Here is a 57,671-nt window from a genome sequence, read left to right on the forward strand (position 1 = left end):
TACATAATGGCCTTTAGCAGCTAACTAAAGGTGGGTCTCAGTTTACCCGTTCTTTAACTTTAGTAACCATACAAGTTGCTTCATCGGAAAAAAGACTCGCTCTCGCTCGCATTTTTCCGCTGAGCAAGGCGCTATGTGTCTGCGACGCCAAATCAACTGTCATTAAAAATGAGTAAGGATTATTTAAGTTTGATATAAAGCCTCTTACTGAAATTAAAATAACTAAATATGGTAGATTATGAAAATTACTAATTTTTTAGCAATGGCTAGTAACGGAAGAGAAATTTTATCTGACTCACATGGTAACAACATTGCAATAATATGCGAATCTTGTGCCTCACCTGTTTTGTTAATAGCACTTCCCAATCAACGTGGAAGTGACGAAAAGCATCCTGCAAATTGTAAAGGTTGTGGTGAATTGTATTTTTTAGATATTCGCGAACATAAAGAAATGCTCTATGTTCATAAAGTGCAATAAAAAACATAATAAGTTACAGCATTGGAAAACCAACTCGCTGGCGCTCGTCGTTTTCCACTGTGCAAGGCATTAAACCTAAGAGAAGAAATAGTGAATATGAAGGAGTTTTCGAGTCTAGTTGGTTTGTCTTCTTACACTCTGAGATACTATGAAAAAATAGGTTTACTTAAAAATGTTCAGAGGAACAGTAGTGGGCATCGAGTTTACACATCGAAAGATCTTAGATGGATTGAGTTTGTAAAGCGCTTAAAGGACACAGCCATGCCACTTGAAGAAATTCAAGAATATGCACGGTTAAGAGAAGCAGGTTCCAGCTCTGTACTTCAACGTCATGCTTTACTAGAAAAGCACAAAAGAAATTTAATAGATCATATTACTCAGCAGCAATCACACCTTGCAGCTCTAGAAGATAAAATTGACTTATATAAAAAGGGAAAAGTCCGTTGACTTAGAGTTAACTCTAACTTGTATGCTGCGCTTGTACATAAAAACAGGAGCATACAAATGGAACAATCACGTTTTGAAACTGGATTAGAGTTACTGAAAAAGATTGATGGTGAGGCTGGTCAAAAGGTTATCGAGAGTCTGAAAGATATTTGTCCGGATTTAGCTAAGTATACAATCGAGTATCCTTTTGGCGATATTTATGCTCGTGGCGGGTTAGATTTGAAATCACGAGAGATTGCCACGATAGCAGCACTCACTGCATTAGGTCATTGTGCCCCTCAACTTAAAGTGCACCTAAATGCTGCTCTAAATATTGGCTGCACAGAGGAAGAAATAAAAGAAGTGATACTTCAAATGTCCGTTTATGCAGGTTTCCCAGCAGCTTTAAATGGCATGTTTTCTTTTCAAGAAGTACTTGCTGAACGAAAGGAATAACAAAAAATTAAGAGCTACTCACTACGCTTGGCGCCCTCACTTCAAGTCAGTTTAGTGTTTATGGCACAATGCTTTAGGTAAGGTATTAGCGTTTTTCACACCTTAATTTTGCGTTATACGTAGAAAATAATAAATTATGATAGAAGCTCAAAAAGTCATCTGTAAAAATCAAGGCGTAGATACAGTATTTCCAGAAGCATATGAAACATTAGGTATAGCATTATCTACACTTGGGGAAAAAACTATAAACGGTTTACGCCATCCTTTTGAAAATGGAACTTGCGGTTGGTATATATGGTGCGGTGAAGATCTACCTGAAGACCCTGAATTCTTTGACTCAATGCATGTAAGTCACATTAGCGAATATCTACCAAGCATTGAAAAGTATTTGGCGTTACCTGTAGGTTATAGATTTTTAGTTACAGAGACTTATGAAGATATTTGGTACGATGAAACACTTAAAAACGTATAACAAGTTTCCTCCTAGAAAAACTTCTCGTTCGCGTTCGGATTTTTCTGCTGGGCAAGCCGTTATACAATCAAACCAATAATAGAGAGACTTTTACTTGTTTGAACTAAAAACAATAACCTTATTCCTAATTACTGCTGTTGCAGAAATAGTTGGTTGCTATCTTCCATACTTATGGCTTAAGCAAGGTAAAAGTGTTTGGTTACTTATTCCCGCGGCTTTGAGCTTGGCTCTTTTCGCTTGGTTACTATCACTTCATCCAACGGCAGCGGGTAGAGTTTATGCCGCTTACGGTGGCGTTTATGTATTTGTCGCCATATTATGGCTCTGGGGTGTAGATGGAATTAAACCCACCTCTTGGGATATTTTGGGGGGCATAGTTGTGTTAATCGGTATGGCAATAATTATGTTCGCACCAAAAAACCTATAAGCAGTTACTACAGAGGAAAAACAACTCGCTGTTTTCAGCTGAGTAAGGCGTTAAAAGAGGTCAAATAAACATTTAGTTAAGAATGGAGATTTAAATGCTAGAACTATCTCAAATATTTACTTACATTGCCGCACTTGCAATAGCCGCAGCAATCCCGGGTCCAGGTATGACAGCTCTTGTTGCACGTAGTGTAAGCTCTGGAGCATTAACTGGATTTGCTATGTTAGCTGGACTAATTTTAGGTGACCTAACATATCTCTCTTTCGCAGTATTTGGGCTGGCCGTCTTAGCTAAGAGCTTCAGTGTTTTATTTATTATCGTTAAATGGGGTGCTGTTATTTATCTCTTGTACCTTGCTTGGCAATTTTGGACAGCAGATCACCAATCGTTAAACGAAACTAACACGCCTAAGCGTAAAGATCTTTTTTCAGCTTGTTTATCTGGTTACACAATTACACTAGGTAACCCTAAAACAATCGCTTTCTATCTTGCTTTGTTGCCTGTGATTATCAATCTAGAAATGATAACAATTCAAAGCTGGGCATTTATATTAGTTCCTTTAACAGCTACGGTTTTACTATCTGTAGGAGCCGTTTTTATTCTTGGAGCAATTGCAGTTCGCCATATATTATCAAGTAAAAAGGCCCAAAAATTGCTTCATCGTGGCGCAGCTACAACAATGGTTGTTGCGGCTGGAACAATGGTTGCCAGGGAATCATAATAATTTATAAATTAGATATTAAATTCTCTAACAAGTTTACCCGTTATTTAGCTTTAGTAACCGTACACGTTGCTTCAACGGAAAACTACTCGTTCGCGATCGCATTTTTCCGCTTAGCAAGGCGTTAGGTGACAAAGGGAAAAATAGATGAAATGTTGCAATAGAGAGTACCCTGATCCAAATATTATTAATGGTACAGCTTATTTTGTATGTTCAGAGTGTGGTGAAGTTCGAGAAATACAAGACTATAAAATTTATACAAAGCAAGACAGAATAGATCAATTTGAAAAGGAATATGGGGTTAAGCTTCCAAGTGAATATGTCAATTTTGCAAATAAAAAAGATTCTTGGGTAGTAAAACTTCCCGCTGCAAATACGGAATCAACAAAGTACTATTTTGGCGAGGGATACTATCAAATTACCAGGTTTTATAGCCTTGACCCAAATGAAGCCGGTTCTGTTTTTGACAGTGCTTATTTGATAGAAACATGGGATTTACCAAAAGAGTTAGTACTAATCGATGGTGATGGTCATACTTGGTTGGCGTTGGATTATAGAGACTCAAAAAAAATTCCAAGGGTTATAGTTATTGAATCAGATGAAGGTAATAGCCTCGTAGTCGCAGATAATTTTAAAGAGTTTATATCAACACTATTACCATACGACAGTGTCTATGATGATAACGGTGCAATTATCTACAATGGAAAAAGCACCTAACAATTGCTGCATCTGAAAAACAACTCGCTCACACTCGCATTTTTCCGCTGAGCAAAGCGTTATACGAACCATGAGAAATGAATAACATAGAAAAATACATTATTAGTGGATTGATCTAAGTTGTCATTGAAGCACTTAGGTGGCCAATAAAGTATGAAATACAATAAAGTAACCTTAGGTTTTATCGCAGCTGCGATGATGAATATCGGTGGCGTACTGATTTTCTCTCGTGCGTTTACTAATTCAGTGATCAATGAATTCGACCCTGTAGTTATGTCTAACTTTGGCTTATTGATGATCGTTGTATGGGGCTTGGCTTATTTAAGTGCCGCTACGATTACATCTGGCGTCAAATGGTTAGCAGGTGCATTTGCTATCGAAAAACTCGTGTATGTGGTTGTCTGGTTACTTTGGTTTAAGGATAACAGTCTTGGTGTTGTCTATGAGCAAGATCTATTTGCAGGTATGTTTTACAGCATCTATGGGTTAAATGACTTCGTGTTTATGTTGTTCTTCGCTTGGGTTTTCCTGACCGAAGGCAAGTCTTCAAAATCATTAGCATCACAAAGCATTCAATAGCAGCTTCAAAAGCTTGGTATTTTCAGTTCAAGGTTGGGTTTCGTGTTTGCGGTGCACTGCTTTAGTTTAGGTGGCAGCATTGCTCACACCTTAATGCGTTGTTATGTAAGTTTGCTGTTTAACTAATTCTGTTAGGCACCCCCCTACTTTCAGGCACTTTTTTTTAGTAAATCACATTAAAGCTTATTGTTCGAAATGACAGCCCAAGAACGAATAGACAAGGCATTAGCCTTTCGTAATCGAAATCACGAAAGGCAATGTAAGCCAAAAAAACTACTAATCTAGAATCGCCAGTTTATCCCGGCAGAAATCTGACGACCCGGTAAGGGAGCGGTTGTTTTGAGTACAGACAAATGATTTTCAGCGTACTCATCGGTCAGATTCGTTCCTTTAAGCCAGACCTCAACTTCCTGATTGGCAACGTTCCAATCCTTTTTAATCTGGATATTTAATGAATTATATCCAGACGTTTCTTCTTCATTTGGCGCAAGCTTATCAGCGTTGAAAACATGTTTAAGACTCAGTGAGGCCGACCAGTCTGCCGGTTCGTAACGAACGCCCACTTCCATGCTCGCCGGAGCAGTACGAGGAAGCGTTTCCCCATTCGTTTTAGATGCATCCAGAACATCTGCCTGCCCCCATAAGGTCAGCGGTTTGTCGTTAAAACGTAGTTGTGAATTTTCGTAACGCAGCGAGCCTCCATAAAAAATAGCATCGGTCTGCCCCGTCAGCCACACCTGACTTAGATGGAATGGATCAATCAACGCATTGCCATTGTCATCATAGCCCCTGTCCTGATAAATATAATCTTTGAAGCGATAATAGAAAGTGGAAAATTGAATCAGATGATCATGATGTTGGTACCCAATATCAAAATCGAGATTCACACTACGTTCTTTATCCAGATTTGAATCGCCAAAAATATAACTGTCGGTTGCATGATGAAATCCGTTCCAGTACAGCTCGTCAACACTGGGAAAACGTTCGAGGTAACCGATGCTTGCTTCCCAAGTAAGCTTTTTTTCTTCGGCTTTATTATTTAGTCCTAAAGAAAAGCTAAGCGCATGATCGTCCCGCTTATCGTAATAGTCAGGATCAAGTCCGCTAGGATGCACCCACTGCTCCTGAATATTGTCAGGGTTAGGCGTAAGTTGCCTTGACTGCAAATGAGTACCCAGACTCAATTCAAAAGAGTCATTCAACATTTTTTGTGCCGTAGTCGACGCTTGAAATATACGGCTTTGGGTATCAGGCATTGGATGACCGTGACTATATGGCAAACCAGTGTTCTCCCAATACTGTGTGACTGAATCACCCAGTGTTGCGCCTGTTCGGGTTGCATCGCTAAACGCATCACAGGCACCATGTTCATGACACACTTTCAATTCGCTGTGTGCCAGGCCGATACGTGTTTCACCCATCCAGTCTCCGACGCCCCAGGCTGCATTCAAGGAGCCTCGTTGTTGTTGCTGACCAAATAGACCATCTTTTCTACTGCCCTCGGTTTCATCATGCAGGTAATCGCTATCGAGAAAATCCAGTGTGATTTCATCTAACCACTCAAGATCAGGTTGATAGCGGTACTTGATTCCCAAATCTTCACGACTCATGTCTATACGGGTTGCTTCGGACGTATTGTTTGGAATGCCGTAGTCTTTATCTAATTTCGTTGCATTAATTTGCAATTCGCTTTGTGCGTTGGGTTTCCAGCTTAAGCCAACTTGAGCTTGAGTTGTGTTTACGTCGGAATCAGCGATGGTGTCTCCATTGCCTGATTGATAGGAATCCGATTCCTGCTTTAACCCACCCAGGCGTAACGCCCACTTGTCATTCGCGACTGATACTCGAGCATCCAAAGCATGACTGTCCGCGTCTATACGATGATCTGTCGATACTGAGCCATGTATTCCCTTCTCAGGAAATCGTGAATCCAGCGAATCGCTAACTTTAACAACGCCACCGGCTTGCGCAGCATATAACAGCGAGGCGGGTCCTTTGAGTAATTCAATACGTTCGGAAGCCCGTGGGGCAACGGCGACTGCGTGGTCTTGACTCATCGCAGAGAGATCATTGAGGTCATTATCGTTGTGCAAAACTTTGACGCGATATCCGCTCATGCCGCGCACTACTGGCCGACCTACGGCCTCACCATAGCTTGCTGAATCCACATTGGGTAAAGCATCCAGATAGGCCCCAAGAGTGGTATTGCTGGCATCTTCTTTTAATATTTCGGTTTTTTCAGGTACTGAGGTTTTCTCCTCCGTTGTACCAATAACAGTGACTTCTTCCAGCTCTGTTTCTGCGAGTACGACACTACTCATTAATAGACCTGAAATCACAGTAAATACTTTCATTTTTAAATCCTCATGCTCCAATTGCAGCTATGTACAATTGGAGCATTTGTTAGTTTTTACTCGTGATCGTGGTCGTGTTCTTCACCTGTACCGATGATTGCAACAAGATCTGTTGTTTCATTCTCTGGCAACAATGCAGAAACAGGCCATGTAGAATGCTGATGGAAATCACCACCATGTGAATCTACAAGGTAGAGTCGCTGGGTATCAGGAATAAACACTAGAACGCCATCTTCACTGACGCGCGCTACTGTTGTGCGAGAGCAATCACTAACGTTGCTAACTTCATCAAGTTGAACAAATCCTTGCATCTGCTCAAGACCATTTTCCCCTTCTGCAAAGAAATACATGCGACCTGTCGTATCCAGTGCGTAGTGGACGAGATCATCATGCTCATGTTCTTCTTCGGCTTCTTCAGTTGTTTCCCCTACTTCTTCAGCGGCGTGCTCTTCTTCCTCTTCAAATTTCAGATAAGGGTCGATATAAGCTCGACAGAGTTGTGTACCTGCTGGCATCACTTCCGTCACTTCGGCTTCTAACGCGTTCTGTTCAGCAACAAAGCTATTTAAACGTAATAGCGATTGTTCCTGACTACTGCCGGGCTCTGGATTTCGAAATTCTTCGGCTGAATGCGCCGCGAGCGTATCTCCGTGTAAATGGGCAAGTTGCACCATTTGGTCAGCATCAATTGTTGTGCCATGCTGATAAGTTGGGCGCATCAATAGATACTTCATGTCGAACTGCTCTTCGCCATCAACTTCCCTAAAATCTGGCCAATGCAAGAAATAGCCAACTGTTGAAGTATCCGTAATCGCGAGATTTTGAATAGAGCTATCCTGACTACCCGTCGCTATCTCATTCAGATCAGTCCGGGCTTCAGTTTCGCTATCGAAACTATAATAAGCTCCAGTTCCAGCATTCAGTAGACTTAGACTTAGACTTAATCCATCTGAGAGATCGACAGAGGTCTCTTCGTCAGCTGAGCTACTTCCACCGCCGCCACAGCCGCTGAGGATTAATGTGCTGACGCAAAAGATAGAGGCAACCGTCAATTTGTTGTTAATAAGGTGTTTCATTTTTATTTCCATAAATAGGTATCAGTTTCCCGCAAGAAAACCTTATTCATTGCTCTAACCAAAGCGAATTAACAAAGTGTTTCTTTACAGAAAAGACAATAATTTTGTTCAGACAAGATCAAGCCTGTCTTACGTAATGTATAAATTTAAGGAGACTAGATGGGTGGAGCGCGTGAGTCGTAAGCAGAAATTGAAACCTGCACAAGATGACAGGGAAAGATTACAAGGTAATCACCCAAAGGTGGAATGACTTCTATTTGCGTGGATGACGTATCGACAATGACAGACTGTTTTTCCAGATTATCAAACGTCTGACAAAGCTCCTCATGCTCATGAAAACTGTGTATTTCTGCATGCAAAAGCGTAACCGTCTGCGCCAATAGGAAAAAAGCTAAAACCCAAAAAGACATTAGGTATCGAAATCTAAAATTATTTGATTTGATGTTATTCAGCATGACACAAAAAGCCGTTTATCTCGGTTTGGGTAACAAAAAAGTCCTGTGACACGCATCACGACAAATATCATTAATCGCATTTGATTGCAGTCGTAAAAAATTAAAAAATCCTGAGTTCCTTTTTAATGGAGAAGGTCCATCAACTCTCAAGATGTTATAATATAACATATCAAAAATACAGTTAAATACTTATTAATAAACTGGAAAATATTTTGTGCAATAGCTGAACAGCTATATGAAAGCGAAAGTTTGACCAAACATTAGAAAGCTCAACCTTTCTTAAGTAATTAACGCAATTACCTTTTGAATCTAATAATCACTTATAAAGAATCTTTGTCACCCCCCTACTTTAAGGCAGTTTTTACCATGCCGTTTGGATAGTCGTCACGACACTCCGACATTGTTTCGTTTTACTTATGTTGCCGATGTTTTTGAATGTTTAGCTCTGTTGTTTCGAAGCATATTTATTCGGTGGGTTTAGTGTAGTTCGACCTGCTATTTTGTTTATTCATATAACAAAATAATCCATTTGCACCATCTTAAGTTAGGTTTCTAGTTGGCGTTTGCAGTTTCGGTTTAGTTTGCCTTATTATTGAGTACAATTTAATTAATCAGCGCTTAGTTATTACTGCGTTAGGCGTATTTCATCCATTGTTTATAGAGGTGATTCTGATGACTGAATATTTCGGCTCTTGTCTGTGTGGCACCGTTAGCTTTGAGGTAAAAGGTAACTTCGATAGCTTTTACCTTTGCCACTGTCAGCATTGCCAAAAAGATACAGGTTCGGCTCATGCGGCAAATCTATTTTCACAATCAGCTAAATTGGTCTGGCAGTCGGGCACAGATGCTGTGACTTCCTTTACGCTTCCAGGCACTCGTCATAATAAAAGCTTTTGTAGGTTGTGTGGCTCAGCATTGCCAAGCACTCAGACCTCAGATTTACTCGTCGTTCCTGCAGGGTGCCTGGACACTAAAATTTCCATGTCGCCAACTGCGCACATTTTTTTGTCTAGCAAAGCTGTTTGGGATGAGGATTTGGAGGAAGTTCCAAAGTTCGAGAGACTTCCAGATTGAACTATAATCAAATAGCAGTGGCTGTTTCGGACTCACCTTCGATGAGCTCCTCCACACCGTAAAACAATGCGTTATGATTTAAATTCCTATGAATAGAATATCTAAATTAGAAAATTTACTGGAAGAATTTACAGAAGCAAAAGAGCCGGAGCTCTTAAAAGAACTGTTCCTCTTAAAGAGGATATGTCGTCAAGCATAAATGAAGCAGCTTGAGGAATTGTTCAGCGTGACCGAAGATCACACAGAAAAAATATAACAAAATATTCAGGCTTTATTATAACTAAAAACTACTCGTTCATAGTCACATTTTTCTACCCCGAAAGGCGTGAAACACATAAACCCACCCCCCACCTTTGAGGCACTTTTTTAAAAAAGTGCCTCAAAGGTGGGGGGTGCCATTAATTTAAAAATGTAAGCTTCTATCAGATAACCTTACAACCCAGATTCGTCATTGATACAAATCTGGATTGTGGTTCTATTTGAATGGCCTTACCTGTATGAACCTTAAAAAGGTGCATAGTCGTCTTGCGGATCTGTCGGTATTGTCCAACGCTCTTGAGCACTGATAGCAACACGTTCAGCACCCTGCTGCGGTAGTCGACCATGATCTCCGAATAACCAAAGTACCATATTGGTACGCTCGCCACTGGTTATCGGCTGAGCTGCGTGTGCAACATTGCCACGGTGGAGCATCGCGATACCCGGCTTGAATGATAATCTTTTTGTTTGGTGCGTCGTCTGATTAAAAAAGTCGAGTTCAGATCCGCTAAACGCTTCATCAGGCAGATTCATATTAATATTCATTGTCACTGCAGACGCATCTGTATGTGGTCGAATCGAATTATCTGTATTTGGCTGGTAATGAATGGAAAAGCCAAACGTCTGCGTGTCATAGCCCATTACTTCTGGGAACAGTAGGCGCGAAATCGGGCGCATATACATATCAAGTATCTCGCGGTAAAACGCTTGAAAGCTCGGTGCGCCAAGATATCCTTCTGAGCGTTTGTCTAGCATAGCGCCTCGACGATTCAGTACTATTCCATAAGGCGGACGCAACGGTATTTGTGCATCCCAGACGCTTTCAAGATAGCCGCGCAAATCCGCAAGTCGCTCCGGATCGAAGAACTGGAACTGAAAAACGTCAGGGGCGACCTCCTTCAATAAATCTTTCACTGCTAATTCTTTACTTGGGTTTTCCCACGCCTGCATAACGGCTTCACGTAGATTCTTGTCAATCAATGAACTGTCGAGGGTGAAAAGATTGTCTGTATTATTATCTTCCCACTCTTTCCATGCATTGCTGAGTAAGTTTGTATTGTTATCCCAAAACTGTTGTACGGATGGGGCGCGCTGGAGCATTGCTTCTCGCGAAGGTAAATCTAAGTCGCGGGCATGCTGTAATTGAATAAGTGACATAGTCTGTATTAACTCCTAAATGTATTACTTGGTGATCGCTCTAACCTTGGCGAAAACCGTAATTTATTACATCTAATTTAGTTAATAAACAGCACATACAAACAAACACTATTAAGATTTTGTATATAATCAAGAATCAGCTGAAAAGAAATTTTCAGATGATGTGAAGAAACCGCATGCTTGAGGATTCACGCACGACGAATAGTAAAATGGGTTTTAACTGTACAGCGTTCAAATATGGATAAACCTGAATAGCGTTTAGCGTCATTCTCTTAGCTATTCACTTGGCTATTTACTTAGCTATTCAAAAGATACTTTTCTTCAAAATCATCTTTACTCACTGGCTTCCCTAAATGATAGCCCTGGAACAGCTTACATTTTTGTTTCTTTAGGTATTCAAGTTGCTGATTATTTTCAACGCCTTCAACCAGTGCGTCTATATCCAGACTATGAGCAAGTGAAAGGATGGAACCCACAATCTTTTGATCTTTTTCATTATCCAGAACATGCGTTATGAAGGTTCGATCAATCTTCAATTCGGAGAAAGGTAAACGGTGCAGATAAGATAACGATGAGTAGCCAGAACCGTAATCATCAATTGAAAAGCGCAGCCCAAGCTTACTCAAAGAGTTCATAATGGCGGATGATAATTTGAAATTAGAGATCATATTGTGTTCTGTAATCTCGATCATAATCATGTTGCCGTTAACACCTTCTTGCATTAGTGTTTTTCTCACAAATTCCACAAAGGTCGGGTGCATGAAATGAAGGGGGCTGATGTTAATTGATAGACGCTCAAAGCCATCGAGCATTTTTCTATCTTCCCATTCTTTAAGTGTTTTAAAGGCTGCTTTTAAGACAATTTCTCCCAGAGCGATAATCAAACGCGAGTCTTCTGCCTGTTTGATAAAGTTATCGGCAGCCAGTAATCCTTTTTTAGGATGATTCCAGCGCACTAACGCTTCGCACGAAACTAATTGATTATTTCCATTGAAAATGGGCTGAAAGTGCAAAATAAATTGTTCTTTTTGAATAGCGACCTTTAGCTCACTGCTTAGGGTATGTTTTTGATCAACAATCAGCTGCATTTTTCTAGAGAAGAATGAATACTGATCGCGCCCATCTAATTTAGATTGATACAAAGCGTTATCTGCGTGTTTAAGGTGTTCTTCTGCTTGTAAGTCGCTATCTGTCATCAAACAGATGCCAACACTGTAGGTTAAGAAGTGCTCAACGCCGCCTAAAATACACGCCTGTTTTGATTGATCGAGAATCTTCTCTGCAATCTGGGTCGCGTATTGTCTAGCTTCGTCTTTATCTGATCCTAATCTTGGTAACAAGATCACAAACTCATCTCCGCCCAGTCTTGCCAGAATTGCGTCTTCTTTTTGAGCAATGGTAGACTGTAGTTTCTCTGCGACAAAAATAAGTGCTTTGTCTCCCTCGTTATGGCCAAGTGAATCATTAATCGCTTTGAAATAGTCGAGATCAATCAGCAATAATGCACAGATATTCTGCTTAGGGTTCACACCAGAGGAGGCTTCCTCGAGTTTTTCATAAAAGTAGCGTCTGTTAAATACGCCGGTTAAAGCATCGTAATAAACCAGTTTAGCGACAGCTAGTTCTGCCCGCTCTCTAGAGGTAATCTCGTTTTTCAGTCGTTTGATAACGACTGCCATATTGTCGCAGGTTTCTTTGTCTGATTTTACGAGTCGTGCCAGTTCTGATTCTATGGATAGAGCCGTAGGCGCGATAATAAATTCATCATAATCATCACCTTTGGCTAAAAATTTTGTTTGCTCGGGCCAGCAATGCACATTGAATACTTTTTCACACCAGCTGGTCAGTTTTCCCGCGAGAAAGTAACTGCCAATACACACATTATCTTCTTTCTGGTTGAGCGCTTCGGTACTGTTATAAACCCTGAAACAGGCTGTTTTAGTGTCGTAATCTATATTGATTAATTTACTATTGCCCCATTCACCCAAGGTAGTTATTTTAGCGTGCTCTATTACCCCTTCTTCGAAACTTGTATATTGGGAAATAATCGCCCAGTCTTCCTCAATACTGTTGCGACCTTCTTTTTGCAATACCAACTGAATACGTTCATCAGACATCATCTGTCGCATGGCTTTTAGCATGCTTTTATAGGCAGTAGAACTAACCGATTGACCCAATAGATTGTTGCTAGTTGGGCCTGGCTTGTTCTGACTTAGTTTTGTATTCGTAGCGGTTTTTATAGTCGTGTGGGCTTTAGTTTTCATCTATTTTATTATCTTTATTTGTGAAATAAATTAGTGAGATCAATTGCACTTAAAATTATTATTTTTATTATTCTGATCACAATCTCATCTTGTGAGGATATACCAAGGAAGCTTTATCTAGGATGAAAACAAGCTTAGAACACCCATAAATATTTGTCTTATTTTCCTGATTAGTGGTCTTTAATAATTCTAAATACCAAATTCCAATCAGTATTTCAAAATTACCCTTCCAGATTTACCAAAAGCCAGAATGGTATGCAGGGTCATGCGCAAGCATGCCGCAGTGCTGGTTGAAACAGGGGAATATATGCTTTTAGATAGATTTATGGGCTTCCGATGTCAGATGTAGCCTAGATAAGCGATAGCGTCATCTGGGTTTCTAAAGATAGACTACAACAGATAAGTGAAGAATTAAGTATGTGGCAAAAATCATGCGTTAGATGGCGCAAGCTTATCTAAGCTACGAATGCGGGTTACCGCGTTTTTTTATTCTATTTACATTCGAGTGGTCTTTTTCGTAGCTTAGAGACTTTATTCTTATCCTCGAATTTTAGTTACAGGCTACGAGTTCATTTATTTTTCTCAGCCAAAATAAACGAACCAAACAAAAAGCTGCCCTAAAAGCACCCTGCGGGTTCATTGCGTTTCTCAGAAAGAATGGGGATAAAGGGAACTCGCTTCGCTCAAACAACCTTCATCCTAATCCATTCTTTCCTGCGATACTCATTGCTTTTAAAGGGGAAATTATCACCCCCCACCTTTCAGGCACTTTTTTAATTCTAGCGGTGTTTATCAAATCCCATTCAAACAAGCCGAGCCACGCAGAAAATTGATGATTAAGATTTTAGTTGTTTGAGTGACGTCAGGAGCGAGTTCTAAAATCTCGTCAATTTTTGAGTAGCGAGGGAACCGCTTGAGGCTTGTTTGTCGGGCGGCATTTTTTATTCGACTTCGTCTCACCCTAAAGGGCCAGCTAAAGCTGTTGTCTCGCATTCGCTCGGCTGGGATACGTTTTTGTTGCTGTAGACAAAAAGGTATCTCGCAGCTTTAGCTGTGAAACTTATTAAAATTGTCACCCCCTACTTATAGAGGTTTTTTAGTTGCCCTTCTAGGCTTACCAAAAGCCAGATGGGTACGCAGGGTCATGCGTAAGCATGGCGCAGTGCTGGTTGAATCAGGGGAATATCTCAATATTACTTTCCCTACTTATAGAGGTTTTTTAGTCACCCCCCTACTTATGAAGGTTTTTTAGTCACCCCCTACTTATAGAGGTTTTTTGGTCACCCCCCTACTTATAGTAGGTTTTTTCATTTTTTTGATTAGGCAAAAAATAAATGTGGGTTACCGCGTTTTAGAAGCTATGGGTTTCTTAAATTATTTAGTTTTACTTTGACTCTCTTCACTCATTTTCTCGAACAAATCATAAATATCTTATTTATTTCTTTTAAAAACCTTAATAAAAACAATCTAAGTTCATTATAATATTGTTAAATATGAAAGAATCTTACATATACACATTTATGAAGCAAGGAGATTATATGGATTCAAAGTTGAAACATTTAGAGTTTGTTCAAAACGTGATAAATCGAATGGCAAGTAATTCCTTCCTACTCAAAGGATGGAGTGTCACTCTTATTTCAGCTTTATTCGCTTTGGCTGCAAAAGATTCGAATCTATTTTTTATATATTTAGCCTATTTTCCATGCGTTGCATTTTGGAGTCTTGATGGCTACTTTCTGTGGCAAGAGCGAATGTATAGAAAATTATATGAGGATATAGCTGCTAAAGAACTGGATTCAATTGATTTCAATTTAAACGCAATGGAATATCAAACGAAAATAGATTCTTGGTTCTTAACATGCTTTTCAGTAACTTTAAGAACGTTTCATGGCATCATTTTTGGCGCTATAGTTTTGACTATGGCAATTATTGTTTTATCAAAGAGTGCTTAAATAGATCATCTGCATCTAGATATTTACCCCTCACTCTGGAGTCATTATGTCAGTATCACCAAAGGAATCTATTGAACAAATTATTCGAAAGGAATTTGATGAACGCACAGGTGTTTTGGATTTCTATGGTTTTGAACTGATCGTATTTCCTGATGTGATTCGTGAAATGACTTGGTTGAAGATATTAAGTTTTAGTGATCAAGAACCTTGGGATAAAGAAAAACAATCATGGTCTAAAGGCGTCCACAAACCACAATCAGGCCAAATTAGTATATTGCCAGAATGGTTTGGTGTTCTTGAACAAATCACGCATCTTAATCTTGACGGGACTTATATTGAAAACTTAGATCCCATTTCAAGTTTGACAAAATTAAAAATCTTGTTCTGTGATTCACAGCGTCTTAGTAATTTAAAGCCTTTATCTAAACTTATTGAAATAGAAGAATTGACATTTAATGATTCACAGGTCAGTGACCTGTGTCCCTTGGAAGGTTTGTCAAATCTAAAGTCGCTGTATTGCGACTCTACAAAAGTCAGTGACCTACGACCCTTAGAAGGTTCTAAACTAAAGACATTGTCCTTTTGTTCCACTAAAGTCAGTGACCTACGACCCTTGGAAGGTTTATCTAATCTAAAGAGGCTGGGTTGCGCCTATACAGAGGTCAGCGACCTGCTGCCCTTGGAAAGTTTATCTAATCTAAGGTCGTTGAATTGCAGCGATACAAAAGTCAGTAACCTGCAGCCCTTGGAAAGTTTATCTAATCTAAGGTCGTTGAATTGCATCGATACAAAAGTCAGTGACCTGCGCCCCTTAGAAGGTTTATCTAATCTAAAGACGCTGGGTTGCGCCTATACAAAGGTAAGTAACCTGCGGCCCTTGAAAGGTTTATCTAATCTTAAGTCGTTGAATTGCAGCGATACAAAAGTCAGTGACCTGCGTCCTTTAGAAAGTTTATCTAATCTAAAGTCGTTGAATTGCAGCGATACAAAAGTCAGTGACCTGCGTCCTTTAGAAGGTTTATCTAATCTACAGTCGTTGAATTGCAACGATACAAAAGTCAGTGATCTGAGTCCCTTAGAAGGTTTATCTAATCTAAACACGCTGGATTGCAGCTTTACAGGGGTCAGTGACCTGCGGCCCTTAGAAGGTTTATCTAATCTAAAGTCGTTGAATTGCAACGATACAAAAGTCAGTGACCTGCGGCCCTTAGAAGGTTTATCTAATCTAAACACGCTGGATTGCGGCTCTACAGGGGTCAGTGACCTGCGGCCCTTAGAAGGTTTATCTAATCTAATGACGCTGGATTTCGACTCTACAAAGGTCAGTAACCTGCGGCCCTTGGAAGGTTTATCTAATCTAAAGTCGTTGAATTGCAACGATACAAAAGTCAATGACCTTCGTCCTTTAGAAGGTTTATCTAATCTAAAGTCGTTAAGTTGCAGCGATACAAAAGTCAGTGACCTGCGTCCCTTGGAAGGTTTATCTAATCTACAGTCGTTGAATTGCAACGATACAAAAGTCAGTGACCTTCGTCCCTTAGAGGGTTTATCTAATCTAAAGTCGTTAAGTTGCAGCGATACAAAAGTCAGTGACCTGCGTGCCTTAGAAAGTTTATCTAATCTAAAGTCGTTGAATTGCAACGATACAAAAGTCAGTGACCTGCGTCCTTTAGAAGGTTTATCTAATCTAGAGTCGTTAAGTTGCAGCGATACAAAAGTCAATGACCTGCGTCCCTTAGAAGGGTTAACTAATCTAATGATATTGAATTGCGCCGAGACAAAAGTAAGTGATTTGACCCCCATACTAACAATTCTAAAAAAAGGATTCTGTAGTTATAGAAATAATCCTCTTATTTCACCACCAATTGAGTTTGCCGAACAAAGTAAAGATGCAATTTTAGATTATTTTGATCAACTTGGATCTAATCCTGTAGCTCTTAATGAGTTAAAAATTATTTTTTTAGGTGAAGGAGCTTCAGGAAAAACTTCCTTAATTAAACGTTTACGTGATGAGGAGTTTAACCTTAAAGAAGAACAAACTCATGGCATACGAATTAGAAAAACAAACTTTGATATCAACGGTGATGCGGTAAAAGCTCATCTATGGGATTTCGGTGGGCAGGAAGTAATGCACGCTACACATCAGTTTTTTCTTTCAGAACGCTGTATTTATGTTTTGGTGTTAAACAGTCGTAGTGATGATAGAGCGGAGCACTGGTTAAAACATGCTAAGTTTTTTGGAGGTGAGTCACCAGTTTTAGTGGTACTGAACAAAATTGATGAAAACCCTTCCTTTGATATTGAACGAAAAGTATTAAATAAAAAATATTCACAAATTAAGGGTTATTATCCTTTATCCTGCAAAAACAACCAAGGTATCGAATTCTTTCAAGAAGCTTTGATAAAGCTGATGTCAGAATCGATAACACGAAGAACACCGTTCCCAGCAACCTGGTCAGCTGTAAAAGATAGATTCGAGGATTCGAAAAAAGATTATACAGACTCTGCATACTTTACTGATATTTGCATTGAAGAGGGTGTAAAAAATACCTTTAGCCAAAAAGTATTGTTAAAGTTCTTACATGATTTAGGAGTTATCATACATTTTGAAGAATTACTTCAATACTGTGATATGCAAATTCTAAATCCTATTTGGTTAACTACTGGAGTTTATCGCATTATAAATTCCGAATTTGTAGCAGAAAACAAAGGAGTTTTATACCAGAATCAATTTGATAAAGTCATCAATGACCCTCGTTATAAGCTTGATAACACCAACGAAAAAGAATTCCTCTATCCAGTTAACTACCTGATACATATTGTTCGCATTATGCAACAATTTGAATTGTGTTATCCACTGGATTCAGAACGTTATGTTATTCCTCAACTATTACCAGTGGCTGAGCCTGATTTCAATTTTGAAGGCGCTAGTATTCATTTTGAAGCTCAATTCCCCATCTTTTTTCCTGATAGTATTTTCCCACGTTTGATGGTGAAGTTGCATAGTTTTATTGAAAATGACTTGCATTGGCGTAGTGGTATGGTACTTCAAAATTCATTAGTTTTTGACGCTAAGGCTCGCATTAGAGCAGATAAAGAAGACAGGAAGATAAGTATTGACGTATGTGGTGAAGAACCCCGTCGTTTACTTAGTTTTATCCGAGCTACAATCAAAGAAATTACAGCAGATTTTAAAGATCTGAAATACCAAGAAAAAGTAACTATACCCCATAACATATCAGATCAAGTCATATTGATGGATTATTCAGACATAGTAGCTTATGAAGTCGCAAATGAACTTGAAATCTTTATACCTGACCTACGTCAAAGAGTATCTATAAAAGACATATTAGATGGTGTGGAAGATGCAGAAATGAGAGATGAAGCTACAAAAACAGAATTGCAGGCATTTGTATCATATTCTCATAAAGATAGAGAGGGTGTTAATAAATTACGTGCGGCCCTAGCACCAGCTCGTCGCTTAGGAAACCTAACGCTTTGGGATGATAGAGCTATTGATGCAGGTGAGGATTGGGAAGATGAAATTTTTGAACAACTTGAGAACTCAGATATTGTACTCTGCGTTATCAGCCAAGATTTTCTTAATTCTGATTTTTGCGATCTAGAATTAAACAAGGCACTTAAACGACATTCAAAGAAAACACAAACTGTTGTTCCAATACGTTATCGAAGTTGCGACTGGGATGACCTGCCAATTGCTAAGCTGCAAAGCCCTTTATCAGGTTGGATAAAATCCTCGGACCATGAAGATGTAGCATGGACTGAAGTTTCAAAAGGCATAAAACCCATCATCGACAAAATTAAGAAACGTAAATTGGAAAACAAGAAAAACGCTAACCTAATAGACAAAATAGACTTTTAATCTTGCTCAATAAATATTTAATCATATAAGTGATTAAAGGGGGCATTTTCCTTTAATCCTTATCCTTTCCTAGATAGTAAGTTACAGTCAAATTCGTAACAGATTCTAAAAAATAACACTTTAAAAATTTATAACAAAAACTCATGTATTACCTTCACCGCTCTTTGCTAAATACTTACACAGCTCAACCGTTAGATCGCACGGCACATGGACGTAAAGACCCAGATTGGCTGGCTACTCAATTAGCCAATACTCGATCGGAATACCTCATTCTAAATGGGCACTGCATTGAAACCATCAAGCTCGTCCCTCTAATTCTTTCGCATGATCAATTTCATGACTTGTACTCATCATTCAAACCGATGTTACTGGGCCTAAAAAAAGACGGATAACACGCCAGTTATTAAGTTGTTTTGTTTATATATATTTAGGATAACTCAAGATGCAAAAAATATATCTAATCTTACTAGGATTTTTAATTCCATTATTCTTATCGGCAACATCAAACAACATTATTTATGAAGAACCTAAGATAGAAGAAACCAGTGATGAGGTAATTATAAATAGAGTAGAAATATTGAACGAGAGGAGTAACTTTTTAGAAATAAAAATCCACTATAATTTACTAACTAAAGACAGACAAAAGGATATTGAAATCTGGGTTTCACCAAATCATTCTGATTCAGTATTTGAGTGGACTTCTGTCAAAGCATACTCTGGAAAGAATACAGTAAATTTAGAAATGAATTTAAAAAAAGATGTCTTAAAAGAATTAGGAATTCAATCAGTAAATAGTGAGTTTCTAAGAGTTTTTATAGACTTGAGATCAGACCATTGGTTTAAAAAAGAAATACCATTTACTAAACAATGGACGTTAAATTAACATTACACGTTGTTTCATAGCAAAACATTCTCGCTCCGCCCTCAGTTTTCCGCTGAGCAAGGCGCTATGTGTCTGCAACGCTAAATAGAAAAAGTGCCTAAAAGTACGGGGGTGTGGTTTACTATCCATATGAAGAAGTTAATTTTAATATTTTGTGTTATTCCTATACTTTCGTTTGCAAACGGCTTCTATCCATTTAAAACAGCAACCCAATCAGATAATAAAATATCACTTACTTTTCAAGAAGCTGGTGTTAAATATAACGTCTCTTATAAAAACCAAAGTTTCATTTCAAGTTACGGGCAAGTATTAAACCTTAACCAGGGTGATCAAATCACTTTGACCGAAAGGCACACTAAGTTCATCGTTACAGCTGATATTAAGTGCTCTTTGAAAATAAAATCAATACACAATTGGCAAGGTAAAATCACTGAGAAAAACTATAGTGTTAATATATACAAATCATGAACATAACAAGTTACAGCATTGGAAAAACTACTAGCTCGCGTTTGTATTTTTCTACTGAGCAAGGCGCTATGAAACAACTTAAATTTACGTAAACCCAATTATCGTTAGAGGACATTTCCTAAGCATGAAGAAACTAAAGAATGAGAAGGAATTAGTAAAAAAAGCAATCGTTGAAGGAATGAAATACGCGGAAAAAAGAGATATTGTTGAATTTAAACCCACAGATTCAGCGGCATTAAAAATCGAATTTATCTATCACCTGTTGGTATTTGACAAAGTAATACAACCTCTCCCTCAAGATCAGATATCTCAGGTGACAATGAAGCACAGACTAGCCATATGGGCTTCAAAGCTAAAATAGAAATTTGCTTCATCGTAAAATGATTCATTCGCGCTCGCACTTTGTTACTGAGCAGACGCTACGTGTATGACGATACTTAAATAAATGTCACTAGATTTTCACATAGGAAATAACCGAAAAGAAGCCAGCTATCAGCAAGCAGATGCATCTTTAGATTTGCAGTCTCATATTTTACTTTTCGAGCGCCTTGGTTTACCTGAAGGAAAATTTACTCTATTTAAAAGACTAGAAGATTATTACAAGGATACTAAGTTTAGTGCAGAAGAACTAGAGTCTCTGATCGGTGAAACACGCCAGATAAAAACGCTATTTTCTGAAAATACAGAATTAACTCAGCAACTAAAGCAGTTGTTAGTGGTTTTCGAAAAGGCATTTAACGAACAAAAAATCATCTGGATGTTTTGTGACTAACAGATAAAACGGTCGTTTTAAAAGAATAAAAAAGTGCCTGTAAGTACGGGGGTGCCTTTTTTATTTTTTAATGAGGAATCGAGCTATTGCGTGGTTACAGTTACCGTCACGATATCTTGATAGACACCTGCTTGAGGATTTGGATTAAAATAGGCAACAGCCTGAAAGTTGATTGTTGATAAACTGCTATTACATGGCAAGGTTAATTTATTGGTACGAAGAGGATTGCCACTCATGCCCTCACCTTTCCACAATAAGCGAAAATGCGTTAAACGTTCATTGCTTACGGTATGGCGTAATCTAAAATTATTTTTTGCAGAAAACGCTATATCACAATCTCCGGGGTGATTAGATTCTAGACCCAGGGTTCCTAAAGAGAGTCTTGGTCCTGACGTTGAGCTTCCTGTCGGCTGAATTTCATCGGCAGTAAAATATTTTGATGCGCCCGCGGCTGATCCTATGAAATTCAAATATTCATCTACGCTGGTACTAATATTGATTTCGGCCGAATCCTGTGCCGCTTTTAATGAAAAGACAGAGGATAATAATAGTAATGAGACTGATAATATAAGGGATTTTTTTTTCATTGTTTTGGTTATCATAAACTTTGGCTAGGGTTTATTTTTATACGTTTAGCTAACCGTTATGACTAATTTTACAGGGGTTTTGGTTACTCTATATGAATGTATGCTGTAACACGAATTGGGCTGATTAAAGGTAGTTAGCGTGTGTAAAACTGAAGATGCGCTTTAAGCAAGCTTTGGGGGAATAGTAAGAAGAGTAGTAAGATATGCATCTCTGTGTTTATCCGTATCTGTATGGATCTTTTATGATATTGGAACACTGTATGAGATTATGAAAAGCTATGTGAAATTATGTGAAACTATGGAAAGCTTTAAAATATTATTATTAATAGCGGGAAGTATTTTTATACTCTTCGGCTACTTACGTTTTCTACCTGATGAAGAAGGTAACATCGATTTAAATAATTATAGATTCACTGGTGGATTAGGTCTTGTCATTAGAGGTACTTACAAAGGTACTCATGATTTATTGTTAGGAAAAATATCTTCAAATGCGATTTCTGCATTGGCCTTATATGTCGGCATCATACTTTTTATTATTGGTTTTAAAATTTAAGAGTGCCATCTTTTATTCGCATATAATGACCAAAAAATCTTGAACAAAGTGAGGTAAATCTGACTACCTTATGTTGCAAGTCTTTACGTAACTAAGTGAATAATATTTATGCTAGAACAAAGATGGAAAGCCTGTATTACCGCAATCTTATTAATTTGCCCCTATGCTATTTTGATTATGATTGTTTATGGCGTGGAAACCGGTTTTTCTTCGGATGCAGATAACCCTTTTCTTAATTTTATCTTTGTCGTGTTTAAATGGATCGTGGCCATTCTTATCGGTCTAACCATCTATCTATTCATATCCTTATTAGGTTGGCTTTTTATCGGCATGCCAATAAGTAAAATAATAGAAAAAAGTCAAAAACCCAACATTCTAATGTACTTAGGCGTTTCAATATTTGTGTGCCTAATTGTTGGGTTATTCGTTGCTATGCCTAATGCTTCGTTCTCTAATGATGTACGCAATACCGCATTTTTCGGTATACCTATCATTTTGCAATCAGTCGCTTACAAGTTTTATTTAAATAAAATAATGTCACATGAACAATAAAAACATCCCCTTTCAAAACATTGACTGGAAAAGCCTTCCTCGGACAGAACACGCTGGAACGACAGGAGTTGCATATTGGCAGACTATGCAATTTGACGGTTTAAGAGTTAGATATGTAGAGTACTCAGAAAACTATGTTGCTGACCATTGGTGTGAAAAAGGACACATCGTTTATTGCCTAAAAGGTGAAGTCATTAATGAATTAAAAGATGGTACTAAATCGGTGCTAACAGAAGGTATGTCTTATATTGTTTCTGATGGACTAAGTTCGCATCGGTCAATCACGAAAAAAGGCGTTCATCTTTTAATTATTGATGGTGACTTTCTAAAATTAAAAGAATAACAGGTGTTAATATACCCTTTTAAAATCAGTACACAGCAGTTATGGATGACCTACACCGTTCTTTGTTAAACACCTATACGGCTCAACCGTTAGACCGTTCCGCACATGGGCGCAAAGACCCCGAGTGGCTGGCGGCTCAATTAGCCGACACCCGATCTGAATACCTGATTTTAAATGGTCATAGCATTGTGACCGTTAACCGCGTTCCGCTGATTCTTTCTTATGATCAGTTTTATGCTTTAAATTCCGCGATGACTCCTTTACTACTAGGTATCAAGAAGACGGATGGCACACCTGTCTATTTAGTAAATACCAATGTCGCTGAAGAGGATTTAAGCACCCTTTTCCAGGCTATTATTGATCGCCTTGATAACGTCAAAACGATAACTCCTGAGAGTTTTGAGAGACTGTCTCTTAGAACTATTACTAGAGAGATTGATCCTGAACTGGCATCGGTATACTCCTATGCAACACTGTTAAACCATTGGCATATTACTACCCGTTTTTGTACGCGTTGTGGCTCTGCCCTTGAGATTAAAGAAGGTGGAAGCGTGCAGCAATGCACCAATGAGGAATGTGCGCACATCGAATACCCTCGCATTAATCCTGCGGTGATTATGCGCGTGACAAAGGACGATAAAATATTATTGTCGCGTCAGGAAAACTGGCCGGATAATATGTACTCTGTTTTAGCAGGGTTCGTCGAGGTGGGCGAAACGCTGGAACAAGCGGTCGAACGTGAGGTGTTGGAGGAAGTGAATATTCCCGTTGAAAACATCAATTATCATTCGTCACAACCCTGGCCCTTCCCTAACTCCATGATGCTGGGTTATACCGCCGAAGCGTGTTCATTCGAGTTTGAATTGGAACAGGATGATATTGAACATGCGATGTGGTTAACCGCAGATGAAATGAAACAAAAAATGATTGAAGGTTCGTTATACCCATCCACCGAATTTTCGATTTCTCACAGCCTGATCAATGATTGGTTTCAGGCGCAAACGGGTATAACGATTAAAGCATTTAGATCAACGATAGCAGTATAATATCTAACTGCAATCAGTCTGCACTTGTGATAACAAAGTAACGATAAAAAGTGCCTATAAGTGGGGGGGTGGCTTATTGTAAATACGGCTTTTTCTTATTTGCTTCTTTGAGTTAAATTCACACCCCCCTACTTTGAGGCATTTTTTACAAAAGAGCTGGACGCGTTAATCAATTAGAACTTTTGAATATGGAAATACTACTATCAAAATCCGCATAGCCACACTTGATGACCTTGTCGATATACAAGATTGCGCTCGTCAGGCATACACAAAATACATTGAAAGAATAGGTAAAGAACCTGCGCCTATGATAGCTGATTTCGCCCGTCAAATTGAGCTTGGGCATGTCAGTGTTGCATTTAACGAATCATCTTTTTCTGGGTACGTCGTGTTTTATAAAAAAGGAAACCACCTGCACCTGGAAAATGTAGCAGTCCTACCTTCTCAATCAGGAAAAGGTATAGGGAAAAGACTGATCAAACACGTCGAACTCACGGCTCTTAACCATAATATAAAAGCCGTTGAACTCTACACAAACGAAGCAATGACGGAAAACTTATCGATGTATCCTAAGCTCGGCTATATAGAGTTCGAACGAAAATTTGAAGATGGCTTTTACAGAGTCTTTTTTCGTAAAGATATCAAATAATATTTCACCAGCTGATTGAATCAGATAACTTTAAACCAGCCCTGCTTTCACCATTCGGCCTAAATCACAACCTGCAAGAATATGTAAGTGATAATGCAAGACTTCCTGATGGGCGTTTGCGCCGATATTAGATAACACTCTGTAACCGTCTTCTTGTAACTTCATTTGAGTGGCGACTGTTTGTACGGCCTGATAGAAACCTGAAATTTCTTCAGCTGGCGCGGTTGATGAAAAATCGTCAAACGAGATGTATTCACCTTTTGGGATTACCAACACATGCACCGGTGCTTGCGGTGAAATATCATTAAACGCGAGTGCGTAATCGTCTTCGTATACCTTGTCGCAAGGTATTTCACCACGAAGGATTTTTGCGAATATATTTTCTGTGTCGTAACTCATTTTGATCTCCAATTTACATCTTTAAATACGGGGTTTAATTGCTGCTTTCAATACTGTTTTCAATAAAAGCACTTCGTGGATTCTAGTCTGTTGGCTCGCTCTGTGTCTCGTCATTTTTTTCATAAAATTGTGGCCAACGCTTCATAACCACGTCTCCATCTGCGGCCATTGCCAAACACGTGCCGATAATTGCAGGCTTGCCACGATTAGGTTTCTTTCTGGCTTTCTCTTCTATCTCTGCGTACATCGTTTGATACGCGGTGGTCGCAATGGGTCGCAACAAATCCATTAAATGGGTGCAGCTGATGTCTGTTCCGATGCGTTGTTTTGCTTCTCTTACCCAACCCGAGCCAATTCTTAAACCGACCAATGCTTTCATCGCAGAAGTTGCTTTGGGGCATACATTAAAAGGGGTCGCATCAGAAGCCGCATAGACCTCTTGAATTTCAAACCTTAAATTTAATGTGACTCGTAAATAGATATCATGAACCGGTTCGCCTGCTTTGATTAAACCGCCTCGGTGCTCTTCATCATAACTGCAATCGAATGTACGAATATCCACAAGCCGAGCTTCGATATCGTATAAGCCATCCGCACGTTTAAAGCCTTCACAATGGATATTTCGATCGTGTAATTTTTTACGTTCTACGGGATTAGGTAATGGCATGTTCTCCCTCGATGCTTATCAGATTATTTGTTTGTTATTACGTTATGTTTTTAAAAGGTATATTTATTAAAGTTATGTTCTTTAAAGCTATCTTTATTAAAGCTCTGTTTTTAATACGTTTTTATGATTTATATGTTCTGAAATTCAACGGTTTAAGACCTTAAACATATCGGGCTAAACCAACATTTGAATTCGGTTTACGCCCTAATTGATCGGAGATAAAGCGCCCTGCTTCGAGTAATTTATCCAGATCAACGCCGGTTTCAATCCCCATACCGTTGAGCATATAGATCACGTCTTCGGTGGCGACATTGCCAGTAGCACCTTTTGCATACGGACACCCACCCAAACCTGATACCGAGCTATCGATGGTCGAGACGCCAAGCTGAAGCACCGCAAACAGGTTAGCCAAAGCCTGACCATAAGTATCGTGAAAATGTGCTGCCAGTTGTGGCATCGGTATATATTTAGCGACCGTTTCAATCATCTGCTGAGCTTTTATCGGTGTGCCTGTGCCAATAGTGTCGCCCAGTGAAATTTCATAACAACCCAGATCACTTAAACGTTTGGATACTTCCGCGACCTTTTCTGATGCAATTTCACCTTCGTAAGGACAACCTAAAGTACAAGAAACATAGCCACGTACTTTGAGGTCATTTTCTAATGCCTTTTCAATGACTTCGGTATAACGGTTAATGCTTTCTTCAATGCTACAGTTGATGTTTTTCTGCGTAAAAGATTCAGATGCTGCTGCAAATACGGCAATTTCTTTAACGCCAGATTCAAGTGCGCTTTCTAAACCTCTGATATTAGGAACAAGTGCCGGATAATTTACATTGGCTTTTTGTTTGATGCCTTTGAAGACGTCAACACTGCCAGCCATTTGCGGCACCCATTTCGGCGAAACAAAACTCGCAGCTTCAACCACGGGTAAACCGGCATCGGCTAATTTTTCGATGAGGCTGATTTTAACGTCGACAGAAACGGGCGTTGATTCGTTTTGCAAACCATCACGCGCACCGACTTCGACAATTTTTACTTTACTAGGTAGTGACATTATTTTTACCTTATCGATACCTTGTTAATCTGCGGCCTTATCATCAAGGCTCAATAGCTCATCGCCGTCTTCGACCTGATCACCCACACCGAAGTAGATCTCTTTTACCGTTCCGTCTTTAGGTGCAAGTATGCTGTGTTCCATCTTCATCGCTTCAACGACTACCAGAGAATCACCTTCTTTGACTTCATCACCAACGTTCACTTCAACGGCTACAACAGCACCTGGCATTGGTGCGACTAAACCACCTGCCTGACCTTCATTCTCCATCGCATCCATACGAGGATCATGCACAGTAATAATCCATACACGACCTTCGAACAAGATGCTAATTTGTTGATTTTTCTTAACAAATACAGCACTCAGTTTACGACCATCGATTTCAGCGGTTAACAGATTGTCATTCTGCATCGTACCTGAAATCATTACATGTTGACCGCCCTGATCTTGGTCAGCATTTAATTCGAGCTCGTAACCCTGACCACGATAATGCGCGATAATTCGAGATGGGTTTCCATTAAACTCTAAATCGACTGAATTAAAGTTATCTTGATTAAGTTGCCAGCCATCACCGATCCCCCAAGGAGAAAAAGGATCAGCAGTGGCTGACTGAACAACTTTGGCTTTAGCCTTGGTTTGCAATAATTCATACAAACAGGTTAGCGCCATTACCTCGCTTGGAGGTGAATTCTTTTTAGCGTCTTTATCGTTAAATAAATCCGCTTCGTTCTTTTCTATAAAGCCTGTATCCAGATCTGCCTTTGCAAAAGCAGGCGCTGAAAACAGTTTTGAAAGAAACTCTAAATTGGTACTTAAGCCGAGTATTTGATAATCCAGTAATGCGGATTTCATTTGGCGTAAGGCACTGTCTCGGTCTTTGTCCCAAACGATTAGCTTGGCAATCATCGGATCATAGTAAACGCTGACTTCATCACCTTGTTGTACACCCGTGTCTACGCGTATATGTGCGTTAGCATCGGGTGTTTTAAGGTATTCCAGTGTGCCTGTCGCAGGTAAGAAATCATTCTCTGGTGATTCTGCATAGATACGTGCTTCGAACGCATGGCCATTAATCTTCAATTCTTCCTGAGTTAACGGAAGCGGCTCGCCGGATGCGACCAGGAACTGCCATTCAACCAAATCCTGACCTGAAATCATTTCACTGATTGGGTGCTCTACTTGCAGACGGGTATTCATTTCCATGAAGAAGAAACTACCGTCCGTATCGAGCAAGAATTCAACGGTACCTGCACCGACATAGTTTATTGCTTTGGCAGAATCAATCGCGGCTTTACCCATCGCTGCACGTAACTCTTCTGTCATTCCCGGTGCGGGTGCTTCTTCGATGACTTTCTGATGGCGTCGTTGAATCGAGCAATCACGCTCGAACACATGCACTGCATTACCGTGGGTATCAGCGAATATCTGTAATTCCACATGACGTGGTGCAGTTAGATAACGTTCGATTAATACTTTGTCATCACCAAAAGACGCTTTCGATTCGCGCTTACAGGAAGTCAAAGCCGCTTCAAACTCATCACTGCTTGTAACGACACGCATGCCTTTACCACCGCCACCTGCGGTTGCTTTAATCAGCTGCGGAAAACCTACTCCATCTGATTCTTTTTTCAGTGTTTCCAGACTTTGATCATCGCCATGGTAACCGGGTACTAATGGAACCCCCGCTTCGGTCATTACTATTTTGGCTTCACTTTTGGAACCCATAGAAATAATTGCAGATTCAGGTGGGCCGATAAATACGATGCCGGCATCTTTACAGGCTTTGGAGAAGCTTGCATTTTCAGACATAAAGCCATAACCGGGATGCACAGCCTGAGCTCCTGATTTTTTTGCAACTTCAAGAATCTTATCTGCCTGTAAATAACTATCAACCGCTGGTGCTGGACCAATAAGATAGGCTTCGTCACACGCTTTAACGTGCATCGCATTAGCATCAGCCTCGGAGTATACGGCGACTGTCGCGATTCCCATTCTTCGTGCAGTACGGGCAATTCGACAAGCGATCTCACCACGATTGGCTATTAATATTTTATCAAACATAAGTTTCTAGTCTTTTATCCAGTTAGGCGATCTTTTCTCAAGAAATGCGTTTAGTCCTTCCTTACCCTCATCCGAAGCTCGTGCCTTGGTAATTCGTTCTGCAGTGTCTTCGATTAGCTCATCGGTTGTTGGTCGTGATGTAACGGCAAATATTAAGTCTTTTGCAGCAGTTAAAGCACACCCCCCACCTTTGAGCAGGTTTTTTGTGATGTCTTCGATTGCAGTATCGAGTTCACTCTCTTCTACTACGTCATGTAAAAGATTCACGCGTAATGCTTCTTCTGCATTAAAGCGTTCTGCGGTTAAAAAATATCTGCGTGATGCGCGCTCACCCATGGCTGTAACTACATAAGGTGAAATTACCGCAGGCATTAAACCCAGACGAACTTCAGACAAACAAAATAGCGCTTTAGTCGAGCCTATCGCGATATCACAACACGCGACTAATCCAACACCACCACCAAAAGCAGCGCCTTGTACTCTGGCAATGGTTGGGATATTTAATGTATTCAGTTTTTTCATTAAAGCGGCTAATTCCATCGCATCCGCTTTATTCTCAGCTTCGGTGTAATCGGCCATACGGCGCATCCAACGTAAATCTGCCCCTGCTGAGAAACTCTTTCCTTCAGATTGTAAAATCAGTACACGCGCTTCAGAATCATTTTCGACGCTGTCTAGCGCTTCGATGAGTTCTGCAATCAACACATCATCAAACGCATTGTGAATTTCAGAACGATTGATGCTTAAGGTAACAACACCTCGAGCATCTTTATTTAGTGTAAGTGAGCTATTAGACATTTTTCCATTACATCCTGAAAGGTGATTACATTCGGAAAATACCGAACTCGGTCTTTTCTATAGGCTTGTTTAGAGAAGCTGATATCGCCAATCCGAGCACTTTTCGGGTGTCGACCGGATCGATAATACCGTCGTCCCAAAGTCTGGCGCTGGCGTAATATGGATGACCTTGCGTTTCATACTGTTCACGCACTGGCTTCATAAATGCCTCTTCCTCTTCTTCTGACCATTGTTTGCCGCGTTTTTCTAATGAATCTCTAGTCACTTGTCCCAGAACACTCGCCGCTTGTTCACCACCCATGACTGAGATGCGTGCATTTGGCCACATCCAGAGGAATCTACCGCCGTAAGCACGACCACACATCGCATAGTTACCGGCACCAAAACTACCACCGACAACCACTGTGAACTTGGGTACTTTGGCACAGGCAACGGCAGTTACCATTTTTGCGCCGTCTTTGGCGATGCCACCCTCCTCGTATTTTTTACCTACCATGAATCCAGTGATATTCTGGAGGAAAACAAGAGGTATTCCGCGTTTGGAACATAATTCAATAAAGTGAGCACCTTTGAGTGCAGACTCAGAAAATAGAATGCCGTTATTCGCCACAATACCCACTGGGTAGCCATGAATATGTGCAAAACCACAAATCAATGTTGTGCCATAGAGACGTTTGAATTCATCAAACTCACTGCCATCTACCAGTCTCGCAATGACTTCACGAATATCGTAAGGCTTGCGCAAATCGTTGGGGACAATTCCATATAATTCATCAATCGGATACAAAGGATCGACTGATTTTTTGATCACAACATCTGGATCTTTCTTCCGATTCAGGGTGCTGACCACTTCGCGAGCCATTCCCAGTGCATGGGAATCGTTCATTGCGTAGTGGTCTGTAACACCCGAAGTTCTCGAGTGCACATCAGCACCGCCTAAATCTTCCGCGGTTACAACCTCTCCCGTCGCAGCTTTGACCAGGGGTGGGCCACCTAAAAAGATGGTTCCCTGATTTTTTACAATAATACTTTGATCAGACATCGCTGGCACATAAGCACCACCTGCTGTACACGATCCCATTACCACGGCAATTTGTGGAATTCCCTGAGCTGACATATTGCTCTGATTGAAAAAGATTCGACCGAAGTGTTCCCGATCTGCAAATACATCATCCTGACTGGGTAAATGCGCACCACCAGAATCGACAAGGTAGATACAGGGTAAATTATTTTCCAGGGCGATAGCTTGTGCACGAAGATGCTTTTTAACCGTAATCGGATAATAGGTTCCACCTTTTACCGTTGCATCATTTGCGACGATCATACATTCCTGACCACTTACGCGACCGATGCCTGCAACAACGCCGCCTGCTGAAATGGTATCTTTCCCGTACATACCATAGCCTGCGAATTGTGAAATTTCGAGGAATGGTGATCCAACATCGAGCAGTACACGAATGCGTTCACGAGGAAGTAATTTGCCGCGGCTCAAGTGCTTTTCACGCGCACTCTCACTGCCACCCAAAGAAATCTGGGCGACTTTCTCACGCAAGTCTGAAACGACTTCTTGCATCAACTTATGATTGTGTTGAAAGCCTTCAGATCGTGAATTTATTTTACTTTTAATAACACCCATGTAATTTATGGAACTCCTGTTACTTTCTATTATTCTGCTGTTATCTGTCGTGCAATAACAATGCGCTGAATGTCGCTAGTACCTTCGTAGATTTGAGCAACACGAACATCTCTGAAGATACGCTCCACCGGAAAATCTTTGAGGTAGCCGTATCCACCATGAATTTGAATGGCATCAGAACATATTTTTTCTGCCACTTCTGAGGCAAAAAGCTTCGCCATGCAGGCTTCTTTTAAACAAGGTAGGTTGGCATCTCTTAATTCAGCAGCATTCATCACCATTAGATGTGCAGCTTCTAATTGAGTCGCCATATCAGCCAAGCGGAAACTAATTGCCTGATGTTCCTGAATGAGTTTTCCAAAACTTTCTCGTTCTTTTGCATACTGTAATGAAGCTTCGTAAGCTGCTCGAGCCATACCAACACATTGTGCAGCTATTCCGATTCGACCACTTTCCAGATTACTGAGTGCAATTTTGTAGCCTTCACCTTCTTTACCAATTAAGTGGTCAGCAGGAATACGGCAATCATCAAAAAAGATTTGTGCGGTGTCAGAAGCATGCTGTCCCATTTTTTCTTCCAGAGAGGCTACTTTGTATCCAGGATTATCAGTAGGTACTGCAAAAGCACTGATTCCGCGTTTACCGGCTTCGGGATCTGTTACCGCAAACACAATCGCCACATCAGCATATTTACCCGATGTGATGAATTGTTTGGTTCCAGAAATCACATAGCTGTCACCATCCTTTACTGCTTTGGTTTTTAAAGCTGAAGCATCAGAACCTGCTTGAGGTTCAGTCAAACAAAAACAGCCTAACTTCTCACCTGACGCTAATGGTTTTAGATAGGTTTCTTTGAGGAAATCACTTCCAAACTTAAGTAAAGGACCACAAACTACCGAGTTGTTAACACTCAATATGGTTGAGCATGCACCGTCACCCGCTGCTATCTCTTCAATAGCTAAAGCGAACGAGACGTAATCAATATCTGAACCGCCCCACTCTTCAGGCATTGTCATACCATAAAGGCCTAACTCACCCATTTCTTTAAGTTCTTGTGCCGGAAAATGACTGGTTTTATCCCACTCTTCAGCATTCGGCAGAAGTCGTGACTGAGCATAGTCTCTAGCCATGTCACGAATCATTTTTTGTTCTTGAGACAGAATCATGACTTAAATTAACTCCACTGCCATTGCCGTCGCTTCTCCACCACCGATACACAGAGACGCCATGCCTTTTTTAAGACCTTCTCTCTGTAACGCTGAAATTAAAGTAACCAGAATGCGGGCACCAGAAGCGCCAATAGGATGACCTAACGCGCAAGCACCACCGTGTATATTTACTTTTTCTGGAGACAAGTCAAGATCGTGCATTGCCGCCATTGTGACCACGGCAAAGGCTTCATTCACCTCATAGAGATCAACATCAGTTGATGACCAACCGACTTTTTCTAATAATATTTTCATCGCATCAACAGGGGCTGTTGAGAACCAGGCTGGCTCCTGTGCGAAAGTACTGTGACCGCGAATAATTGCAAGAGGTTTGAGCCCTCGCTTTTCAGCCTCGCTTAGCTTCATCATGGTTAACGCTGCTGCACCATCAGAAATAGAACTTGAGTTAGCGGCGGTTACTGTTCCATCTTTTCTGAAAGCTGGACGTAATGTTGGAATTTTTTCGAAATTGGCATTGAATGGTTGTTCATCAGAATCAACAACCGTCTCACCTTTTCTGGATTTGATAGTGACTGGTGCAATTTCAGCCTTAAAAGCACCAGAGGTCGTTGCCTCCTGAGCACGTTTCAAAGAAGTGATTGCAAAGTCGTCTTGAGACTCTCTGGTGAATTCGTACTTGTCTGCACAATCTTCGGCAAAGGTTCCCATCAAACGACCTTTATCGTAAGCATCTTCCAATCCATCGAGGAACATGTGGTCAATTGCCTGGGCGTGTCCCATACGCATTCCGCTGCGCGCTTTTGGTAATAAGTATGGCGCATTTGACATGCTTTCCATACCACCTGCGACCATTATATCGTTGGTACCTGCTGCGATTAAATCATGCGCTAACATCGCCGCTTTCATTCCAGAGCCACACATTTTATTGACGGTGGTACAACCTGCAGCTAATGGTAGACCTGCACCTAAACTTGCCTGGCGAGCTGGTGCTTGACCTAGCCCTGCGGGAAGTACACAACCCATAACAACTTCTTGTATATCTTCTGCGCTGATACCTGCTCTTTCAACTGCTGCTTTTATTGCAGTAGCGCCAAGCTCAGTTGCTGGCACATCAGATAATGAACCTTGAAAACCGCCCATTGGGGTGCGGGCTATACCTACGATGACTACTGGGTCATTCATCGCTAATCTCCGAATAATTTATGAGTAAAGTTAAACAGGCTTACTAAATCTGTTTAACGTAAATCGAATAAAACTGTTATTTACAATTAAACTTAATGTATAAAATAATAATTACAAAACAGACACTTAAGCTGTTTCGTTAAATAATTCTCTACCTATTAACATACGGCGAATCTCAGACGTGCCTGCACCTATTTCATAGAGCTTTGCGTCACGCAACAAACGACCTGTTGGGTATTCATTGGTATAGCCGTTTCCACCGAGTGTTTGAATCGCTTCAAGCGCCATCCAGGTCGCCTTTTCCGCCGCATATAGAATTGCGCCTGCTGCATCTTTTCTAGAGGTTTCACCACGGTCACAGGCTTTACCGACAGCATATACATACGCTTTGGTTGCATTCATGGTGGTGTACATATCGGCCATTTTGCCTTGCATCAGTTCGAATTCACCGATGGCACGACCGAATTGTTTACGCTCGTGTATATAAGGAACAACCACATCCATACAGGCCTGCATGATTCCAGTTGGTCCAGCTGACAACACAGCGCGCTCATAATCTAAACCACTCATGAGAACATTAACGCCTTTACCAAGCTCGCCAAGGATATTTTCTTCGGGGACTTCTACATCTTCAAACACCAATTCTCCCGTGTTTGAACCACGCATGCCTAACTTATCCAGCTTTTGCGCAGTCTTCACGCCAAATTCTTTTTCGACTAAAAACGCAGTAATGCCTTTAGGACCACCTTTTGGATCTGTTTTTGCATAGACCACGATCACATCAGCATCTGGACCATTTGTGATCCACATTTTTGTGCCATTCAGCACGTATCGGTCGCCTTTCTTCTCAGCTTTTAACTGCATGCTGACAACATCTGATCCGGCATTTGGCTCTGACATAGCCAGCGCACCAATATGTTCGCCACTGATCAACTTGGGTAGATACTTCTTCTTCTGCTCTTCTGAACCATTTCGGTTGATTTGATTCACGCAAAGATTGGAATGTGCGCCGTAACTCAAGCCAATTGAGGCTGATGCCCTGCTGATTTCTTCCATCGCGATGATATGCGCCAAATAACCCATATCACTTCCACCGTATTCTTCAGGAACAGTGATTCCTAATAGGCCCATCTCACCAAAAACTGGCCATAGCTGGTTTGGAAATTCATTAGAGACATCAATCTCTGCCGCCAGTGGAGCAACCTCTTTTGCCGCAAAATCACGCACAACATCACGTAACATATCTGCAGTATCACCAAGGTCAAAATTAAGTGTTGGGTAATGAATCATCTCGCATCCTTAAAAATAGAATAAAGTTTGGTCTTGTTATTTATACGTGAAAGGCAAGATATATTACGTTTACGTAAACGTCAACTAGAAAAGCGTAGACATTCACGATAAATTTTAATGATAAACCGTCTAAATCATTTGATAAAAACGGCTGTAAGTAGGGGGGTGTATTTATTTAAGAACAATTAACAACTAGATAGAGCTGAAATTTAAAGATAGGAAGGCTACTCTAAATTTTCTCTTTTTCAGAAGCTTCGATCTCATCAAGAGACTTACGCACCTTTTGGTACACTCTTTCGATCTCTTCTAACGCTAAATCCACATCCTGTCTTTGAATTTGTAGTTTCTTTCTTCTTGCATCCATCTTTTCCAGAAGCAGCAATATCTGCCCTTTTTCACCAGACTTAGTTTCATACAAATCAAAAATATCTTTAATTTCAGACAAGGTGCAGCCTAATCTTTTACCACGCAGCAGCAGTCTTAATCTAACTCTGTCACGCTCTAGATAGATGCGTTTATTGCCTTCCCTTTTAGGGCTTAATAAATCAGACTCTTCATAAAGCCGCAAAGCTCTTGGTGTTACATCAAATTCTTTGGACAAATCAGATATGGTATAAGTCTTGAAATCGGGCTCCTTACTCATCTATCTTCCTATTTAGTTTTATAGTTGGTTTGTGCGATTAACCGCACTATTTTTACGCTGCGTATACTGCTCTATTGCCTGCAATATTCACAACCCTTTGTTCGCATCAATTTCGCATCAATTTCGCATCAATGTTTTCAGTTAATTATTCTATACTTTATCTATGCACGTTCTATGCAACAATTAAATAAAGAAAAGCCAAAGCCATCTTCATTATTGCTGGATAAAATTATTAGCAATCATACTGTTATATGAGAATCTTTCAAACTACTCCTACTACAATTAGTAGAACATAAAAATTAGATTGAAATATGTTGACGTTTACGTAAACGTAATATAACTTAAGTCACCTATTTGAGCAAATCCATTACAAAACAGATTTAAGGCTCACCTTAAGACCCGCAATTTTTTCAGGATGAATTCATGACTAAAACCAACAAAAGCAATACGTTAGCTAAAACTATGCCAGCAGACAAAGTGCGTTTTGTTACAGCCGCTAGTTTATTTGATGGTCATGATGCTGCGATAAATATTATGCGCCGCATCCTTCAATCTACAGGCGCAGAAGTTATTCATTTAGGTCACAATCGCTCTGTGGCAGAGATTATTGATGCTGCGATCCAAGAAGATGTCCAGGGCATTGCAATCAGTTCTTATCAAGGTGGTCACGTTGAATACCTTAAATACATGGTCGACATGCTTAAGGAAAAAGATGCTGCTGATATACGTATCTTTGCAGGTGGCGGTGGCGTTATTGTTCCGGAAGAAATCAAAGAACTGGAGAAACATGGTGTAACTAAAATCTATTCTCCTGAAGATGGTCAGAAAATGGGACTACAAGGAATGATTAGCGACATGATAGAGCGCAGTTCATTCGACCCGGGAGAATTATCACCGAAAAAAATCGGACCATTATTAGAGGGAGATTGGCGCGCCCTTTCCCGAGTGATTACGACACTTGAAAACAACACCATAGAAGATAGTTTTAAAGCTGAAATACTTGAGACAGCAGAGAATTTAGATAAACCCGTTCCTGCACTTGGTATTACGGGTACCGGCGGATCAGGTAAGTCATCACTCACCGATGAAATCATCAGACGCTTCCGCCTTGGTCAGAAAGACAATTTGAAAATTGCGATTATCGCAGTTGATCCTACCCGTCGTAAGACGGGGGGTGCCTTATTAGGTGACCGTATCCGTATGAATGCGATCGAACACCCAAACATCTTTATGCGTTCTATTGCGACCAGAGACTCTATCGGTGAAATACCTGATGTGGTTGGCGACATTGTTGCCGCATGCAAAATTTCCGGTTTCGATCTGGTTATAGTAGAAACACCCGGCATTGGCCAGGGTGATGCCGCAATCGTACCGCTTGTAGATGCCTCTTTATATGTTATGACGCCTGAATTTGGCGCGCAAAGTCAGTTAGAAAAAATCGACATGCTGGATTTTGCAGACCTCGTTGCAATTAACAAGTTTGACCGTAAAGGCGCAGAAGATGCCTACCGTGATGTGTGCAAACAGGTTCAGCGCAACCAAGAAGCATTCATGCAGCCACCAGAAGAAATGCCAGTGTTTGGCACTATCGCCGCACGCTTTAATGATGATGGTGTCACTGCGCTTTATCATGGATTACTGGATAAATTACAAGAGCTTGGGCTCCCTATTGAAGAGGATGTCTTACCTAAATCAGACATAAGAAAATCCTCTGGAAACTCGGTCATCGTTCCACCTGAAAGAACAAGATACCTCGCAGAAATCGCTGAAACCGTAAGAGACTACAAAAAGACAGTGCGCATACAAGCGCGAATTGCGCGCGAGCGACAACAGCTGATTGAATCTAAGAGAATGCTGACAGAAGCAAAAGCGGATTCTGAAAATCTAGATAGTTTAATAACAAAACGCGAAGAGGCTTTAGACCCTAAAGCAAAGAAACTATTAGAGCTCTGGCCGGAAACTAAAGAGAAATATGCGGCCGAAGAATATGTCGTAAAAATTAGAGACCGTGAAATTCGCACCGCCCTAACCTACACGACACTCTCAGGAACTGTAATACCCAAAGTCTCGCTCCCACAGTATGAGGATCATGGTGAGATTCTTAAATGGCTATTACTGGACAATCTTCCGGGCGAGTTTCCTTATACCGCTGGCGTTTTCCCTTTTAAACGCGAAGGTGAAGATCCAACAAGAATGTTTGCGGGTGAAGGCGACGCCTTTAGAACTAACAATCGCTTTAAGAGACTTTCGGAACACTCTGATGCAAAAAGACTTTCTACTGCATTCGATTCCGTTACCTTATATGGTCAAGATCCGGATGAACGTCCTGACATTTACGGAAAAGTAGGTAACTCAGGCGTATCGATTGCCACACTTGATGACATGAAAGCGTTGTATGATGGATTTGATTTGTGTAATCCAACAACCTCAGTTTCAATGACCATCAATGGCCCTGCCCCAATGATATTGGCGATGTTCTTGAATACTGCAATAGATCAACAAACTGCAAAATTTGAAAAAGAAAATAAACGCCAACCGACAGAAGAAGAGTTTCAGGAAATTCGCTCCTGGGCATTAGAAAATGTTCGTGGAACGGTTCAGGCAGATATCCTTAAAGAAGATCAAGGTCAAAACACCTGTATATTCTCTACTGAATTTGCATTGAAAATGATGGGAGATATTCAAGAATACTTCGTTCATAACCGTGTTCGTAATTTCTACTCTGTTTCAATTTCTGGCTACCATATCGCAGAAGCCGGAGCTAACCCGATATCTCAGTTAGCGTTTACACTCTCTAATGGTTTTACTTATGTAGAAACGTATTTAGCTAGAGGCATGGAAATAGATGATTTCGCTGGAAATCTATCCTTCTTCTTCAGTAATGGTATGGACCCGGAATATACTGTAATGGGACGCGTAGCCCGTCGTATCTGGTCTACAGCTATGCGTTTCAAATATGGCGCAAATGAGAAGAGCCAAAAACTCAAATACCATATTCAAACTTCTGGACGTTCTCTGCATGCGCAAGAAATGGACTTCAATGATATCCGTACTACTTTGCAGGCATTGATCGCTATTTACGATAACTGTAACAGCTTACACACCAATGCCTACGATGAAGCGATTACGACACCTACAGAAGAATCAGTAAGACGTGCATTAGCGATCCAACTCATTATCAATAACGAATGGGGACTGGCCAAGAATGAAAATCCTAACCAAGGGGCATTTATTCTAGAAGAGCTAACCGAACTTGTTGAAGAAGCCGTGCTTTCTGAATTTGAAAGAATTTCAGAACGTGGTGGCGTATTAGGTGCAATGGAAACAGGCTATCAACGTGGAAAGATTCAGGACGAGTCACTCTCTTATGAACATAAGAAACACGATGGCAGCCTCCCTATTATTGGCGTGAATACTTTCTTGAACCCTAAAGGTAATAAAGAATTCACGATAGAATTGGCACGTTCTACTGACGATGAGAAAGACAGCCAAATCAAACGATTACGCAGTTTTAATAAGTTACACAGCGAACATTCCAAAGAAGCACTTGAAAAAGTGAAAGATGCGGCAATCAACGACGGCAATATTTTTGCTGAACTTGTGGAAGCTGCAAGACATTGTTCTCTGGGCGAACTATCCAATGCCTTATTTGAAGTTGGCGGACAATATCGAAGAAACATGTAACTACAACCGATTTAGTTTTTTTACTTATTTTATAAACACTTTCCAAAGGATCAAAAGATTAAGATGCAAATAAAAACAGTTGGCGTTGTTGGCGCTGGAACAATGGGAAATGGAATTGCACAGGTATTTGCTGCTTCAGGTTTTGATGTCATCCTACAAGATATCAGTGAAGAACAATTAGAAAAAGGTGTTGCAACGATTGCTAATAGCCTTGATCGTCTTATCAAAAAAGAAAAAATTACCGATGAAGACAAGCAAACTACCCTAAGTAAAATAACTACAACTGTTTCATTAGAGAGTTTTTCTGATACCGATTTAATCGTTGAAGCTGCAAGTGAAAATCTTGCAATCAAGTCAGAGATTTTTCAAAAGCTTGATGCAATCTGTAAAGCTGATGCGATCCTGGCAACCAATACGTCATCAATCTCGCTGACTCGAATCGCCAGAGAAACAAAACGCCCTGAGAAAGTAATTGGCATGCATTTCATGAACCCAGTGCCTGTAATGAAACTGGTAGAAATTATTCGTGCCTTACAAACCGATGATGCTACCTATGCATCTATTGAAGAGCTATCTAAGCAAATCGGCAAAGTACCCGTTGAATGTAACGACAGCCCGGGCTTTGTTTCAAATAGAATTCTGATGCCAATGATCAATGAGGCAATCTACACATACTACGAAGGTGTCGCCAAGCCAGAAGCAATCGATGAAATCATGATGTTAGGCATGGCTCACCCAATGGGACCTCTCGCCTTAGCAGACTTAATTGGGCTTGATACCTGCCTTTCAATCATGAAAGTTTTACACGAAGGTTTGGGTGATTCCAAGTATCGTCCCTGCCCGTTATTAACCAGAATGGTTGATGCAGGCTATCTTGGAAGAAAAACCGGCCAAGGCTTTTACGAATATTAATACTGTTTCAAATCAGTATTAATAAAATACTGATTACAGACGATTTATTCACTGGACATTACCTTTACGTAAACGTAATGTAGCACCAGTTGTAAAGCGCAGAAAAATCTAACAATTAGAAAGACCAATACCCGCTAAAAAGGTCTCGCAAATATCAAACCCATCATTTGGACATTGAGAAGGAGCTCTGGGAATGGCAGACACCCCCATAGAAACAAATAAGATTAATAACGATTTAGATACCTTCCCAAAACTATTATTGGATCATGCCAAAAAGCGTCCTAACAAAGACGCCATCCGTGAAAAAGATTTAGGCATCTGGCAATCATGGACATGGTCAAAAGCCGCAGAAGAAATAGCAGCATTAGCTAATGGCTTAGCGTCTCTGGGATTCAAACGAGGAGACAAACTAGCGATAGTGGGAAATAACCGCCCTCGCCTCTATTGGGGTATGTGTGCGGCACAAAGCCTAGGCGGAATACCTGTTCCGGTTTATCAAGATTCAGTCGCTGATGAAATTCAATATGTATTAGATCACTCAGAAGTGCGTTTTGCGTTGGTAGAAGATCAGGAGCAAGTAGATAAGATGCTTGAGATCTATGACAGCTGCCCAGCCATGGAAACCATCATTTATGATGATCCGCGTGGTTTAAGAGATTATGACAAAACTCATTTATATGACTTTGAAAAACTTCAAGATATTGGAAGAGAATTCGCAAAAGAAAACCCTGATTATTTTTTACAGGAAGTCAATAAAGGTTCTGGCGAAGACATAGGCATATTCCTTTATACATCAGGAACCACAGGCAAGCCGAAAGGCGTTGTCATGACCAATAACAACATTCTGATTACTGCTAGAAACAGTGTTAAGTTTGACAATTTAACCGAAAACGAAGAAATCGTTTCTTACCTACCAATGGCCTGGGTTGGTGATCACATCTTTTCTTACGCACAAGCGTATGTCACCGGATTCTGTGTTAACTGTCCAGAAAGTACCGAAACAGTAGCTACCGATTTAAGAGAAATTGGCCCTACCTATTACTTTGCTCCTCCACGAGTATTCGAAAACATTTTAACCACTGTAACCATCAGAATGCATGATGCCAGTAAGCTAAAGCAGAAAATGTTTAATTACTTCATGGGCGTTGCCAAAAAAACCGGTGTTGACATGCTTGATGGTAAGCAAGTCACGGCCAAAGAACGCTTCTTGTATTGGTTAGGAAATATTCTGGTTTACGGTCCACTAAAAAACACCATGGGTTTCAGTCGAATTCGCCTAGCTTATACGGCTGGTGAGGCTATCGGGCCTGAAATCTTTGATTTCTTCCGCTCATTGGGAATTAACGTCAAACAACTCTATGGTCAAACAGAAGCAGCTGTATTTATCACCATGCAACCCGATGGCGAAATATTCGCTGATACGGTTGGCATCCCTGCCCCCGGCGTTGAAGTAAAAGTGAATGACGATGGTGAAGTAATTTACCGTGGACCTGGCGTCTTCCACAGCTATTACAAAAATGAAGAATCAACAAAAGAAACCAAAAATGAAGAAGGCTGGGTTCTTACAGGTGATGCAGGTTACTTCGCTGATAATGGCCACCTAAAAATTATCGACCGTGCCAAGGATGTAGGTAAGTTTGTTGACGGCACTATGTTTGCGCCGAAGTATATTGAAAATAAACTGAAATTCTTCCCGCATATTAAAGAAGTCGTAGCTATTGGCGATGGTAAAGATCATTGCACCGCGTTTATCAATATAGATTTAGAAGCGGTTGGTAACTGGGCTGAACGAAATAATGTGGGTTACGCGAGTTATCAAGAATTGGCAGGTCATGAAGAAGTTTACAAAATGATGCTAGAAAGCATCGAACAAGTAAACAAAGACCTATCGACCGATAGCTTGATGTCTAAATCTCAAATACACCGTTTCCTCATACTGCATAAAGAACTCGATCCTGATGATGGCGAGCTCACTCGTACAGGTAAAGTCCGAAGGCGTATTGTTGCTGAAAAGTACGGCGTGTTGATAGACGCTTTATATAACGGCTCAAAGGATTGCTACATCAATACCGAAGTTGCATTTGAAGACGGCCGTAAAGGATCTATCGAGGCAACACTCAGAATACAAGAGGCAGAAACATATACCCCTGCCCCAGCAACCAAGGGGGCAAACTAATGGATCAAGATAATAGAATTGGTGACACATTACTTGAAGTTAAAAACATATCGTTATCATTTGGTGGTGTAAAAGCCCTTACTGATATCAGTTTTGACATCAAAGAAGGTGAAATACGCGCGATTATTGGTCCGAATGGTGCCGGTAAAAGCTCGATGCTGAATGTTATTAACGGCTTCTACCATCCTCAAGAAGGTGAAGTCTGGTTCCGTGGCAAAAAACGCGAATCGATGAAGCCTTATCAAGTGGCAAGACAAGGTGTAGCTCGTACCTTCCAGAACATCGCTTTGTTTAAAGGAATGTCGACACTAGACAACTTGATGACGGGCTGTATCACACACATGAAAACCAATATCTTTTTGCAGGCAATCTGGAAAGGTCCTGCTGAAAGAGAAGAATTAGAATTCCGCGAACGCGTTGAACACATCATAGATTTTCTTGGTATTCAGGCTATTCGTAAAACACCTGTAGGCAGACTGCCTTACGGTATGCAGAAACGAGTTGAGTTAGGTAGAGCATTGGCTGCTCAGCCCAAGCTATTGTTATTAGACGAGCCAATGGCCGGCATGAATCTCGAAGAAAAAGAGGACATGAGTCGTTTCATTCTGGATGTTAATGATGAATTCGGAACAACCATTACCTTAATCGAACATGATATCGGTGTGGTGATGGACTTATCTGACAGAATCGTAGTGCTTGATTATGGTTGCAAACTCGCAGATGGAACGCCGGATGTGGTGCGTAATGACCAAGCCGTAATTGATGCATATTTGGGGGTGAGTCATGATGACTAATATAACTTTAACTCAAGTTTTAAATACACACGCAAGGAGCCAACAATGAGTCCATTATTTCTCAATGCACTTGAGGTTATCTTGAATGGTCTAATGGCCGGAATCATGTACTCTCTCGTCGCTTTAGGATTTGTTTTAATCTTTAAAGCATCAGGTATATTCAACTACGCCCAAGGCGTTATGGCCTTATTTGCGGCACTAACACTGGTTGGCTTTCAAACGGGACAAGTTCCCTTTGCCCATCTGATTAACGCCATGTTCGGTACCGAAATTCATCACTGGGGAAGCGGCATGAACACCTTCCTCGCGATCATCCTGACGATGATTGTGATGATCATCTTTGCCTGGCTATTAGAAAAAATAGTCCTCAAACACATGGTCAATCAGGCGCCTATTATCCTGTTTATGACAACCATAGGTTTAGCCTACTTCATGGAAGGTTTTGGCGATCTTATGTGGGGCGCTGATATTAAAACCATGGATGTAGGTTTACCTTCTGGTGGTTCTCTCTGGTTAGAAGATTTCACCAAAGGCTGGGCGGCAGAAGGCACAGAATATTACGGTATGTATATTGATGTATTAGATGTATGGGCCGCAGGTATCGCCATATTACTGGTTATTGCACTTACCCTATTCTCGCAATACACAAAAACCGGACGTGCTTTACGTGCCGTAGCAGATGATCACCAGGCAGCATTAACCGTAGGTATATCTCTTCGAACTATCTGGATAATCGTTTGGTCACTCGCAGGCTTCGTTGCATTGGTAGCGGGCATCATGTGGGGCTCTAAATCCGGTGTTCAATTCTCCTTGTCTTTAATCGCACTGAAAGCGCTTCCCGTATTAATACTCGGCGGGTTTACATCTATCCCCGGAGCAATAATCGGTGGCTTGATTATCGGTGTGGGTGAGAAATTATTTGAATTTTCAATTGGCGGCATGATTGGTGGAGCAACCGAAAACTGGTTTGCTTATGTTCTGGCTTTAGCCTTCCTAATGTTCAGACCACAAGGTCTGTTCGGCGAAAAAATCATAGAGAGGGTTTAATCGATGTTTTATAGAGAATCTGGGGATTTCAAAACCAATTACGCTGATGATCAGCAATCCTTTCCGATAAAGTTAGACCGCTATGCGGTATGGGTACTACTTGCCTTTGCTTTTTTCGTGGTACCTTTTTTCATCAACGACTATTGGGAAAAATCTGTATTAGTACCCTTCCTTGTTTGGTCAATGGCTGCGTTGGGTTTAAACATTCTAACCGGATATTGTGGTCAGGTAAGTTTAGGAACTGGCGGTTTCATGGCAGTAGGTGCCTACTCCTGTTATAAGTTGATGATCGCCTTTCCGGGTTTGAATATCTTTTTTGTCGTTATTCTTGCAGGCATTATCACCGCCATCGTCGGAATCGCCTTTGGACTGCCCAGTTTAAGGATTAAAGGTTTCTACCTGGCTGTTGCCACATTGGCCTCGCAATTCTTCTTGATCTGGATGTTCAATAAAATCCCGTGGTTCTACAACTACTCATCATCAGGAATGATCACGGCTCCAGAGCGTACGATGTTTGGTATAGCCATATCAGGGCCATCAGCACCCTCCTGGGCAACCTATCTATTCTGTTTAACCCTGGTAACCATATTTGCCTTTATTGCGCGAAACCTGACCAGGGGACGAATAGGTCGCGCATGGAAGTCTATTCATGACATGGATATAGCGGCAGAAATTATAGGAATCCCACCACTACAGGCAAAATTATCAGCATTTGCGGTGAGTTCGTTCTATATAGGTATGTCAGGGGCGATGTTATTTGGTGTATACCTTGGTTCAGCAGAACCGGGGGAAGCCTTTGGTATCGACAAATCATTCTTAGTGTTATTCATGGTTATCATCGGCGGGCTTGGCAGTATTTTAGGATCATTCCTGGGTGCAGCATTCCTGATACTGGTACCTGTTTTAATGAAGAATATCATGGTTGGTGCGTTTGGTTGGCCAGCCGATTTAGCAGCACATCTTGAACTATTGTTTATAGGTGCGTTGATAATGTTTTTCCTAGTCGTTGAACCTCATGGGCTTGCACAGCTATGGCGTATGACGAAAGAGAAATTACGACTCTGGCCGTTCCCCCATTAGGTCAGGAAGTGAAAAAGGCGTCAGTGCAGTGTAATAGTTATTTAAATAAATACATTGACGATTAGTATGTTTATAAGAGGAGTAAATATGAAAATAAAACAATTTGGTGCAGCTCTTGTGGCAGCAACGATACTGGCGACATCTGTCCCTGTAGCGGCTGACCTTACATTCCCAATGCTTAGTTATCGTACTGGACCTTACGGGCCTAACGGAGCTGAGTTTGCAGATGGATACGCAGATTACTTCACATTATTGAATGAACGTGATGGTGGAATTGGCGGCGCAAAAATCCTGACACCTGAATGTGAAACTGCCTATAACACCGCTAAGGGTGTTGAGTGTTATGAATCTACCAAAGAAGGCGCTTTGATTTATCAGCCACTTTCGACCGGTATTACATATCAGTTAATTCCTAAAGTAACGGCTGACGATATTCCAATGCACACAATGGGTTATGGTCGTACATCAGCTGCTAACGGTAAAGTGTTCAGTCACGTATTTAACTACCCTGCTAATTACTGGGATGGCGCGTCAGTTATTATCAAACACATTTCTGATGAAGAAAAAGGTGATTTGAAAGGTAAGAAAATTTCTCTTGTTTACCATAACTCTGCCTACGGTAAAGAGCCAATTCGTACACTGGAAGAACTGGCTAAAAAACACGGTTATAAGTTAACGCTCATTCCTGTAGACCATCCTGGTCAGGAACAAAAATCTCAATGGCTTCAACTTCGTCGTGACCGTCCTGATTACATCATCATGTATGGTTGGGGTGTAATGAACCAGGTAGCAATCAAAGAAGCGACTAACATTCGCTTTGATATGAGCAAGTTCATCGGTATTTGGTGGTCAGGTTCTGAAAATGATGTATTACCAGCTGGCGATAAAGCAAACGGCTATAAAGCGGTTACGTTCCATGGTGTTGGTGATGACTATCCAATATTTGAAGAACTTAAAAAGTATGTGAAAGATACAGGTAAAGCAGCCGGAGACGGTTCTAACCTTGGTACAGCTTTATACAATCGTGGCATGTACGCAGCAATGCTTGCAGCAGAAGCGGCCGCTAACGCGCAAAAAATCCACAACACCAAAGATCTTACTGGTGCACAAATGCGTGACGGTATGGAATCTCTCAAGATTGACCAGGATCGTATGAAAGCACTTGGTTTAGAAGGATTTGGTCCTGAAATCAGTGTGACTTGTGCGAATCATGGTGGACCTGGTTTAGGTGCTATCCAGCAATGGGATGCTAAAGCGAAGAAATGGTCATTAATTACTGACTTCGTAGAATCAGATCGTTCAGTGATTGATCCATTAATCGCAGAAGACTCTGCAGCTTACGCTAAAGAAAATAGTATGAAAGAACGTGATTGTAAGTAAATCATATTAAGAAGCTAAATAAAGCTACTGCAATAACAAGTAGTCTTTAATTTGAGAGAGCCTCCTTTTTAACGGCGGCTCTCTCTTAAAAAAATTCATTTTATAACCCTAACCTGGTGATAGTTAATTATGTCGACAGAAAACAATATCCTCAGCATTAAGAATATCGAAGTGATTTATGATCACGTCATTCTTGTACTTAAAGGGGTATCCCTAGATGTGCCTAAAGGTGGAATCGTAGCTCTACTAGGTGCTAACGGAGCTGGCAAAACAACTACCATCAAATCCATATCAAACATTCTTAAAACAGAACGTGGTGAAGTTACCAAAGGCTCTATCACTTTTGAAGGCGAACAAATCCAGGACCTCTCCCCTACCGAGTTAGTTAAAAAAGGTGTGGTACAAGTCATGGAAGGCCGTCACTGTTTTGAACATTTAACGGTAGAAGAAAACCTGTTAACCGGTGCTTACATCCGTAAAGATGGTCGTAAAGCCATCGCCGAAGATCTGGAAAAAGTATATACATACTTTCCACGCCTAAAAGAACGCCGCAAAAGCCAGGCAGGTTATACCTCTGGTGGAGAGCAACAAATGGTTGCTGTTGGTCGCGCGCTCATGGCAAAACCCAAATTAATCCTACTGGATGAACCATCGATGGGATTAGCCCCTCAGTTGGTTGAAGAAATTTTTGAAATCGTAAAGTCTTTGAATGAAAAAGAAGGTGTTACGTTTTTACTCGCCGAGCAAAATGTCTCGGTCGCATTACGCTACGCAACCTATGGTTATATTTTAGAAAATGGTCGTGTGGTTATGGATGGCGAAGCCAAAGCACTTTCTGAGAACGAAGACGTTAAAGAATTCTATCTTGGCCTCAGCGATGGTGATAAGAAAAGCTTCCGCGATGTTAAACACTACCGTCGTCGTAAACGTTGGTTAGCGTAATAAACCATTAAATAGCCTAATAAAAAAGTGCCTCAAAGGTGGGGGGTGTCTTTTTAACTTACCATTAAGCCATTATTATCAATACCTGCTATTTTATTTGATATTTAAACCGTATTTGTATTTAAACCGTTGAGACTAAAGCACTATGTCAGATTTTTACGATGCACTTGAAACCCGAGACCCAGCTGATCGTGAACAAGCCCTAATACGAGCCGTTGCAGATCAAGTCGCGCACGCCAAAGAGAATACTGCGGCTTACGCAACCGTATTAAAAGATGTAGACCCAACTCGCATTACTTCTGCGGAAGATATTGCGAAGTTGCCAATCACACGCAAATCAGAGCTCATCGAACTGCAAAAAAAGCATCGTCCTTTTGGTGGATTAGACGCCAAAGGCATTACGCTCGCCAATATCTTTGCATCACCCGGCCCTATCTACGAACCCGGCACAAAAAAAGAAGACTTTGCCCGATTTGCTCGCTCGCTTTACGCAGCAGGATTTCGTTCGGGTGGAATCTCTCACAACTGTTTTGCCTATCACTTTACACCCGCTGGCTTGATGCTCGAAAACAGTGCGCAAGCTCTGGGTTGTGCTGTTATACCAGCAGGAACGGGACAAACTGAATTACAAGTACAAACCATTGCAGACTTAAAACCTGATAGCTATATCGGCACCCCCTCTTTTCTAAAAATCATTCTAGAAAAAGCAGAAGCACTAGGTTCTGATGTCACATCAATCGACAAAGCATTAGTCACAGGTGAAGCACTTCCACCTTCTATTCGCGCAGGTTTCGCCGAGAAAGGCATCGCGGTATATCAATGCTATTCTTCTGCTGATTTAGGTTTAATCGCCTATGAATCAGAAGCTCAGGAAGGTTTAATTGTCGATGAAGGTATCTATCTGGAAATCGTCAGGCCCGGAACTGGCGATCCAGTCGCAGAAGGAGATGTCGGTGAAGTCATCGTTACTAGCCTCAATCCAGATTACCCATTAATCCGTTTTGCGACAGGTGATTTATCCGCCATTATGGAAGGCCAAAGCCCATGTGGACGCACCAACAAACGCATTAAAGGCTGGATGGGAAGAGCCGATCAAACCGCCAAAGTACGCGGCATGTTCATCCACCCAGAACAGGTTGATAAAGTTTTCAAACGCCACCCAGAATTAACAAAGGTTCGTTTGGTTGTTAGCTGGGAAAATGAAAGCGATCAACTCACCTTAAAGTGTGAAACAGATAACGCGTCTGACGAACTCAATAGCAATATAAGCAACAGCATCAGAGAAATCTGCAAGCTGCGTGGTGAAGTTGAATTTGTCGATATTGGTAGCCTTCCTAACGATGGCACGGTTATCGAAGATGCACGAGACTACGACTAGTTAATCATGATTAGGGCAACGTTGAGAATATGAACACTTTTCTTTCTCAATATAAAATACTCGATCTCTCACAATATATACCTGGTCCCTACGCGACCAGGCAACTTGCCGATCTTGGCGCTAATGTCATCAAAGTGGAACCACCAGCGGGTGATCCGATGCGACACTTCATATCAGATTCAAATAAAAAATCTGACTACTCTCCCATCTACCAACATCTCAATCGTGGCAAACGCATTGTTAATATAGACCTGAAACAAGCATCCGGAAAAGAATCGCTGAGAAAACTGATTAAAGATGCCGATGTACTACTCGAATCTTTTCGTCCCGGAGTAATGGCTCGTTTAGGGTTTGATCGGGCATCCTTAGATAAGATCAATCCAACACTGATTCATTGTGCCCTTTCAGGCTTTGGACAAAACGGTCCTTACGAACAGAGAGCCGGACATGACCTGACCTACTGCGCAGTCAGTGGCGCATTGAGCAATTCAGGGACTCGCGAACGACCCGTTATGTCATTCCCACCCATTGCAGACCATGCAGGGGCAATGCAAGCGGCTAATACGATACTGGCAGCGCTATTGAGTCGCACGCATACTCATCAAGGCGCTTTCATTGATATCAGCTTGTATGAATCGGCCCTGGCCTGGCAATACTTAAACTTTTATGAGAGTGCGAATAACGAGAACCCACAACGCGAAACGTTGTTATTAAATGGTGGCGCGGCTTATTACAATATCTATCAAACGGCTGATGGACGCTTTATCGCCTTAGGGCCGATAGAAGCAAAGTTCTGGGTGGCGTTTTGTGAGGCTGTCTCCAAACCAGAATGGATTGATCGACAAACCGATGCTTTACCGCAAACATCACTGATTCAATCCCTAAGCGATATGTTTAAAAGCGAAACACTGTCTCACTGGAATGTTCTTTTTGAAAATGTGGATTGCTGCTACGAACCTATTTTATTGGCTGATGAAGTGGCTAAGCACCCGCAGGTTATTTCGCGGAATAATTTGAAAGATGCTAATCCACAATTTGCAGCGTGGGTAGATGGTCAGGCAGTAGAAACAGCAGATGCCCTCACCCTAATAGACAATGTGGATGATATTAACTGGGTTTACTAACGTTAAAATTATTAACAATTAGCCAAACAGAAAATAGCTCTTTATCCACCCCCCTACTTTTAAGTGACTTTTCATTTTGTTGTTTGAAATGACCAAAGGAATCTCTGCTTTGCGGAATCATATTTATGCTGTTTCGCCTTCCCTACGGGTAAGCATTAAAAACAATGCTTTTGTCTCGTTAAATCTCGGCTCATTTTGTTTTTTTTTAAAAACGTAACTAGAATTTATGCAGAACTAGGCTCTTTTATAATTACTATTTAAATCTATAAAAAACAGCAAAAATCTTGTATGCTACACAACCTAAAAAATCACCAGAATTGAAGCAACACAAGGCTTAACAAAAACAAATGATCCTTAAACCGTAGAAATGACATTGTTGATCAAAGAAATTCACAGAAAATAATCGTGAATTTTCCAAACATCCCGCTAAAAAACAGTCAATTTCTCTACTTAATAATTCATTACCTTCAATCACCTTCCCATCCAAAAGAATCTATCAATAAATAGCACCTATGAACATAAGCCAAAAAGTTAGATTCAAAATGATGAGCTCTTTAGCAATGATCATGTGTAGTAGTTTTATTTCACTTCACACGGCTTATGCCCAACCGCTTAAGTTTGGATTTGGCGATACTGAAACCTACCCCCGCAAATGGAAAGAAAATGGGGAATATGTGGGCGTATATATTGATATCATCAAAGAAGTAATTTTACGTAGCGGTATCGACATAGACCTTGAACCATATCCCCATGAACGACTCCTGCAATATCTGCAAAATGGTAAAGTAGATGGTGCCATTGGCTTATACAAAAATAATGAACGAGAACAATTTGCAACTTATGTTGATATCCCGATAGCATGGTTAAGAACTGGAGTCTTTGTCAAAAAAGAACACCTCTCTTCAATTAATGAGATCAGTGACCTTAACGGAAAAGTGATAGGAAAAGTTAGAGGAGTTACTTTAAATAAGAAGTTAGAAAAAGCGATTGAAGAAGGCCAATTTTCCATCGAAGAAACAGCAACCTATGAACAATCTGTCAGGAAACTCCTTGCAGGAAGGATCGACGCTTTGTTAGCTCCAAACTTCTCAACACGATATCTTCTGAAAGAATTAGGCGCTTCAAAAGAAATCCTCCTATTACCACTCTATTTTGAACCCGCCAGACCCGTTTATGTGCTCTTTTCCAATTCTTCAATAATCTCAGAGAAAATAGGTATGTTTAATAAAATCACAAAAGTACTTGCGGATATGGAGCATGAAAAAAGATTTGATGAAATCCAATATAATTACGATATTCATTAATTAAAGCAATCAACTCCACGCTATTTTCATCGCTCAAATATAAACAACAGAAAATCTAAAATAAATAAAGCCACCCCCACCTTTGAATTGATATTAGGTTTTTGTTGTTTGAAAACGTAAATAAAATTTATGCTTTGCGGGGGCACATTTTTAATCTATTACTCTAATAAACACTGAATGGCACTAACACATTCGTTCGACCAAATTGTTTATTTCGAGCTATCTGAATCTCATCGCTTCAACCACTTTCATCAATATGTACTACAATCAAAAACCCAATAAAACATTTATTCTATAAAGGTAAATTAACAATGGAAGTAAAAGGCAAAAAAGCGCTCGTATTCGGCGGCACATCGGGTATCGGTTTAGCCACAGTACAACAGCTATCTGACTTGGGCGCGGAGGTTATTGCCGTTGGCCGTAACCCGGATAAAGTCACAGAACTACCTGCGAACACTAGCGTAAAGAAATGTGATGTACTCGACAAAGAAGCCGTTCAAGCATTATTTGCAGAATGCGGCCCTATCGATATTTTAGTCAGTGCAGCCACCGGTGGCGGACGTGCAATTGGCCCATTCGCCGAAATGGATATGGATGGTTACCAAGCGTCATTCGCGAAACTCTGGGGTTATACCAATGTGGTTCGTTATGGTTTAGAACACCTCTCTGATTCCGGTGCAATCGTATTAGTCAGTGGCACACCTGCGCGTTATTGCAACCCGGGACAAATCGCCATTTCATCGGTCGGTGGCGCGGTTGAAGCTTTTGTACGTGGTGTTGCAAAAGAAATTAAGCCAAAGCGTATTAATACCGTTTCTCCAGGATTAATTGATACGCCAATGGTGGCACTTGAAGGTGAAGCGCGTGAAGCACATTACAATAAACTCACCGCAAAAAACCTCATCCCAAGAGCAGGAAAACCAGAAGAAGTGGCTCAAGGCATAATCTTCGCGATTCAGAATGATTTTGTTACTGGAACGACGATTGATGTTGATGGTGGCTTGCTACTTTCTTAATCAATTCAGTAGATTCAATCAATACAGGGGGATGATTTATCTTAAGTCACCCCCTACTTTGGGGCACTTTTTAAATTTACTTTGATCTGAAAATAAAATATAAAATATAAAAAGTATTCGTCCTCTTTCCCAGGTAAAGAAAATCATGGCTAAAGAAATAGAAAGGAAGTTTTTGATAGATCTTGAGCTCATAGGTGATCTGCCTGATGGAAAGCTGATATCACAAGGCTTTATCGGCACCAATGATAAAACCGTGGTAAGAGCAAGAATCAAAGGTGATGAAGCCTTTCTTACATTAAAAGGAAAGGTTACTGGTTTCACGCGCTCAGAATTTGAATATCAAATCCCGGTAGATGATGCGACGAATATTATCAAGGAGCTATGTAGTGGAGGCGTTGTCGAGAAAACCAGATATGAAATTATTCATGACAATCACACGTGGGAAATCGATATCTTTCACGGTCAGAATGAGGGATTAGTGGTTGCCGAGGTTGAGGTTCAGTCTGAATCTGAAAGTGTATCTCTACCTAAATGGATTGTTGAAGAGGTTACAGGAGACCCGAAATATTTTAATGTTTCATTGTTGAGTAATCCTTATAGCCAATGGTGAGAATATTACGAGGCTATTAGATATATAGGTCGATAGATTGATCTTCTGTTTTTTAAATAAATTATTAAGTCACCCCCCCTACTTTGAAGCACTTTTTTATTTAGATTTGAGTGGGATTTTTCTTAGCTTAGAAGCTTTATTATTAGTGCACGACCTGAGTTTAGTAGTAATGGTTACGTAGCTTTTGATGCTTCTCTCCTCGTAACTATTTGGGCAACTAGCTACGTGTGCATTTTTTTGTGCGAACAAAAAAACGAACCAAAAAAAGTCGTCCCGATAAAGCACCCTAACGGGTTCACTGCGCTTCTCGCAAATAATGGGAATGAAGGAAACTCGCTCGTACCTCACTCAAACAACCTTCATCCTGATCCATTATTTACTGCGATGCTCGTTGCTTTCTAAGGGAATCAGGTCGCTAGATTGATCTTCTGTTTATTAATTTATTCTTAGGTCACCCCCCTACTTTGAAGCACTTTTTCGCTCTAGCGAATTAAGTCTCACCAATACATTTAAGAATCAATTTTTATCAAAATTAATTTCTGTCATGATAAAAATAGCTTATTATTCATATATTATTAAGAGAACTAAATAGTTCTTATATAGACTATTAGACAATATAGGATTTATATATGTCAGAAAAAAAAGAAGTGTGCGGAATCATAATGCCAATTTCTAGCATTGATGGGTGTTCAGAAACACACTGGGCTGAGGTATTAGATGTTTTATCAGACTCTATTGATAATGCTGGTTTTGAGGCCAACCTTGTTAGTAATGCTGATGACGTAGGATTAATTCATAAAAGAATAATTCAAAATTTATATGAAAATCCAATAGTTGTATGTGATGTAAGCTCAAAAAATGCGAATGTTATGTTTGAATTAGGTATGCGACTTGCCTTTGATAAACCTACGATTATTGTAAAAGATGATAAAACTAGTTATTCCTTCGACACATCATCCATCGAACATATTGAATACCCAAGAGATTTAAGATTTTCTAGTATTGTAGATTTTAAAAGCAAACTTTCAGAAAAAATCAAAGCAACTATAAAAAAATCTAAAGAAGATCCAAATCATACAACTTTCTTAAAACACTTTGGTGAATTTAAAGTAGCCAAACTAGATAAAAAAGAAGTTTCAGGTGAAGAGTTTATTATTGATGAAATAAAAGGTTTAAAGTTATCAATGCAAAGACTAGAAAGTAATATACGTAACGCAAATAATTCTAAATCATATCTGACTATACCTAAAACAAATCAAACTAATATGGAAAAAATTAGAGAACTCATAGAAGAAAATAACCCTCCATGGGATTTAAGTTTAGAACAGCTAATAGCGAAAAGCCTAAAAAAAGGCTTCAGTAAATCTAAAATTATGTCGACATATAAAAGTCAAGGTTACACTGAAAATGAAATTTTCGATTGCATAAGTAATTTACATACGGAGTAAAAATAAAATGCTATTCCAAGCCAATCTTCCTCAAATGCTGCCTGACATTCTGATGAGCTAACGGCAGCAAACGCTTATCCAATCCGCCATACAATTTATCAACAATCCCATCTTCATCTAAACCGCCATTCACCAGATTGATAATCTGCTGTTCTCGTTCAATACGATGCTCCAGCGTTTGCTCTAGCAAATGAATTCCTCCCATGGGAATTCCGTGTGAGGGAATGATCACTTTGGGATTCAAATCTATCACCCGTTGCAAGGTATCAAAATACACTTTCATGTCCCCTTCTGGCTCAGGGATTACGACTGTGGTGAATGGCTCGACTAGATCACTGACATAAAACCATGACATATCATCGGTGGCTAAACCGACCATGCCGTCATCGTGTCCGGGGAGTTCGTGGCAAATCACGTCTTTGCCTAACCATGTTGTTATTTTGTCATCTTGTGAAATCGTTTTGATTTCGATGCCGTCTAAATAGTCTTTTCCATATCTGTTTAATAAGCGTTGCTGGGTGATTTTCGAACACAAAATGGGAAGTTTTAAATGACGCGCGAGTTGTGGTGCTCTTTCGTGATGATCGGGGTGGTGATGTGTTAGCAGAATGGCTTCTACGTTGAGATCTTGCAGGGTATTGATGAGCTTGGTTAGAACCTCATCGGATTCAGGAGAAGGATCGGTAATCAACGTTAGACTGCCTTCTTCACCTAATAACAAACTATTGGTGGTATGCGCCGGAGGTAAGGTATTTGATGGCACGGGTATATATCCCACGCCTTTTAATAATTCGACATAGGGTAATTCTTGTTCTACATCATATTCCAGATTTAGCTTTGGAATTTCCTGAGTGGTGATATCTTCACACAGGTGTTCGATGGTTCTTACCGTGGGCACGACCATCAGGCTTTCACCCGAGTGGTATTTTTCATTCAGTTCGGAATGTGGCAGCCAACCTGCCCAAGCGATTTCGCCATCATCAGCTGCTAACTCGGGTTTTTCTGTTAACACGACTTTGTAGTAATGCGCGTTGAAACGAAACTTTTCAAAAGGTGGAGTGACAGCGGTGCCTAGCTTAGAAACTTCGGTGACGTTATTCTGACTCATCGCTGTTTCGATGGAGTAACCTAGCTCTTCATCTATTTCGCGGAATAATGCGCCCATTTCATGCGCGGGATACTCTTCAATCAAAGGATGTTGGAAATCGAATTCGTAATCTTCCGGATCGACCTTGCCACCAGGAAAGGCTATGTATCCGGGAAATGCTTTGAGGTAATTTTGACGTCTGATACTGTAAATATCATTCTCGTGGACAAATATCGCTACAACGGCTTCTAGCATGCCACCACCCTACTTACCATGAGATTGCCATTTCGTTTTTCAGAAATGGACAACTCATGTATGCCAAAGCTTAGACATAGCTCGCTTGCTAAAGCGACACTATGACTTAGCGTGTATACGGAAGTTTTTTTAGTGCCTTTAAAACGCTGTTCCAACTCTTTTATTACGTTAATTATGGTAAAATTCAAAATCAAATATTCCTCTTTATTACTCAAGCAAAGCCAAGGTTTTACGTATGTCCGCACTCGCCAAAACAATCGATTCTACTCTCACTTTAAAAGACCGTATTGCCACGCTCACCTTTGAACGTGACGATGTCCGTAATGCGCTAACGGGCACCACGCTGGTAGATGACATTGTGAATACCGTTGCCTGGGCAAATGCGAATAGTGATGTGTCTGTACTCATTATTACGGGTTCTGGTAAGTCATTTAGTGCCGGTGGAAACATTAAAGAAATGCAGGATAAAACCGGCATGTTTGGTGGTTCTGTTGATGATATCCAAAAGCAATACCGACAAAATATTCAACGCATTCCTTTAGCTATTCATAAAGCTGAAATTCCTATTATTGCTGCGGTTAATGGGGCTGCCATTGGCGCAGGTATGGATCTTAGCTGTATGTGCGATTTCCGTATTGGTTCTACGAATGCGCTATTTGGTGAAACCTTTATCAACCTGGGTATTATTCCCGGCGATGGTGGTGCCTGGTTTTTACAGCGACTCATCGGTTATCAAAAAGCCGCTGAATTAACCTTTACGGGTCGTCTGGTTGCGGCACAAGAAGCTAAAGAGCTTGGCTTATTACTCGATGTTGTCGAGGCCGATAATCTCTTAGATAGAACAATGGAACTGGCTGGCTCCATTGCCTCTAAACCTCCCTTAACGATTCGACACACCAAACGTTTACTGAAACACGCGCAACAACAAGAGTTGCCCGAATTTCTGGAAAACTGCGCTAATGTTCAGGCAATGTGCCATCACACTAATGACCACCATGAAGCGGTTGATGCATTTCTGGCGAAACGAAAGCCTAAATTTAGCGGTTCTTAAGCGGGTGTAATTCGCTCGTAATCGATAATCATTTTTCGGTTTTCTTCTGGAATGGGTTTATTCACATTGGCTTTGTAATCAAACCAGACCAGAATTGCTCTTGAAGTACTAATTAAGGTGTCGGTGCCTCTAAGAAAAATAGCGGCATCTAAATCCAGACTGCTATTTCCCATGCGACTAATTCGACAGCCAACTTCGATATCAGAGGGATAATGTAACTGTTTGATATACGCGATCTTCATGTCTGCGTGTATTACACCCGAAGATAGTTCAGGGTCAAAACGCATATCCATTAATGATTCAAAATAGCCGAGTCTGGCTGACTCGTAATAACGCGCATACAGGGTATTATTAACATGCCCAAACGCGTCTAAATCTCCCCAACGGGTTGGCATTTCAAAGAAGTAATTAAAGTCAGATCGTTCCATCTGACGATAATCTTCAAGGTGTTTGGTTTCTTCTCCCATGTAAAATCGGCCTCTTTTTATTGTATGAAACTTAGAACTTTTTGGCTTTAAGTGGTGCGGTGGCTCGCCCACATGATTTCATCGGTATTGCTGCGGCTATTCAAAACACGTCCCATGGTAAACAATAAATCCGAGAGTCGATTGATATAACGAATAGCACCGATGATTTGAAATTCACTGGCATTTTCAAAGTCGACATCATTCTTTGCATAAAAGTGCATTAAGGTAACCAGACCGCGCTCAACTCTGCGACAAACTGCGCGTGCTTTTAAGGCGAGAGCTGCTTCTTTATTTCCACCTGGCAAAATAAACTCTTTGAGTGGTTGTAATTCACCGTTGTATTTATCGATAGACGCTTCCAGATCATCAACACGGGATACCGTAAAACCATCGAATTCTGGATAGGCAAAC

Annotated in this window: 54 protein-coding genes (1 of these 54 running past the window's edge); 35 read left to right on the top strand and 19 right to left on the bottom strand. The window is 40.6% G+C overall.

Going from position 1 to position 57,671, the window contains the following annotated elements:
- Positions 1-238 precede the first annotated feature (238 nt).
- From OO007_RS18820 to OO007_RS18855, 8 genes are all read left to right on the top strand, one after another.
- Complete coding sequence (locus tag OO007_RS18820; protein WP_325809974.1) at positions 239-478, top strand: hypothetical protein; 240 nt, start codon at positions 239-241, stop codon at positions 476-478.
- 96 nt (positions 479-574) lie between these two features.
- A complete protein-coding gene (locus tag OO007_RS18825) occupies positions 575-925 on the top strand; it encodes a MerR family transcriptional regulator (RefSeq protein WP_325810049.1) in 351 nt (116 codons plus the stop codon).
- 57 nt (positions 926-982) lie between these two features.
- On the top strand, positions 983-1,360 hold the full coding sequence (locus OO007_RS18830; RefSeq protein ID WP_325809975.1) for a carboxymuconolactone decarboxylase family protein: 378 nt from the start codon (positions 983-985) through the stop codon (positions 1,358-1,360).
- A 136-nt stretch (positions 1,361-1,496) separates the two neighbouring features.
- Complete coding sequence (locus tag OO007_RS18835) at positions 1,497-1,832, top strand: immunity protein Imm33 domain-containing protein (RefSeq protein WP_325809976.1); 336 nt, start codon at positions 1,497-1,499, stop codon at positions 1,830-1,832.
- Between the two features lie 94 nt (positions 1,833-1,926).
- Complete coding sequence (locus tag OO007_RS18840; protein ID WP_131905793.1) at positions 1,927-2,259, top strand: YnfA family protein; 333 nt, start codon at positions 1,927-1,929, stop codon at positions 2,257-2,259.
- 94 nt (positions 2,260-2,353) lie between these two features.
- Positions 2,354-2,980: a LysE family translocator gene (locus OO007_RS18845; RefSeq protein WP_325809977.1), complete on the top strand. Its 627-nt coding sequence runs from the start codon at positions 2,354-2,356 to the stop codon at positions 2,978-2,980.
- 147 nt (positions 2,981-3,127) lie between these two features.
- Positions 3,128-3,697, top strand: coding sequence for an SMI1/KNR4 family protein (locus OO007_RS18850; RefSeq protein ID WP_325809978.1), 570 nt, complete (start codon positions 3,128-3,130; stop codon positions 3,695-3,697).
- 153 nt (positions 3,698-3,850) lie between these two features.
- Positions 3,851-4,276, top strand: a complete 426-nt coding sequence (locus OO007_RS18855) for a hypothetical protein (protein ID WP_325809979.1) — start codon at positions 3,851-3,853, stop codon at positions 4,274-4,276.
- A gap of 281 nt (positions 4,277-4,557) precedes the next feature.
- Here the strand turns inward: OO007_RS18855 and OO007_RS18860 are convergent, their stop codons facing one another.
- The 3 genes from OO007_RS18860 to OO007_RS18870 form a co-directional block, all read right to left on the bottom strand.
- Positions 4,558-6,630 carry a TonB-dependent receptor gene (locus tag OO007_RS18860; RefSeq protein WP_325809980.1) on the bottom strand — a complete coding sequence of 691 codons (2,073 nt, stop codon included), beginning with the start codon at positions 6,628-6,630 and terminating at the stop codon, positions 4,558-4,560.
- A 56-nt stretch (positions 6,631-6,686) separates the two neighbouring features.
- Entirely contained in the window at positions 6,687-7,706 is a 1,020-nt protein-coding gene (locus tag OO007_RS18865; protein WP_325809981.1) for a hypothetical protein, read from the bottom strand.
- Positions 7,707-7,861: 155 nt separating this feature from the next.
- Positions 7,862-8,116 carry a hypothetical protein gene (locus OO007_RS18870; RefSeq protein ID WP_325809982.1) on the bottom strand — a complete coding sequence of 85 codons (255 nt, stop codon included), beginning with the start codon at positions 8,114-8,116 and terminating at the stop codon, positions 7,862-7,864.
- A gap of 717 nt (positions 8,117-8,833) precedes the next feature.
- On the opposite strand from OO007_RS18870, the gene OO007_RS18875 reads away from it, so the two are divergent.
- Positions 8,834-9,235, top strand: coding sequence for a GFA family protein (locus OO007_RS18875; RefSeq protein ID WP_325809983.1), 402 nt, complete (start codon positions 8,834-8,836; stop codon positions 9,233-9,235).
- Positions 9,236-9,739: 504 nt separating this feature from the next.
- On the opposite strand, the gene OO007_RS18880 is transcribed toward OO007_RS18875, so the two are convergent.
- Positions 9,740-10,651: a 2OG-Fe(II) oxygenase family protein gene (locus OO007_RS18880; RefSeq protein ID WP_325809984.1), complete on the bottom strand. Its 912-nt coding sequence runs from the start codon at positions 10,649-10,651 to the stop codon at positions 9,740-9,742.
- Between the two features lie 296 nt (positions 10,652-10,947).
- Positions 10,948-12,915, bottom strand: a complete 1,968-nt coding sequence (locus OO007_RS18885) for a bifunctional diguanylate cyclase/phosphodiesterase (protein WP_325809985.1) — start codon at positions 12,913-12,915, stop codon at positions 10,948-10,950.
- A 1,538-nt stretch (positions 12,916-14,453) separates the two neighbouring features.
- Between OO007_RS18885 and OO007_RS18890 the strand changes: the two genes are divergently transcribed.
- From OO007_RS18890 to OO007_RS18915, 6 genes are all read left to right on the top strand, one after another.
- The gene (locus OO007_RS18890) at positions 14,454-14,867 is read left to right on the top strand and encodes a hypothetical protein (RefSeq protein ID WP_325809986.1); all 414 of its coding nucleotides are present in this window, start codon (positions 14,454-14,456) and stop codon (positions 14,865-14,867) included.
- 46 nt (positions 14,868-14,913) lie between these two features.
- A complete protein-coding gene (locus tag OO007_RS18895; protein ID WP_325809987.1) occupies positions 14,914-18,750 on the top strand; it encodes a leucine-rich repeat domain-containing protein in 3,837 nt (1,278 codons plus the stop codon).
- A gap of 143 nt (positions 18,751-18,893) precedes the next feature.
- A complete protein-coding gene (locus OO007_RS18900; RefSeq protein WP_325809988.1) occupies positions 18,894-19,142 on the top strand; it encodes a hypothetical protein in 249 nt (82 codons plus the stop codon).
- Positions 19,143-19,192: 50 nt separating this feature from the next.
- Entirely contained in the window at positions 19,193-19,633 is a 441-nt protein-coding gene (locus OO007_RS18905) for a hypothetical protein (protein ID WP_325809989.1), read from the top strand.
- A 592-nt stretch (positions 19,634-20,225) separates the two neighbouring features.
- On the top strand, positions 20,226-20,462 hold the full coding sequence (locus tag OO007_RS18910) for a DUF5062 family protein (RefSeq protein WP_325809990.1): 237 nt from the start codon (positions 20,226-20,228) through the stop codon (positions 20,460-20,462).
- Positions 20,463-20,546: 84 nt separating this feature from the next.
- A complete protein-coding gene (locus OO007_RS18915; protein WP_325809991.1) occupies positions 20,547-20,873 on the top strand; it encodes a hypothetical protein in 327 nt (108 codons plus the stop codon).
- An 83-nt stretch (positions 20,874-20,956) separates the two neighbouring features.
- Here OO007_RS18915 and OO007_RS18920 read toward each other — a convergent pair whose 3' ends face one another.
- Positions 20,957-21,460, bottom strand: coding sequence for a hypothetical protein (locus OO007_RS18920; RefSeq protein ID WP_325809992.1), 504 nt, complete (start codon positions 21,458-21,460; stop codon positions 20,957-20,959).
- Positions 21,461-21,758: 298 nt separating this feature from the next.
- On the opposite strand from OO007_RS18920, the gene OO007_RS18925 reads away from it, so the two are divergent.
- The 5 genes from OO007_RS18925 (at position 21,759) to OO007_RS18945 (ending at position 24,603) form a co-directional block, all read left to right on the top strand.
- Positions 21,759-22,013 carry a hypothetical protein gene (locus OO007_RS18925; RefSeq protein WP_325809993.1) on the top strand — a complete coding sequence of 85 codons (255 nt, stop codon included), beginning with the start codon at positions 21,759-21,761 and terminating at the stop codon, positions 22,011-22,013.
- 108 nt (positions 22,014-22,121) lie between these two features.
- Positions 22,122-22,565, top strand: coding sequence for a hypothetical protein (locus OO007_RS18930; protein WP_325809994.1), 444 nt, complete (start codon positions 22,122-22,124; stop codon positions 22,563-22,565).
- A complete protein-coding gene (locus tag OO007_RS18935) occupies positions 22,555-22,908 on the top strand; it encodes a DHCW motif cupin fold protein (protein WP_131905815.1) in 354 nt (117 codons plus the stop codon). The genes OO007_RS18930 and OO007_RS18935 overlap by 11 nt, the downstream gene beginning before the upstream one ends.
- A 41-nt stretch (positions 22,909-22,949) precedes the next feature.
- Entirely contained in the window at positions 22,950-23,954 is a 1,005-nt protein-coding gene (nudC, locus tag OO007_RS18940; protein ID WP_325809995.1) for an NAD(+) diphosphatase, read from the top strand.
- A 307-nt stretch (positions 23,955-24,261) separates the two neighbouring features.
- Positions 24,262-24,603 (top strand): GNAT family N-acetyltransferase, encoded by a 342-nt coding sequence (locus OO007_RS18945; protein WP_325809996.1) that lies wholly within the window; start codon positions 24,262-24,264, stop codon positions 24,601-24,603.
- 30 nt (positions 24,604-24,633) lie between these two features.
- Here the strand turns inward: OO007_RS18945 and OO007_RS18950 are convergent, their stop codons facing one another.
- The 10 genes from OO007_RS18950 to OO007_RS18995 form a co-directional block, all read right to left on the bottom strand.
- Positions 24,634-25,002 carry a histidine triad nucleotide-binding protein gene (locus OO007_RS18950; RefSeq protein WP_131905818.1) on the bottom strand — a complete coding sequence of 123 codons (369 nt, stop codon included), beginning with the start codon at positions 25,000-25,002 and terminating at the stop codon, positions 24,634-24,636.
- Between the two features lie 82 nt (positions 25,003-25,084).
- Positions 25,085-25,669, bottom strand: a complete 585-nt coding sequence (locus OO007_RS18955; RefSeq protein ID WP_325809997.1) for a DUF2889 domain-containing protein — start codon at positions 25,667-25,669, stop codon at positions 25,085-25,087.
- 160 nt (positions 25,670-25,829) lie between these two features.
- Complete coding sequence (locus OO007_RS18960) at positions 25,830-26,726, bottom strand: hydroxymethylglutaryl-CoA lyase (RefSeq protein ID WP_325809998.1); 897 nt, start codon at positions 26,724-26,726, stop codon at positions 25,830-25,832.
- Between the two features lie 24 nt (positions 26,727-26,750).
- Positions 26,751-28,787, bottom strand: coding sequence for an acetyl/propionyl/methylcrotonyl-CoA carboxylase subunit alpha (locus OO007_RS18965; protein ID WP_325809999.1), 2,037 nt, complete (start codon positions 28,785-28,787; stop codon positions 26,751-26,753).
- 6 nt (positions 28,788-28,793) lie between these two features.
- Complete coding sequence (locus tag OO007_RS18970; protein ID WP_325810000.1) at positions 28,794-29,585, bottom strand: enoyl-CoA hydratase/isomerase family protein; 792 nt, start codon at positions 29,583-29,585, stop codon at positions 28,794-28,796.
- Positions 29,586-29,610: 25 nt separating this feature from the next.
- Entirely contained in the window at positions 29,611-31,221 is a 1,611-nt protein-coding gene (locus tag OO007_RS18975) for a carboxyl transferase domain-containing protein (protein ID WP_325810001.1), read from the bottom strand.
- A gap of 29 nt (positions 31,222-31,250) precedes the next feature.
- Positions 31,251-32,387, bottom strand: a complete 1,137-nt coding sequence (locus tag OO007_RS18980) for an acyl-CoA dehydrogenase family protein (RefSeq protein ID WP_325810002.1) — start codon at positions 32,385-32,387, stop codon at positions 31,251-31,253.
- A 3-nt stretch (positions 32,388-32,390) separates the two neighbouring features.
- The gene (locus OO007_RS18985; protein WP_325810003.1) at positions 32,391-33,572 is read right to left on the bottom strand and encodes an acetyl-CoA C-acetyltransferase; all 1,182 of its coding nucleotides are present in this window, start codon (positions 33,570-33,572) and stop codon (positions 32,391-32,393) included.
- Positions 33,573-33,698: 126 nt separating this feature from the next.
- Positions 33,699-34,862, bottom strand: coding sequence for an isovaleryl-CoA dehydrogenase (locus tag OO007_RS18990; RefSeq protein WP_442784352.1), 1,164 nt, complete (start codon positions 34,860-34,862; stop codon positions 33,699-33,701).
- A gap of 229 nt (positions 34,863-35,091) precedes the next feature.
- Positions 35,092-35,505 (bottom strand): MerR family transcriptional regulator, encoded by a 414-nt coding sequence (locus OO007_RS18995; RefSeq protein ID WP_325810004.1) that lies wholly within the window; start codon positions 35,503-35,505, stop codon positions 35,092-35,094.
- A gap of 423 nt (positions 35,506-35,928) precedes the next feature.
- Here OO007_RS18995 and icmF point away from each other — a divergent pair, with 423 nt between their 5' ends.
- The 14 genes from icmF to OO007_RS19065 all read left to right on the top strand — a co-directional run bounded on the left by icmF (position 35,929) and on the right by OO007_RS19065 (position 54,400).
- Positions 35,929-39,189 (top strand): fused isobutyryl-CoA mutase/GTPase IcmF, encoded by a 3,261-nt coding sequence (icmF, locus tag OO007_RS19000; protein ID WP_325810005.1) that lies wholly within the window; start codon positions 35,929-35,931, stop codon positions 39,187-39,189.
- A gap of 63 nt (positions 39,190-39,252) precedes the next feature.
- The gene (locus OO007_RS19005) at positions 39,253-40,101 is read left to right on the top strand and encodes a 3-hydroxybutyryl-CoA dehydrogenase (RefSeq protein WP_131905829.1); all 849 of its coding nucleotides are present in this window, start codon (positions 39,253-39,255) and stop codon (positions 40,099-40,101) included.
- Between the two features lie 193 nt (positions 40,102-40,294).
- Positions 40,295-42,277, top strand: a complete 1,983-nt coding sequence (locus OO007_RS19010) for an AMP-binding protein (RefSeq protein ID WP_325810006.1) — start codon at positions 40,295-40,297, stop codon at positions 42,275-42,277.
- Positions 42,277-43,071 carry an ABC transporter ATP-binding protein gene (locus OO007_RS19015; protein ID WP_131905831.1) on the top strand — a complete coding sequence of 265 codons (795 nt, stop codon included), beginning with the start codon at positions 42,277-42,279 and terminating at the stop codon, positions 43,069-43,071. Before OO007_RS19010 ends, OO007_RS19015 begins: the two co-directional genes overlap by 1 nt.
- Before the next feature lie 45 nt (positions 43,072-43,116).
- On the top strand, positions 43,117-44,118 hold the full coding sequence (locus OO007_RS19020; RefSeq protein ID WP_131905832.1) for a branched-chain amino acid ABC transporter permease: 1,002 nt from the start codon (positions 43,117-43,119) through the stop codon (positions 44,116-44,118).
- 3 nt (positions 44,119-44,121) lie between these two features.
- Positions 44,122-45,198, top strand: coding sequence for a branched-chain amino acid ABC transporter permease (locus OO007_RS19025; RefSeq protein ID WP_131905833.1), 1,077 nt, complete (start codon positions 44,122-44,124; stop codon positions 45,196-45,198).
- Positions 45,199-45,285: 87 nt separating this feature from the next.
- Positions 45,286-46,578 carry an ABC transporter substrate-binding protein gene (locus OO007_RS19030; RefSeq protein ID WP_131905834.1) on the top strand — a complete coding sequence of 431 codons (1,293 nt, stop codon included), beginning with the start codon at positions 45,286-45,288 and terminating at the stop codon, positions 46,576-46,578.
- A gap of 129 nt (positions 46,579-46,707) precedes the next feature.
- Positions 46,708-47,520, top strand: coding sequence for an ABC transporter ATP-binding protein (locus tag OO007_RS19035; RefSeq protein ID WP_131905835.1), 813 nt, complete (start codon positions 46,708-46,710; stop codon positions 47,518-47,520).
- A 145-nt stretch (positions 47,521-47,665) separates the two neighbouring features.
- A complete protein-coding gene (locus OO007_RS19040) occupies positions 47,666-48,898 on the top strand; it encodes a phenylacetate--CoA ligase family protein (RefSeq protein WP_325810007.1) in 1,233 nt (410 codons plus the stop codon).
- 29 nt (positions 48,899-48,927) lie between these two features.
- Positions 48,928-50,022 carry a CaiB/BaiF CoA transferase family protein gene (locus OO007_RS19045; RefSeq protein WP_325810008.1) on the top strand — a complete coding sequence of 365 codons (1,095 nt, stop codon included), beginning with the start codon at positions 48,928-48,930 and terminating at the stop codon, positions 50,020-50,022.
- A gap of 512 nt (positions 50,023-50,534) precedes the next feature.
- On the top strand, positions 50,535-51,326 hold the full coding sequence (locus OO007_RS19050; protein ID WP_325810009.1) for a substrate-binding periplasmic protein: 792 nt from the start codon (positions 50,535-50,537) through the stop codon (positions 51,324-51,326).
- 311 nt (positions 51,327-51,637) lie between these two features.
- Positions 51,638-52,342: an SDR family oxidoreductase gene (locus OO007_RS19055; RefSeq protein WP_325810010.1), complete on the top strand. Its 705-nt coding sequence runs from the start codon at positions 51,638-51,640 to the stop codon at positions 52,340-52,342.
- A 145-nt stretch (positions 52,343-52,487) separates the two neighbouring features.
- Entirely contained in the window at positions 52,488-52,952 is a 465-nt protein-coding gene (locus OO007_RS19060; RefSeq protein ID WP_325810011.1) for a CYTH domain-containing protein, read from the top strand.
- A gap of 629 nt (positions 52,953-53,581) precedes the next feature.
- Positions 53,582-54,400, top strand: a complete 819-nt coding sequence (locus OO007_RS19065) for a hypothetical protein (RefSeq protein ID WP_325810012.1) — start codon at positions 53,582-53,584, stop codon at positions 54,398-54,400.
- Between the two features lie 10 nt (positions 54,401-54,410).
- Here the strand turns inward: OO007_RS19065 and OO007_RS19070 are convergent, their stop codons facing one another.
- On the bottom strand, positions 54,411-55,742 hold the full coding sequence (locus tag OO007_RS19070) for an MBL fold metallo-hydrolase (protein WP_325810013.1): 1,332 nt from the start codon (positions 55,740-55,742) through the stop codon (positions 54,411-54,413).
- A 235-nt stretch (positions 55,743-55,977) separates the two neighbouring features.
- Between OO007_RS19070 and OO007_RS19075 the strand changes: the two genes are divergently transcribed.
- Positions 55,978-56,793, top strand: a complete 816-nt coding sequence (locus tag OO007_RS19075; RefSeq protein ID WP_325810014.1) for an enoyl-CoA hydratase-related protein — start codon at positions 55,978-55,980, stop codon at positions 56,791-56,793.
- On the opposite strand, the gene OO007_RS19080 is transcribed toward OO007_RS19075, so the two are convergent.
- Positions 56,790-57,260 (bottom strand): acyl-CoA thioesterase, encoded by a 471-nt coding sequence (locus tag OO007_RS19080; protein ID WP_325810015.1) that lies wholly within the window; start codon positions 57,258-57,260, stop codon positions 56,790-56,792. The two genes, OO007_RS19075 and OO007_RS19080, sit on opposite strands and share 4 nt — an antisense overlap.
- 47 nt (positions 57,261-57,307) lie before the next feature.
- On the bottom strand, positions 57,308-57,671 hold the 3' portion of the coding sequence (locus OO007_RS19085) for a cob(I)yrinic acid a,c-diamide adenosyltransferase (protein WP_131905848.1). 224 nt of this gene lie beyond the right edge of the window; only the last 364 of its 588 coding nucleotides appear in the window; its start codon lies beyond the right edge, outside the window; it ends in the stop codon at positions 57,308-57,310.

This window comes from Cocleimonas sp. KMM 6892 (genome assembly GCF_035798195.1).
In the GTDB taxonomy this organism is placed as follows: domain Bacteria; phylum Pseudomonadota; class Gammaproteobacteria; order Thiotrichales; family Thiotrichaceae; genus Cocleimonas; species Cocleimonas flava.

What these genes read in the sequence shown, in the direction of transcription:
- OO007_RS18965 (WP_325809999.1), bottom strand. Translation starts at nt 28,787, where the DNA reads ATGTTTGATAAAATATTAATAGCCAATCGTGGTGAGATCGCTTGTCGA.
- OO007_RS18835 (WP_325809976.1), top strand. Translation starts at nt 1,497, where the DNA reads ATGATAGAAGCTCAAAAAGTCATCTGTAAAAATCAAGGCGTAGATACA.
- OO007_RS19030 (WP_131905834.1), top strand. Translation starts at nt 45,286, where the DNA reads ATGAAAATAAAACAATTTGGTGCAGCTCTTGTGGCAGCAACGATACTG.
- OO007_RS18960 (WP_325809998.1), bottom strand. Translation starts at nt 26,726, where the DNA reads ATGTCACTACCTAGTAAAGTAAAAATTGTCGAAGTCGGTGCGCGTGAT.
- OO007_RS19005 (WP_131905829.1), top strand. Translation starts at nt 39,253, where the DNA reads ATGCAAATAAAAACAGTTGGCGTTGTTGGCGCTGGAACAATGGGAAAT.
- OO007_RS19015 (WP_131905831.1), top strand. Translation starts at nt 42,277, where the DNA reads ATGGATCAAGATAATAGAATTGGTGACACATTACTTGAAGTTAAAAAC.
- OO007_RS18890 (WP_325809986.1), top strand. Translation starts at nt 14,454, where the DNA reads ATGGATTCAAAGTTGAAACATTTAGAGTTTGTTCAAAACGTGATAAAT.
- OO007_RS19065 (WP_325810012.1), top strand. Translation starts at nt 53,582, where the DNA reads ATGTCAGAAAAAAAAGAAGTGTGCGGAATCATAATGCCAATTTCTAGC.
- OO007_RS19020 (WP_131905832.1), top strand. Translation starts at nt 43,117, where the DNA reads ATGAGTCCATTATTTCTCAATGCACTTGAGGTTATCTTGAATGGTCTA.
- OO007_RS18895 (WP_325809987.1), top strand. Translation starts at nt 14,914, where the DNA reads ATGTCAGTATCACCAAAGGAATCTATTGAACAAATTATTCGAAAGGAA.
- OO007_RS19040 (WP_325810007.1), top strand. Translation starts at nt 47,666, where the DNA reads ATGTCAGATTTTTACGATGCACTTGAAACCCGAGACCCAGCTGATCGT.
- OO007_RS19010 (WP_325810006.1), top strand. Translation starts at nt 40,295, where the DNA reads ATGGCAGACACCCCCATAGAAACAAATAAGATTAATAACGATTTAGAT.
- OO007_RS18925 (WP_325809993.1), top strand. Translation starts at nt 21,759, where the DNA reads ATGGAAAGCTTTAAAATATTATTATTAATAGCGGGAAGTATTTTTATA.
- OO007_RS18825 (WP_325810049.1), top strand. Translation starts at nt 575, where the DNA reads ATGAAGGAGTTTTCGAGTCTAGTTGGTTTGTCTTCTTACACTCTGAGA.
- OO007_RS18855 (WP_325809979.1), top strand. Translation starts at nt 3,851, where the DNA reads ATGAAATACAATAAAGTAACCTTAGGTTTTATCGCAGCTGCGATGATG.
- OO007_RS18885 (WP_325809985.1), bottom strand. Translation starts at nt 12,915, where the DNA reads ATGAAAACTAAAGCCCACACGACTATAAAAACCGCTACGAATACAAAA.
- nudC (WP_325809995.1), top strand. Translation starts at nt 22,950, where the DNA reads ATGGATGACCTACACCGTTCTTTGTTAAACACCTATACGGCTCAACCG.
- OO007_RS18830 (WP_325809975.1), top strand. Translation starts at nt 983, where the DNA reads ATGGAACAATCACGTTTTGAAACTGGATTAGAGTTACTGAAAAAGATT.
- OO007_RS18905 (WP_325809989.1), top strand. Translation starts at nt 19,193, where the DNA reads ATGCAAAAAATATATCTAATCTTACTAGGATTTTTAATTCCATTATTC.
- OO007_RS18915 (WP_325809991.1), top strand. Translation starts at nt 20,547, where the DNA reads ATGTCACTAGATTTTCACATAGGAAATAACCGAAAAGAAGCCAGCTAT.
- OO007_RS18910 (WP_325809990.1), top strand. Translation starts at nt 20,226, where the DNA reads ATGAAGAAACTAAAGAATGAGAAGGAATTAGTAAAAAAAGCAATCGTT.
- OO007_RS19035 (WP_131905835.1), top strand. Translation starts at nt 46,708, where the DNA reads ATGTCGACAGAAAACAATATCCTCAGCATTAAGAATATCGAAGTGATT.
- OO007_RS19055 (WP_325810010.1), top strand. Translation starts at nt 51,638, where the DNA reads ATGGAAGTAAAAGGCAAAAAAGCGCTCGTATTCGGCGGCACATCGGGT.
- OO007_RS19060 (WP_325810011.1), top strand. Translation starts at nt 52,488, where the DNA reads ATGGCTAAAGAAATAGAAAGGAAGTTTTTGATAGATCTTGAGCTCATA.
- OO007_RS19045 (WP_325810008.1), top strand. Translation starts at nt 48,928, where the DNA reads ATGAACACTTTTCTTTCTCAATATAAAATACTCGATCTCTCACAATAT.
- icmF (WP_325810005.1), top strand. Translation starts at nt 35,929, where the DNA reads ATGACTAAAACCAACAAAAGCAATACGTTAGCTAAAACTATGCCAGCA.
- OO007_RS18900 (WP_325809988.1), top strand. Translation starts at nt 18,894, where the DNA reads ATGTATTACCTTCACCGCTCTTTGCTAAATACTTACACAGCTCAACCG.
- OO007_RS18870 (WP_325809982.1), bottom strand. Translation starts at nt 8,116, where the DNA reads ATGTCTTTTTGGGTTTTAGCTTTTTTCCTATTGGCGCAGACGGTTACG.
- OO007_RS18935 (WP_131905815.1), top strand. Translation starts at nt 22,555, where the DNA reads ATGAACAATAAAAACATCCCCTTTCAAAACATTGACTGGAAAAGCCTT.
- OO007_RS18850 (WP_325809978.1), top strand. Translation starts at nt 3,128, where the DNA reads ATGAAATGTTGCAATAGAGAGTACCCTGATCCAAATATTATTAATGGT.
- OO007_RS19075 (WP_325810014.1), top strand. Translation starts at nt 55,978, where the DNA reads ATGTCCGCACTCGCCAAAACAATCGATTCTACTCTCACTTTAAAAGAC.
- OO007_RS18955 (WP_325809997.1), bottom strand. Translation starts at nt 25,669, where the DNA reads ATGCCATTACCTAATCCCGTAGAACGTAAAAAATTACACGATCGAAAT.
- OO007_RS18990 (WP_442784352.1), bottom strand. Translation starts at nt 34,862, where the DNA reads ATGATTCATTACCCAACACTTAATTTTGACCTTGGTGATACTGCAGAT.
- OO007_RS18865 (WP_325809981.1), bottom strand. Translation starts at nt 7,706, where the DNA reads ATGAAACACCTTATTAACAACAAATTGACGGTTGCCTCTATCTTTTGC.
- OO007_RS18945 (WP_325809996.1), top strand. Translation starts at nt 24,262, where the DNA reads ATGATAGCTGATTTCGCCCGTCAAATTGAGCTTGGGCATGTCAGTGTT.
- OO007_RS18975 (WP_325810001.1), bottom strand. Translation starts at nt 31,221, where the DNA reads ATGGGTGTTATTAAAAGTAAAATAAATTCACGATCTGAAGGCTTTCAA.
- OO007_RS18820 (WP_325809974.1), top strand. Translation starts at nt 239, where the DNA reads ATGAAAATTACTAATTTTTTAGCAATGGCTAGTAACGGAAGAGAAATT.
- OO007_RS18875 (WP_325809983.1), top strand. Translation starts at nt 8,834, where the DNA reads ATGACTGAATATTTCGGCTCTTGTCTGTGTGGCACCGTTAGCTTTGAG.
- OO007_RS18950 (WP_131905818.1), bottom strand. Translation starts at nt 25,002, where the DNA reads ATGAGTTACGACACAGAAAATATATTCGCAAAAATCCTTCGTGGTGAA.
- OO007_RS18920 (WP_325809992.1), bottom strand. Translation starts at nt 21,460, where the DNA reads ATGAAAAAAAAATCCCTTATATTATCAGTCTCATTACTATTATTATCC.
- OO007_RS19070 (WP_325810013.1), bottom strand. Translation starts at nt 55,742, where the DNA reads ATGCTAGAAGCCGTTGTAGCGATATTTGTCCACGAGAATGATATTTAC.
- OO007_RS18970 (WP_325810000.1), bottom strand. Translation starts at nt 29,585, where the DNA reads ATGTCTAATAGCTCACTTACACTAAATAAAGATGCTCGAGGTGTTGTT.
- OO007_RS19050 (WP_325810009.1), top strand. Translation starts at nt 50,535, where the DNA reads ATGAACATAAGCCAAAAAGTTAGATTCAAAATGATGAGCTCTTTAGCA.
- OO007_RS18985 (WP_325810003.1), bottom strand. Translation starts at nt 33,572, where the DNA reads ATGAATGACCCAGTAGTCATCGTAGGTATAGCCCGCACCCCAATGGGC.
- OO007_RS19025 (WP_131905833.1), top strand. Translation starts at nt 44,122, where the DNA reads ATGTTTTATAGAGAATCTGGGGATTTCAAAACCAATTACGCTGATGAT.
- OO007_RS18980 (WP_325810002.1), bottom strand. Translation starts at nt 32,387, where the DNA reads ATGATTCTGTCTCAAGAACAAAAAATGATTCGTGACATGGCTAGAGAC.
- OO007_RS19080 (WP_325810015.1), bottom strand. Translation starts at nt 57,260, where the DNA reads ATGGGAGAAGAAACCAAACACCTTGAAGATTATCGTCAGATGGAACGA.
- OO007_RS18845 (WP_325809977.1), top strand. Translation starts at nt 2,354, where the DNA reads ATGCTAGAACTATCTCAAATATTTACTTACATTGCCGCACTTGCAATA.
- OO007_RS18860 (WP_325809980.1), bottom strand. Translation starts at nt 6,630, where the DNA reads ATGAAAGTATTTACTGTGATTTCAGGTCTATTAATGAGTAGTGTCGTA.
- OO007_RS18995 (WP_325810004.1), bottom strand. Translation starts at nt 35,505, where the DNA reads ATGAGTAAGGAGCCCGATTTCAAGACTTATACCATATCTGATTTGTCC.
- OO007_RS18880 (WP_325809984.1), bottom strand. Translation starts at nt 10,651, where the DNA reads ATGTCACTTATTCAATTACAGCATGCCCGCGACTTAGATTTACCTTCG.
- OO007_RS18930 (WP_325809994.1), top strand. Translation starts at nt 22,122, where the DNA reads ATGCTAGAACAAAGATGGAAAGCCTGTATTACCGCAATCTTATTAATT.